This is a genomic window from uncultured Ruminococcus sp., assembly GCF_934476685.1.
Lineage (GTDB): Bacteria > Bacillota > Clostridia > Oscillospirales > Ruminococcaceae > Hominimerdicola.
Genome location: NZ_CAKSNX010000013.1, coordinates 1 through 42,709 on the forward strand (window position 1 = coordinate 1; position 42,709 = coordinate 42,709).

Sequence of the window (42,709 nt, forward strand, 5' to 3'; positions counted from 1 at the left end):
AAGGAGCTTTTTGAGATAGATGTTAATGGCGAAAAGAAAGAATGTATGGCATATCTGATGAACAGCGGTCACATTTCGACGCCTATGAGCTATTACTACAATGTCATAAAGCAGGGTTACGAGGCAAATGGTATGGATACTAGCTATCTAAGAGCGGCACTTGAAAAGTCGGTTTGCGAACAGTATTTTGATGAAATTCAAGATGAAGAGCTTGACGAAGATGATGATCTTCAATTGAAGCTTTAAGGAGGTGGTGGAATGAGATACAAGGATTTTTATGTGAGAATTACGCCGAACAGTTCTATTCAAAGAGTGGATAAGACGGGAAATGAGGTTCTTTGTGAGGGCTTTTTAATACAGATCTTTGCAGATAAAAATGAGCAGGACGAGAGCGACAATTTTACTGCTGCGGTGGGGTTTGAGATACTGGAGAACAGTTTGGCTGAGGCGGAGCAGTTGGCGAAGGATTTTATTGATTGTGAGGAGAAGAAAAACACATAAAATGTGGGGATTTTAATAAGAAGTGAGGTGAAAATCGGCTTGATGACAAGTCGGTTTTCTTGTGCGATTTGTCGAAATATGTCATAATAATGTATATATTTGAAAGTATGTACAAAGCGAAGACTGGCTGATTGTGCATTATATAGAAAATGTGTTTGAGATGGTTAAATATCACTAATTCTATTGAAAAAATGCTGTAAAATGGTGTATAATTATGTTAGATATTATATTTCTATTGATTATGTTTATGAGGAGCTTTTAATATGTGTAATAAGTTGTTTTTAAGTCATTCATCTGAGGATTCAAGAATTGTAGCAGCATTTGTAAATTTTATGTTTAAGATAGGTCTTTCTGAAGAAAATATTGTATGTACTTCAGTTCCAGAAACAAAAATAGCAGTAGGAAATGATATTTATGCATACTTAAACAAACTAATCTCAGAAGAAAAAATATATGTTATTTATTTTCTGTCAGATAACTATTATGCAAGTCCAGTTTGTCTGAATGAAATGGGTGCTGTTTGGCTGAAAAAGTCAGATAGTCTTAATTTACTACTTCCAGGTTTTGATTTTGAAGATATAAGGGGTGTTGTTGAAAAGAATAAGGTTGGAATAAAACTTGGAACCTGCGACAATATGACAAAAGCAGCGTTCAATGATTTCCTTGGAATATTAAAAGAAAAATTCGGCATAAATCCTACACCAACTCGTTGGGAGATTGCAAGAGATGAGTTCTTACAATCAGCATTAGACAATATACGTAGATTTAATATGTCTTTTTCAAGAAGCTATTGCATTGGTGACTTGGAGAATGATGGGTGTAAAATCATCAAACGTGAGTCTGGAAATGATATGATAACTGCTATGATAGATTTTGAAAAAACTGAGAGTAAACTATGCAATATTGTTGTTTTTAATGGCAAAAGAGATTTTACCAACTATTACTTAAATAAAAAGAATCTGTGTTTCGAAGCTTATGGTGATGAGGGTATAAATTGTGTAGATATTGAACTTCATCTCAAGGATATTGATATGCCATACGAAATTTACTTAAATGAAGATGAGAAAGAATTCAAATTACCTTTGGTTCAATTTTGTGATTCTCTTATGTTTTGGAAAATGGTTTCAGAAATCAAGTTTTTATTTTATAGAAAAAAGGTTAAGAATAAAGGAAAGGTTGTAATTAAGAATTTGCGTATAGAATGAAGTGCTTGAAAATTAGTAACTGGTTTAATTGGATATTAATTCTTAAATATAGCGCATATTACAATGACAAAAATAAAATGCTGGTCGCTCTTAAATAAAATTGGTGGTGTGGTAAAAGATATGGAATTTGAAAAAGTGCTTATTAAAAATTTTAGAAATTATGAAAATGTTGAACTTGATTTAACGAATAAAAATGTCTTTTTTGGTCTTAATGATGTTGGAAAAACAAATCTGTTATATGCACTAAGATACGTATTTGATAAAGATATTCGCAAGCAGAATTTTTTAGACTCGGATTTTCATAATAAGCAATATGATAAGCCAATTGAGATTGTTGTTACTTTGAATATTAGTGATATTAAAGATATTGATTGTCAGAAACTACGTGCTAAGTTAAAAGGAGCTTTGCAAAGTAAACATGATAAAGTTTATATAAAACTATTTGCAGAATATAATAAAACAGAAATGCTGGCTTTACCTATATTATCATGGGGTGGTGATATGGATCATCTTTATGAAATGAAGCAAAGAGGATATCTATATGAAATCGATTATATATTTAATGTTATTTATATTGATTCTTACGTTGATTTGTATTCACTATTTAAAAAGAATATAGGGAAACTTGTAAAAAATGAAGATGAATATGATAAGGATACTTTAGTGAAAATACAAAATGCAGTTGATGATTTAAATAATAATATTGCCTCTTTGTCTGGTATTAAGGAGTTCGAAAAAAAACTTACGCCAAAATATAAGGAGTTTCATGATGAAGGTATATCCGTATCGATAAAATCTGAAATTGCAGTTAAAGGATTATATTCAAACGTTATTCCATATATTAAACAAGGTGATGATGATAATCTTTATCCTACAGCTGGAGAGGGCAGAAAAAAATTATTAGTATATTCAATATATAATATTTTATCAGATGAAACTGCGGAGAAGAAAATAAATTTGTTTTTGATTGAAGAACCTGAAAATCATCTTCATAAATCTATGCAGATTGCATTATCACATATCCTTTTTACCGATAGAAAATATACATATATGTTTGTAACAACTCATTCTCCTTTTCTACTCTATGAAATGAATAACGTAAATCTAGTTAGAATATATAGTGAAAGAAAAATTAATAGTGTTAGCGTTTTTTATAAAGTGCCGGATGGCTATGAAAAAAACAGGAAAATGTTAAATCGTTGTTTGTCTGAAGCAATTTTTGCAAACAAAGTTCTTTTGGTTGAGGGACCATCTGAACATATATTATTTAGCAAAGTACTTTCAGTGGTCAAGCCCCTTTATGAAGTAGAGGGAACATATATATTACCGGTTGATGGTGTGGGCTTTGAAAAGTATTCTTCTATTTTAAATAAACTCGGAATAATTAATGTGGTGAAAACTGATAATGATTTAAGAAGGATAAATAACAGCGGGATGTATAGCGTTTTAGGTTTTTCGCGTTGTAATGTATGCATTGGAGAAGAACGGTTGCCTACTGAAAGGATTAATGATAATTCCGTTTTAGCAAAGAGAAGTTTGTATAACAAGAATAAGGAAACATTGGATGAAATCAGAAGAGACTTTGGTGTTTTTTTATCTAAAGTAGATTTAGAAAATGATTTAGATGAGTTTTTACATGATAGAATGCGGCTTTTGCTGAATACTAATGATCCCGTTAATTATCTGCAAAGTTCTAAACACTATAATATGGTTGAATTGATTGAGAAACTTTCGGATGAAGATTGCAATGACATATATAATCATTACAATTTTGCATGTTTGAAGGAGGTAACTGAATGAATCCAACTCCAATTCAAAAGGACATAATAGACGCTTCTGGGAATTTAATAGTAAGAGCGAGTGCAGGCACAGGAAAAACCTATACAATGGTAAATAAAATTGCCAAAGAAATTAATGATAATCATACACATAAAGTTGTAGCTGCAATTACTTTTACAATAAAAGCAGCACAAGAAATAAAAGATAGGTTATCTGTCGACATATCTCAACACTTTATTGGAACAAATAATAGCTTTGTTATTGAGGAAGTTATAAAGCCATTTATGAAAGATATATATGGTGCGGATTTTGATCTGGATATGAGTACTGACTATTCCACCAAAGTTGATACATTTCAAGAAGCTATTGAAAAAATAAGAGATGAGGGTATTCTTTGTTCATATAAAGAAAATAAAGAAAACTTTATTTTTGATTTAGCTCAAAATATTGTTGAGAATTCTTCTGCTTGTAGGCTTTATCTTCAAGCAAAATACTTTAAAATATATATCGACGAATATCAAGATTGTGATAAATCAATGCATAAATTTTTTATGTATTTATGCGATAATTTGAATATTGAAACCTTTATTGTTGGAGATGAAAAACAATCTATTTATATTTGGCGAGGAGCTTATCCAGAAGCATTTACAAGTATTTGGAACAAATCGAATTTTAATCATATATTTATGAGAGACAATCATCGCTCCAATCAACAAATACAGAATTATTCAAATTTACTTTATGAAGAAACAAGTTCTCTTTATAAGCACATTGATAATCTAAAAAATATTATTTGGGTTTCAACTGAGTATGATTGGACAACAAAAGTACTATCTAATATTAATCGTAATAAGAGTTTAGCTTTATTACGATTTACTAATGCAAACGCCCAAAAAGGAGCAAATGACCTAACCAATTGTGGACTAGAATGTGTTTACATACCACAAACACCTATTGCCGATATAACAACAGATACAGCGTGGCTGTATACAGCAATTGCTAAATATTTTATAGTTGAAAAATATTCGGTATATGATGTGCTTTCGGAAATACCTACTGAAGAAAAGGAAAATCGTAAGACATTATCATTCATAAGAAAACAGCTTAATGAAATTAAGGGGGTTGTAAATGATGAGAGATCTTTTGCTGTGCATGTCTCAGCTTTAGCTGAATATTTTGGATATAATACTCGTGACGATCATATAAAAAAATTGTTTGAAACAATTACTGATTCAAGCTTTCATGTGGCATATGAAATGGATAAATACTCACATATTGCGATTACAATTCATTCTTCAAAGGGATTGGAATTTGAACAGGTGATTATATTTGCAGAAGACTATCGGCTATCTGATATGCCTAGTATATTTAATCATTATGTAGCTGCTACACGTGCAAAAAATAAATTAATCATTGTTGAATCAAACAGCTACAATTCACATTGCTTTTGCCATAATCTAAAAAAAATATTTTCTGAACGCGGTCATAATATAGAAGAGGTTATTTCGTTTTAAACAGAACAATAATACTTGCGATTTTGTAACACAAAATATATCTAAAAAATCATATATGTTAAGTAATCAGCTGAAAATTTGTCTTACATTTTTATCTACTACACAGCCCCATCATATTGCAGTGGCTTGCAATGCGTCATCTATTGGATAAAGATCTTTGATATATCGGTCGGTCACACATCCATTTGGTATCAGTAAGACATACTTGTGCAATAAAATAGATGCACACCTCGAAAAGCTCGTATTTACGGGCTTTTTTTATGTTTAGAAAACGAAAAATTTTAGTGTAAAACCGTGGATGCTTTTCACCGGTTTTCACGAAAAAAGGGAGTCGAACCCTACACAACAAAAAATATCGAACATAACGGCAGACTTTGAGCAGATTTCGCTCTGAGCCTGCCGATTTGTTATGAAAAAATATTCACAAAGTTTTAAAGACTGTTTTGTCTATTGTCACGAATTTAAGTGACGATGATAAAACAGCCTTTTTTCATTTGTATAAATAAGGAGGGATGTGTAATGTATTACGATCAAAAGAAAGTTGAATGGCTGAAAGAACGTTATCCCGAAGGAACTCGTATCTGCCTTGACCAAATGAACGATGACCCGTTCCCTGTTGAGTCGGGGACGTTTGGCAAGGTCGATCACGTCGATGATATCGGCACCGTGCATTGCGTTTTTGATAACGGAAGAACGCTCGGAGTTATCCCTGGTGTGGACGATTTCCATATCGTAAGTGAAGATAGTGAGCAAACAGAAGATGAAGAAATGAATATATCAATGTGACGGTCAAGTTTTGAAAAAAGCTTGACCGTTTTTTGTTTGAAAAATCGGAAAGGAGATGATTCATACTGATAAAATATTTTGATATCTTTGCAGGAATAGGCGGATTTCGCTCAGGACTTGAAAAAGCGGGCGGCTTTGAGTGCGTCGGTTATTGTGAAATAGACAAATATGCAAAGAAAGCATACGAAACGTTGTACGATACAAGAAACGAGGTGTATTACGATGATGCAAGAAAGATCGACCCCAATGAGCTGCCCGATCTCGACCTTATATGCGGAGAAATTACCAAGCACAAGTTTTACGAAAAAAATCACAGCACCTGTTATGAGTGCTGTGATTTTTGATTCCGATAAACTGGAATCTGTTAATGTTATTTAATTGTCCAATATCCATCATAGGCATATCCAGTTTTTCCATTCAATAAATGTTCCGATTTAGTGAATCCCACTTTCTGAATTGCTTTAATTCTTTCTATCGCATATATTGGAGCCTTAGTAAGTACACCTTTATATCCTAACATTTTCTCAAATTCTGGTGTGATAAGTGAAAAAATATCATACAATTCATTTTCCTGTTCATAATCACTTCTCACATCTACTCTCAAAATACCCATGTTATTAAATTCATCATCGGACACTCTCAAGCATAATTCAACCGTTCCAATTACAGTTGATACTGTCTTGTCAACAATCGAAAGTCTAACGAACCAACCTTTTTCATATGACATCCGCCAAAAGTCCATCGCTGCTTCCATTTTTTCTTTTGACGCATAATAGAAATTATCTCCATTACAATTATCGCTGTTAAAGAATGGCAATGCGTTCTTATCGCTATATACTTTTAATAAATCATTGCAATCTTCATTCTGAAATAATCTAAGTATAAACTTTTCATTTTCTAATACAGGACATGATTCATAAATATTCATAAGATACCTCCAAATTCCGATTTGTTGGGCAGTTTATCCCAACCAATTTTCTAAATTATTATATCATATCCAAAAAGAAAAATCAAATAGAAAGGACAATAAATTTTGCTTGATCTCCAAATTCGGCAAAAGCAATAAGTTAGAACCCCTGCAATTCTACAAAATGGTGAGTAGATACCTGAAGCTTGCAAGAAAAATGAAAGGGTGAAAGCCACAGGAATGTCTGACGCTCAGCTTTACAAACAGGCAGGAAATGCGGTGACAACTAATGTTATCGAGGCTCTGGCAAAGTATATTTTAGAAATTGATAAGGAGAATACAAATGGATAATATGGTAAAAACATTTGTGAATGAGGAGTTTGGCTCGGTGAGAACTATAGAGGGAAACAGAAAAATACTTTTCTGCGGTTCTGATGTTGCAAAGGCTAAACGTGAGGTATTTATTGATGAGGTTATTCCGAGGGGGATATGACGATTGCGGGGTTGTATTTGGTTAAAAGATGTAGTATAATGGATTTATGAGGGCAGTTGGTCTGCCCGACAAATCTGGATATATTTAAAAGGGGTATTTTTATATGGAATTGAAAAAAGCGGAAATCAAAGATCTAGATACCGTTGTTAGGCTGAAAATGGCTATGTTCAAGGAAGTAGGTTCAATAGCTTTGTTACAGGATAACGCCGAAGAAAAGATATATGCAAAATATCAAGAATTGTATAAAAAGGACATGGGCTGTCATTATTTGATATATGAAAATGATACCATTATTGCGTGTGGCGGTGCAATAATCAAAGATGATGTTCCTTTTTGTTTTTTCAAAACTCCAATGTATGGATATATTATTGATGTATATTGTATTCCTGAAAAAAGGAGAAACGGTTATTCATCAAGAATAATTGAAGAACTGCTGAAATGGATTATGGGTAAGGGTGTTCATAACATAAAGCTTAAACCATCGGCAGCAGGAAAGCATTTATATGAAAAGTTCGGTTTTTGTGATTCCGGAGAAATGGAATTATGGATCTAATAATTATTTGACTTTCATCTTCTTATTTGTCGGACATATTTCGTGCGTGTGACAACTGCCGCAAAAATTGCACATACAGCCGTACTGACCGTGGGGGTACCCCGCAAATTCCCATTTATCGAGCAGTTTAACACACAAAAGGAGCAACCGCCAAGGCTGCTCCTTTTTTCATACCTAGAGCCAAACTGCTCTTTTTTATGCCACAAAACAAGGAAATGATGTAAATGACATAATAACTAAAGACTAAAAACACAATTAAATAACAACTAAGGTCGTTTTGCCAACAGCAGATAAATAAATCTGATGCTTGCAAAGCGACTTTTCTGCTGTTGGTTCTAACGGCAGAATAGGAGCAAATTGAAAGCAAAGCTTTCAATTATGAGTTTTGCGCTTTGCACAAAACATCGATATATGAACAGTTTTATGTCTTGGGTAGGTGGGAAGAAAAATCTTCGTGATGAAGTGCTTGCAAGATTTCCGCCTTACTATGAAAGGTATATCGAGGTGTTCGGCGGTGCAGGCTGGGTGTTGTTTCATAAGCCGCCGGGTATGGATTTCGAGGTGTACAATGACTTCAATTCAAACCTTGCGAACCTGTACAGATGCGTCAGAGATAAACCGAACAGACTCAAATACAAGCTTAGGTATGTGCTTGATTCAAGAGAAGATTTTGAATACTTAGCTATACTTCACAAACGTGGTATTTTTCCTAGACTTTATGATGTTGACCGAGCCGCAAAATTTTATCAGCTCATAAGGTACAGCTACGCTTCGGGACTTGACAGCTTTGTAAGTCAGCCACATTCAATGTGGTCTGATTTTCCGATGATAGATCTTGCGGCAAGGCGTTTGCAGAAGGTCGTTATCGAAAACAAAGATTTTGAAAAGCTGATTAAGCAGTACGATAGACCCGTCAGCTTTTTCTACTGCGATCCGCCCTACTTTGCTACAGAAAGCTACTACAAGGACGTAGGGTTTACTGCAAAAGATCATATCAGACTGCGTGATACACTTTTAGAGATCAAAGGCAAGTTCTTGGTTTCATACAATGACTGTCCGGAGATAAGGGAGATATGGGACAAGCCTAATATCCACATCGAGGAGATAAGCAGACTTAACAACTTAGCACAGCGTTATGACGCAGGCTGTCAGTACGGCGAACTGCTTATCTCAAATTATGACACAAGCGAACGTGCGAAAGCTATCAAACAGCTTTCGCTTTTTGATTAGGAGGTTTTTATGAAGAAGATAATATTGGCACAGGTTTTAACGGCAAAAGGCAAAACAGAATTTTCAGGGCTTTATGACAGGCACGGAAATGCTGTAACGGTAGAGGCCGAACGTGACAGCAGCGGTGTTTCACTCATCGTATGGCAAAACGAACAGAAAAAGCAGCACTTTGACTGTGGGATATCCGAAGAGGAGATACAGCGTACCTGTACTATTTGGGGTTGACAATACACAATTGTTAAAAGTGCATATTTGTAAGGACATTATTTTGTTAAAAAGTAAAAAATGCTGATTTTGGTTGAAATCGGTAAGGTAATGATGTATAATAAATGTAATATATGTTACTTTAACGGGAGGATAAATGCAGTGAATAACAAATCAAATGCTAAGTTGTACATAACGATTGGAATAATATTAATGCTTGTTGTGGGATTTATCGCTTATGGCAACGTAACCAAGATACAAAACTATAAAGAAAATGGAAAAGATGTTGAATGCACAGTTACGTCTGTGATTCGTGGAAGGAAAGGGAAACAAACAGTCGAAGCGGTTTATGTCAATGAATCAGGTGTTCAGATAACTGCCAAGGCCATAAGAAACCAGTCTACATATGTTGGTGAAGAATTTACCGGACGTGTCGTTCCCGAAAAGCCCGAAGAAATTTACTGTATGCCGTCGGAATTTACACAGAAAATAGTCTATTGCGTTTTCGGAGCATTTGGTTTAGTAGGTTTTGTACTTATCATTTGCGGAATCGTAAGTGCGATCAGAAATAACAGTAAATGTTATTAGTGATAATTGGATAGTTAGCTTTTCATATAGACCTTTTTGTTTTAAAAGCAGAAGGGTCTATTTTTTATGCCTGTTTTTAAGCTAAAATGGTTATGTATAGCAAAATGTTCATGGCTTAGTATTGGTTTAAGAAATTCAAGACTAATATATCATTCTGCAAAACTGCTCGCTGACAATAATTATAGTAAATCACAAAATTTTAATTTTTTACCTCAGAAATCGTTTTATTACGCTGGCAGCGTAACAAATTCTGTGAAGTTTGTGATATAATTACGTTGTGAAAGAAATAGTGCAGAAAATGCACTAAATATGAAGATGTGGAGGAATATGTTATGGCTTTTTGTAAAAGATGTGGGAAGAAGATCGACGATGACGCTTCTTTTTGTAATTATTGCGGAACTCGTGTAACAGCTGTTGCGGACACTGAAAATATACCAGTCAGTACCCCCGTCAGCACACCTGTTGCCACACCGGTCAGTACCCCCGTAAGCACACCTGCTGCCACACCAGTCAGTACACCTGTAAGCACACCTAGTACACCAGTTATACAGGAAGAACCTGCTGTACAGCCAAATGAATCGCTGAAGGAGGAACTGAACAAACCGATCGTAAATGAGGCAGCTGTAAGCGAGGCTGTCGTTAAGAAGAAAAGATCAAAAGTTCCGTTGATAATTGTTTTGATAATTATTATTTTGGCGGCGCTGTTTGCGGTATTTTGGTTTATATTAAAGCCGATACTGTTCAAAGAAGATGATGTTATACCGCATAACCTTTTCAATGACGGGCTGTTGAGCGCAGTGTCTAAAGAAAATGGCAAATGGGGTTATATTAATGAAAAAGGAAAATTTGTCATTAAAACCCAATTTGACGCAGTGAATGAATTTTCTGACGGATATGCCTCGGTGTCTGTCGGCGGACAATGGGGAGTTATTGATAAAACAGGTACTTACACAGTATCGCCTCAGTATGAATATATATCAGCATTTTCTCAGGGCGTAGCCGTTGTAGTTGATTTTGATACAGATGATGATGGTAAAGACCAATATGGTCTGATAGATACGAACGGAGATCTTCTTATGCCGATAACATATGATGAAATAGGTTCTGACCCATATGATGGTTTAGGATTAAGCAGTGCTGATGAACTCTTTGTTGTAAAGTCCGGGGAAAAATATGGCTATGCAAATATAAAAGGTGAGATAGTAATAAATCCATCATATGACGCTGCTAGTCCGTTCTATGAAGGCTATGCATCTGTATGCCGTAATGAAAAATATGGATTTATTGATAAGAAAGGCAATGAAGTTATCAAGTGTCAGTATGATGGTACAAGTAATTTTTCAGAAAATTTATGTGTAGTTAATGTGGGCGGAAAATATGGTATGATAAATACTAAAGGAAAATATGTAATCAATCCTAAATATAGTTATCTTACAAGCTTTAGCGATGGTTATGCAACATTTGAAAAGGGGGATAAAAGAGGATATATTAATGAAAAGGGTAAGGAGGTTATCAAGGCACAGTATTCAGCTGCTTTTAACTTTAACAACGGTCTTGCGATAGTTCGTGCGTCAGGAAAATATGGAATCATTGATAATAAGGGTAATTATATTGTTTCGCCACAATATGACGAACTAAGGCGTTTAAATAATAATCTTTATTCATTTTCACTTGATGATTTTTGGGGCTTAATTGATGGAAAAGGGAATGAATTGTTCTCACCAACATATGATGAAATACCATATGCTGGTGAGAATGATAAGAAATATGCTTTTGAATATGACGGAAAACTTGGTTATCTCTCTGAGGATGGAAGTGTTAGTATTAGTAACAAATTCATGATACCTCGCTGCTATGGAAAACGTGCTGTTATCTATGATCAGGATAGTTACAGTGGTGTTAGCGACAGATTTTATGACGATGGCTATGCAATCGTATATACAGATGATAGAAAAATGGCTGTTATAGATTCGTCAGGAAATATACTAAACAATAAAGAATACTATGGATTAGGAGGCTGCATTACTAATTATTGTGAATATGATGGTTGTCTTAATGTATTATCAAAATCGGATGAAAATTGTAGTCAAGCTCATGCTGAATCAATTAACACTAATTTAAAAACTTCTATAGAAGGTGCATTAAACTTGGGCTTAATTTCTGAGGACATACCTAGCAAGCATTTAATTATAAGAAAGATTAACTGCTCAGATACCAGTTCATCTGATGGCATTACTACAAGTGTAATATTGGGATGTTCTTCATACAAAACCAAAGGATATGCTGTAGTTTGGTATTTCACCGATACAGGAGAATGTACTGTATTCTGGGGACATGATGAAAAAAATGATTTAAATGTTGGTGCATATTCATCAGTTTCTGGTTCATTGCAAAATGATGCTAAAGGAATGTCGCTTGATGACATTTACAATATTATTATAACGAACTAAGGATATTGAATATACAAGAACCCTGCATGGATTTGCAGGGTTCGTTTTTTATCTGCTCACGCTGTTTGCTCTTGTAGTTTTGGATAACGATTTTCAGAATATTATCAATACAGCGCCGCTTTTCTAAGATGTCTGAATATTGCGGTCAAGGATATGCCTGTTATAACAAGTACGATAGCCATGGCTATGCCTATGCTTGAATAGGAGGTTATTTCTACTCCCATGCTTCTGAAAACGTATTTTGAGATGACCATTGTGAATGGTACCGAAACGAGTATAGACAGACTTAATCTGAAAATGTAAAGAATGATTATGTCCTTACGTCTTGCGCCGATGCACATTTGACTACAGTAATTCTTTTCATTTTTTTTGTATGTAAGATAATTGTTTGCTAATATGCCGATTATTGAAATTATCGCTACCCATACTCCTATTATCAGAATTCCCGATACGGTCCGGAATTCTTGTTTTAATGATGATTTCCAGTCAAAAACACTGCTTTCATCAACATAATCAAATTTATCAAGTTTAGCTGAAATCGCCTCTGTCTGTTCAAGGCTGTCTGACGAGGTCTTTATAAAAAGGCAAGAATTTATTTTCTGGCTCATTGAATTTGCGATAATATCATCTTTATCGTATGCTAAAATATATGCAGAACCTGTGGCTGTGTCGCTCATATAGTAAATATTATTGTTAGTCAGATGACCGCAGATATAATAATCTGTTCCGTCTATATTATATGTCTTTCCCGTGCTGTAAACTGATGCCATTGCCGGTGAGGTCAGGCATGGTATTGCTCCTCCGTAGTCCTTATCCGTATCAACATATCCCTCTGTGCAGAATGGTTTTGCTATATCAAATGCACTTTCTGAGGCAGAATTTATAAACAATCCGCCCTCTGATTCGCAGTAATAAAAATCCACACTGAACTGATCTTCTGCGTCAGCGGCAGATGTAAGGCTGTCTGTTTGCTCTTTGCTCAGTTCGTCTGCATATACCTTTATTGAGTTGTTATTGTAATTCTTCTGAAAGAACATAGTGCTGTTTATAAAACTTTCCGTCAGTACAAAGCATAGCTGATAGCAGATCATAGAAAAGATCAGTTCCATTATTAAAAGCAAAGTCGAAAATTTGTTGCTTTTCAGTTCAAGAATAATTCTCCATATCAGTTTCATGATTCATTCTCCGTTAGTACTCCGTCCGAAATGTAGAGTGTGCGGTCGCACATATCGGCAATACGTTTGTCGTGTGTGACAATGATAACTGTACGCTTTTTTGATTTGCTAAGGCTTGTGAAAACACTCATTATTTCATCAGCTGTATGTCTGTCGAGCGCCGCAGTAGGTTCGTCTGCAAGGATCAAAGACGGATCATTAACTATGGCTCTTGCAATAGCCGTTCTTTGTTTCTGACCTCCTGAAAGGCGGCTGACTCTTTTTTTCTCAAGATCAGCAATACCGAGAGGGGAGAGGGTATTCCTTGCCCTTGTTTTCATTTCCTTATATGATACATACTTTGAAAACGCAAGGGGGAACATTACGTTTTCAAGCACGGTTTTATCTTCAATAAGACCATAGTCCTGCAAAACGAACCCGATCTTTTCATTGCGAAGTCTGTTCAGTTTGTCCATGTATGCTTTTGATATATTTTCGCCGTCAAGCTCATATTCGCCTGAGCTTGCTCTGTCAAGGCAGCCTATTATATGTAAAAGAGTAGATTTGCCGCTGCCTGATACACCCATAACGGCAAGCATTTCGCCGTCATTTACAGTCAGATCTACATTTTTCAGAGCGTGAACAGCGTCGGCTGAACCCTCATTATATGTTTTGGATATATTTTTTAAAACGATCATTTTTTCTCCTTTTATATCATTTAGCTATCGGTGATCTTTTTACGGTGATGATTGCCATTGGTATTGCTGCAATAAGGTTAACGGAAAATAAAGCTAATGCAGCTGAAACTGCGCAGCGTGTTCTCCATTCATAAACGCTGTTGATAAGATGATAAAGCTTGAATGCAGGCGGACAAAGCAATAAACCAAGTATAAGAGAAACAAGCGTAACTATTAAAATAAGTGTTACTATCATTGCGATAATGATCCTGTCCTTTGCACCGTATACTCTGAATATTTTTAAAGCAGGGTACATTTTAGTGCAAAGATACCACATTACAAGTATAATATTCGTAATGCAGAACACACCAAATATGGTGCATTCAAGATATGTGGTTCTCATATAGCTTGTAAGCTGCCGCTGAAGTTCTGAATCGTAGTTCAGTGTGATAAGGCTTTTGTCTAATCCTGTTACTTCGGAAAGTGTATCGAGCTGTTTGTTTGTGAGCGGTTTTTCAAAGGTTATTCTGTCCATTACAGTATAGCAATCATAACCTTCAATGCATTCAAAAGTATATTCTGCTCTAAGTGGAATATTTCGCTGACCTTGAAAGTTCTGCATACATTCATCGGCAAACCAGAATGGTATCAATGAATATTCACAAGTACTGATATCATCTGTATGCAGCAGACCAATTATCTCAAAATCATAACCGCCGGATGTAAGGACATCACCGACGCTGAAACCTGTTTCGTCAGATACGACCAGAACTTTATTGTGATTCAGAAGATCTTCTTCGGTATAATCTCTGCCTGCAACGATATCATATTTAAAACTGCTTTGATTCATGATCTGCGCATATTTGCTCTGTGTTGAATCAAATGCAAGCGGTCCTGAAAGTAAGTAAGTACCGAAATCTGTGAATTCCGGAAAGGCAGTACCGTTCAATTTAAAACAATACATATGAGTTAGACAACTCCATTCCAAATCATTATTCAGAAATGAATATGGCATAGGAAGACCTGATTCAATGTATTTATCCATAAGCTGATGGTCACACTTTAAGGCACAATCGGGATATTTCTCGTCAAAATCTTCTACGACCATTTCATCTATATCTGTTATTGTGTATAGCATATATGTGCTGTTATACCACTTCTCCAGAAAAAGATCTTCGATATTTTCAGTAGTATTTTTTGTGGCAATAAAAAACATAGCCAGAAATGATAGTACCATTGTGACAACTATGGTAACGATATATTTAAAATATATCGTTACCCAGTCGTGCAGCATACTTTTTATCAAAAATATAAATTTCAATATTTTTTGCCTCCATGACTGTGGATTTAAAATGTTTAGTAATATTTCACATCAAGGCTTGCTGTAATTGCGGTTTTGTTAATTTTTGAGTTTGTTGATGTAGCCTTAAAGCGAACATAAGTGTCTGTGTTTTTGGATCCAGAAACGGTAAATCTTTCTGATGCTTTTTTTGGCAAAGGCACAACTTGCTTATATGATGAATTTTTAAATGAAAGCTTTTTGAATACTTTATATTTTACTTGCCCCTGATGTACCAAATCGTATTCAACGGTAATAGTTCCGCTGCCTGAGTTCGCAGGGATAGTAATGGTGAAATACGGAGTAGCTTTAGCATTTTTGTATTTAAGATTATAAATGTAGTGTGCTGAATCCACATATTTTCCTGTGTTCGGGTACAGTTTTGTGCGTGGTGTGAAAGTATTGGTAAATGATGAAGCCTTTGCTGAAACTGAATAAGGCATTGCCATTACATTTGCATTCACATTAGCATTCGCAGTATAGTTAAGGCTTTCTGCACTTGCATTTACGCACAAAGTTGCTGCCATTAAAGCTGCCAGTCCCATAGATGTGATTTTCTTAAAAGTATTTTTCATAGTAAATTTCCTTTCTGATTATAACATTTAATCAAATAATTGTCAATGTTTGATTATTGATTTTGTACCGTTCTGTTGCCGTGGAGTTTTTCTATTTATCATATCACCTTACCTTTCTGTTTAAGTTGTTTACCAGCATGAAACAATCTTGCTTTATTCAGCGACAGTTTCATACTTTAGGTTGCTGAAAATCTCAGCAATGGTATTTTTTGTTCGTTTTCACCTTCTTTCATAAAAAAATAAGTGCAAGAGATTTTCCCTTACACTTATTAAGACAAAACTGAATGTCGGTTTGTGATATATTTTATATGATTTATTTGCATTTTGTAGATTTGCACAAATCTAGTAAGCTATCTTTGTCTATATTTCCTGAAATTGATAGAACATATCCTTCGACTTTCCACATTATCATACATTCATCATTGAAATCATAGATAAGATATGTTTGTCCGTTTTCATCTGTATATCTTTCGGAACTGCCATATTCGTTATCAATATTGCAGACATATGCATTTGAAATGCTCTGATTAAAGCAAATATACTTATCTTCTTTTGTGAATGTCTGAGAAACAAATAGAATGTTGCGTTTATATTCTGTCATTTTAAAACCGTCAGGAAGATCTGATATAAAATATTCCTTTTCGATCATTTCGGGAGCATTTTCCGCAGTGTCAAACGTTATGACATCATGACCAGAAAAATGCTTGATTAAAAAGTCATATACTGCCTCACGGACAGCCTTGACGCTTAGAGTTGACGCAGACAATACGACTATTGCGGCAATTATGCAGGCGGCACGTCTGCCCGCTGTACATACAATATTGAAATATGCCTTTTCACGCTGTCTTAGCAGCTTTCGCTTTCTGCTCCTATATTCCTCAGAAAATTCATGCATTTCATCACAGATAGTTTCTTCGGTGTAAGCAGTCTGCTTAGATTCGACAACATCTTCAAGCGCAGAGGTAAAAAATGAGTAATCATTCATATTCGTCACCTGCTTCCAATAATTTTTTCAGTTTTTCTTTGGCGTATTGCAGTCTTTTTCGTGCGGCGGAAGGCTTTATGTTCAAAGAAACTGCTATCTCTCTGTACTTCAGTCCGCAGGAAAATTTAAGATAAAGTATTTGCTGTTCAATGTCCGTCAGCTTTTCGATACACTGTTTTAAAAATATCGCATCAATATTTGCAAGATTATCATTAGAGAAAAATCTATCGTCTATTGAATGGATATCTTCTCCATGCAGATTTTTCGTTCGCTGTCTTGTTTCAGCTTTCTGCATATTCATTGCAGTGTTTCTACTTGTTATGACAATGTAACAATCCAATTTGTGATGTTCTAATATTTTAATTTTTTGAAAACATTTTGCTAAGGATAAAAATGTTTCAGAAGTTGCGTCCTCAGCAAGCTTTTTATTCTTTAATATCCTGTATGATATAGTATAGACTCTGTTTTCGTATTTATTGTACAGCTTTTCAAATGATTTTTTATCGTATTCTTCATCAATAAGTGCCATACATACGGCAAGCATTTTATCACCTCTTGATAAAACAATTAATTTATATTTATTTTAACATAATTTTGTCGATTTTTCAAGGTGCACTATGAATGGTGGAATTTGATAAATTGAACAAATGCTGTCTGAATGGCGGAAAATACGGCATTTACAGCCCATAAAAATCTATATATTGTCTGAAAGTATAAAAATTTGCAAAAATATTATATTTATGTTATAATATATTTATTAAAATCTTTAAACAAAGTAATGGGGATGATATCAGATGAAAATTAATGCGGCAATTTGTGACGATCAGCTGGTTTTAGCAAAAGAAACAGCCTATGAATTGTCACAGCTATGCCCAGATTATTCTGTTGATATTTATACAAGCGGCAGAGAACTTATTCAGTCGGAGGTCTACTATGATCTGATATTTCTTGACATAGAAATGCCTGAGCAGGACGGTATGCAGACAGCGGAGCAGATAAGAGAGCATGGCAATGGCGGGCATATTATTTTTCTTACAAGTCACACAGAACGTATGCCTGACGCATTCAAAGTCAAAGCTTTTCGTTTTTTATGTAAGCCGATAGAACCAGAAAAATTTAGAGAGGCAGTAATTCAGGCAGAAAAGGAAATACTTAACGATAAAAAAATATCACTGATAGAAAAAGGCAGAACACGGCTGATAAGTCTTAACGACATAGTATGCGTTGAAGCATTTGGCGACGGAACTTATATACATACAAAATACGAAATAATAGAGAACAGCAGAACGCTTAAATATTGGAAAGATGTGTTGGGAAAAGAGCATTTTTATCAGACGCATAAATCATATCTTGTGGCATTACGCTATGTAAAAAGTATAGGGGTAACAGATGCGGAAATGCTTTATATGAAAGAAAGACCGCTTATATCGAGAAGGCGGCAGGCGGAGTTCAACAAAGAATTTTTGACTTATGTAAAGAGAAATGCAAAATATTTATAGTTTTATAGAGGTGTAGAATAAAAATGAAACAAGCTGTATATTGTTCAGTAAGTTATCTTGTAGATTTTATTAAACTGTTTGGTGCTGTCTTTTTTATATTCGATTTAAAAATGAAAGATAAAAGGAATACGCTTATATTTTCTGCAGCTGCATTTGTTTTAGTTTCAATAGCTTCATATCAATTTGATCTTACTAAAAATACTATCATATACAGTATTGTGGCGATATGTACAGTGGCACTGTGTTTAAAAAACAAGAAACAGGTATGGAACGTAATAGCTGTTATGCTTATCATAAATTTTATTGATACCATCATAGCTCTGACAGCCATTGCATTATTAAAGCTGAGCTATGAGCAGCTATCGGGTTGTTCATATACAGCATTACTTTTAAATTCAATATCAGATATAATGATTTTTACTATAATCATATTAAAGAAGAACAGGCTGGTGAATGTATCTGCAAAGGCGGAATTCAATTTTAAGGATATTCTTATATTTGCTTCCGGAATATTGTCCATTGCCATATATCTTTCATCTATAATGCTGTTTATGATGAACAGTTCATATAATTCGTATAGAAGTATTGCTGCAATAGCGTTAAGTGCAGGCGGAATAATTTTTATGATAATATGCGTATCATTATTAAGCGCAAGAAATAAAAATATTCATTTGAAAACGGAGAATGATATTACTTATGAATTGCTCAGTCAGCAGGAACAGTATTATTCAATGCTTTTAAAGAGGGAAGAAGAAACTAAAAAGTTTCGGCATGATATAAGAAATCATATGTATTGCCTTAGGACATTATATAAAAACAAGGACTATACAGAACTTGATAAATATTTCGATAAGCTGCAAATTGAGCTGGACGATCTTTCCATAGCGGTCAATACAGGTAACAAACTGATAGATTGCATCCTTAACGATATACAAAGCAAACACTCTGACGTTAAAGTTGATTGGACAGGTATACTGGGTGCTGATATCAAAATAGAAAACATAGATCTGTGTACTATTTTCTCCAATCTTTTAAGCAATGCATTTGAATCAGCAAGATCAAGTAAAGATAAATTTGTCAGTGTATCCGTAAAATTCTTAGGGACATCGCTTTTCGTTCACATTGAAAATTCCTGCGATAAAGAACCTTTAATAGAAAACGGACATTTGCTTACTACTAAAAATGAAAAAGGACATGGATACGGGGTAAAAAATATAATAAGCCATTTGGAACGCTATAACGGGAATTTAGAATATGACTATAACTATAATGATCGTATGTTTACGGCTGATATTATCATACCTGATGCTGTCAGGATATAGTATTTTACCGTTCACCGCCAAATACACACCGTTCACCGAGAAAATGTTGAAACAGCTGTAATAATGTGGTATAATGAAGTTGAAGAAAAAACTTCTATCTATTTTATTATTATGGAGGTGACTAGTATGTATTGTGTTTTTAGCTGGTTGTGGTGGATATTTAATATATAGGCAAGATTTGAAGGGTGGCATATGACATAGTATGAATGAAGTTAATATATCTGATTTAAGCCGCTGAAAAAAATGGAGAGCTTATCGCCAAAAAGAATAGAACGAACATATCAATAGACACTGCATTAAGCAATGTTTCCATGCTGAACAAAAAGGATTCGTTCGTTTATACTTTATCGGGCGGAGAGCAGCAAAGGGTAGCCTTAGCACGGCTAATGATAAAAAAATGTGAAATTATACTTGCTGATGAACCCACAGGTTCGCTGGACAAAAGTAATGCTGCTGTCATAATTGATATTTTAAAAGAACTGAACAGCAGCGGTAAAACTGTATTAATGGTAACACATGACGAAGAGCTGAAAAAGGTCGGAAACCGCATAATTAATTTGTAATTCGGTTCGCTGAACGCAGTATATGGCAATGAATGTTTGTCTGATAAATATTTCTGCTGAAAATATTAAATATTATAATATTCAAAAGTTACCCCTTGACAACTTTTTGCGTATATGTTATAATTGCACTTGTTATTTAATGTGTGAGGGAGTAGTTGACGCACTTCTGTGCGGGTCAAGTCAACATACTGACCGTTTGCGGTCTGGCTTGACAGGGGAGGATCATACTTTGATTTTTTGATTAACAAGACTCACATACGGACACAGCGGACAGGCGCTTTTGCCTTCTGCCTTTTTGTGCTGTATGTGATTTTTCAGATCGGATGCAGCTGCGTCCGATTTTTTTTGTTGAAAAATATTTGTCAGGGAGAATGGTTTTATGGGATTTGTCGAGTTGTTTTCTATCGGTGTGGGTCTGTCTATGGACGCTTTTGCGGTTTCAGTCTGTAAGGGATTGAAAATGCGTAAGATCAATTATAAGCATACTGCACTTATCGGTTTGTTTTTCGGAGGATTTCAGGCTCTTATGCCTTTCATAGGCTGGCTGCTGGGAAAACAGTTTGAGCAGTATATAACCAAGATAGATCATTGGATAGCTTTCATTCTTCTTGCATTTATCGGCGGAAAAATGGCTGTTGAGGCAATAAGGGAAAAGGACGATGACGAAACCGCAGGGGACGGCGAGGACGTTATTGACATAAAGGAGCTTTTCATGCTTGCCGTTGCGACAAGTATAGACGCTCTTGCGGTAGGCATAACCTTTGCATTCCTTCAGGTAAGTATTGTTCCTGCCATAACGATAATCGGTACGACAACATTCGTTATATCTGTCGCAGGCGTAGGCATAGGAAATGTCTTTGGTACAAGATTTAAAAGCAAGGCGGAGCTTGCCGGCGGAATTATCCTTATAATCATTGGCGTAAAAATACTTATCGAAGGTCTTATGTAAGGATACATTTTGATACTATATAACAACAAAACGGGAGAACCGAAATCCATTCGATCCTCCCGTGATTTTTTATTTAAAGTTCAGCAAGCTCAGGATGCAGTTTCAGTATTTCAAGTATATGCCCGATATTGCCCTCGCCTGCATAGTATTTCATATCAAAGAAATTATCATCAAGGCTTTTCCATACAAGCTCGTTTTCATCACCGCTCACCTGTATATCATCTTTAAGCTGTCCTGCGTAAACCTCAACAAAACAGCCGTCAAGGGGATAGTCAAAAGTGATGAGCCTTTGGATATCTATATCCTCTGCGGTTATAGAGGTTTCCTCATAGAGTTCTCTGTAAGCTGCGGCAAGATGATCTTCGCCGCTCTCTATTTTTCCGCCCACAAGATTGAATAAGCCCTTGTAAGGATCTTTCCTGCGCTTGCACATAAGCCACTTTCCGCCGTCACGATGAACAACGGCGATACAGTTATATCCCTGCATCAGTGAAAATCCTTTTCTACTGCGATCTCCATTTCCTCGATTATGCCGAGTACCTCTTCATCTGTGTACTTGTCGCCGTCCCATATCTCATGTGCAGATACAGCCTGCCATACCAGCATAGCCATACCGCCCACAGCGTTCTTGCCCAAAGCCTTTGCTTTTTTCATAAGCTTTGTTTCACGAGGATTGTATATAACATCAAAAACAGCCTTGCTTGCTGCAATGACTTCATCTGGCACAGGGCAAGCGTCTGTCTTAGGATACATTCCCACAGGGCAGGCATTCATAAGCAGCTCATATTTAGTATCGCATGGTATCTCTGTGTTGAGAACAATGGTTATCTTTGCGTCTGACTTCATTGCCTTTATTTCCTTTTCGACCTGCTTTGCAAGCGGCATATCGCTTTCAAGCACTGCAATGTACAGATCAGCACCTGCCAGCGCAGCCTCAATAGCCATCATTCTGCCTACTCCGCCGCAGCCGATGAGCAGCACCTTCCCGCTGAAATCAACGTTCATGGCACGGACAGTTCTGAGAAATCCGTCGCAGTCTGTGTTATAGCCTGTGTGAACGCCGTTCTTGTTGTCAACACAGTTTACCGAATGATATCTCTCTGCTGATTCTGCAAGCTTATCGCAGTGATCTATAATAGATATCTTATGCGGTATGGTGATATTGAAACCGTTGAGCGATTTAAGATATTCGGCATTTGCGTCGAGATTTTCAGGCTTTATCTCCAGCACCTCATACTCAAACTCTCTGTTTTTCAGTTCAAAGAGTCTTTTATGGATAGGAGGTGACATGGTGTGTTTAAGTGTTTCGCCAAGAATGGCAAATCTTCTCTGTGTATTTGATGATGACATTTCTTATTACCTCTTTTAGTGGATTAACTGCGGATCACAGCTTTATAACTATTTCCCTGTCAGTAGGGATATAGCGGCGCATTTTTACTCCAGCCATTTCAAACATTCTTTTTGACGCTTTTACGCCGTCTGTGTCGGCATATTTGTCCTGCCAGTACACAACTTCTTTTATGCCGCATTGAATGATAGCCTTTGCACATTCATTACAGGGGAAAAGGCTGACGTATATCTTTGCGTTCTGGAGACTTCCGGCAGCGTGGTTGAGTATTGCGTTAAGTTCGGCATGGCAGACGAAAGGATATTTGGTATCGAGAAAAGCCCCGTCCCTGTCCCAAGGCATATCATCATCGGAGCAGCCTGTGGGCATACCGTTATAACCGACCGAAAGTATCTTGTTATCTTTGGAAACTATGCAGGCGCCGACCTGCGTGTTGGAATCCTTGCTGCGCTGAGCGGAAAGCAGGGATATCCCCATAAAATATTCGTCCCACGAGATGTAATCCTGTCTTTTCACAGTATTATCCTCCTTTTAAGCTGTCTGCCTAAAAATCAATATATATTGATGTACGATTATCAGTAAATTCTGATCTTGCTTGCGATCTCTGCTGAATGTGATAGTATTGCAAGGTTAGCGTCGATGTCAGCTTCCTTCATATTAGGAGTGATGAAAGCAAGCTCGCTGTCAGGTCTGTTTGCTCTTTCGATGTACATGAGCTTTCCGAACATCTCGCTTATAGAGGACTTAAGTGCCTCAGCGTCGTCAGCCTTTATGCGGACATACATTGAAGTTTCAGTTTCCTTGTAATTTACTACGAACTTGTCGTTAGCAGTTGAATCTTCCCAGTTGAGTGCAAGAACTGTGTGGTGGTGCTTGAGGCAGTCGATTATATCGCCCACAACAGCAGAAGCGGTAGGCAGCTTGCCTGCACCCTGACCGTAGAAGAGAACGTCGCCTACGCCGTCACCAGTTACGCTGATAGCATTGTAAACATCGTCAACGCTTGCCAGCAGATTTGACTTTGGAACAAGTCTTGGGCAAACGATAGCGTTAAGTCTGCCGTCTTCAAGCTTCTTTACCGAACCGATAAGCTTTATAACATAGCCTGCGTTAGCCGCATACTCAACATCGTCAAGAGTGATCTTTGTGATGCCTGAGCAATGTACCATTTCAGGGTAGATGTGCTTGCCGTAAGCGAGTGAGCCGAGGATACAGATCTTTCTGCAAGCGTCCTCGCCCTCAACGTCAGCGGTAGGATCCTGCTCAGCGTAGCCGAGCTTCTGAGCCATTTTCAGAGCGTCGTCAAATGACATCTGATCCTTTATCATCTTTGTAAGGATAAAGTTTGTAGTACCGTTAAGGATACCTGAGATCTGGAGGATCTCGTTTCCTGCAAGACACTTGTTCAGCGGTCTGATGATCGGGATACCGCCGCCTACGCTTGCCTCGAAGAGATAGTTGCAGTTATGCTCTCTTGCGATCTTAAGCAGCTCTGCGCCCTTAGCGGCAACCAGTGCCTTGTTTGAAGTTACAACGCTCTTGCCCTTTTCGAGCAGTCTTTTTGTATAGTCATAAGCGAAAGTTGTTCCGCCGACAACTTCAGCGACAACTTCGACATCATCATCGTTGAGGATATCGTCAAAGCTCTTTGTCATTCTGTCTGCAAAAGGTGAATCAGGGAAATCTCTGAGATCGAGAATGTACTTGATGTCACAATCTCTGCCGATCTTCTTTGAGATAGACTCTCTGTTCTTCATAAAAAGCTCAACAGTACCTGAGCCGACTACTCCATAACCGATTACTGCTACATTACCCATAAAATTATGTCCTCATTCCTTATAAATTATATTTTGCTGTTTTTGCTGTTTTGCTATTCGCCTGAGATGATCTTAACGTCCACCACTCCGTCGACCTTGGAGAGTTCCTCCGTCAGAGCGGACGTATTAAGTGCGTCACGATCGAACCTTACCGAAAAAGTCACCGTTGCCACAGAATCAATAGGTATGTTTTGATTGATAGTGAGGATATTGGTGTTGAGTTCGTAAAGCTTTGAGATTATTGATGAAAGAACGCCCTTTTCATCTCTCAGAATACAGTAAACTGACACGATATTATTTGTCAGCTGTTCCTCATAGTTGAATACCGAATCCTTATACTTATAATAGGCACTTCTTGAAATGCCTACCGCACGGCACGCCTGAGTAGAGGTCGAGACCTCGCCCCTTGCTTTCATACGCTTTGCAGCAAGGACTTTCACAACGATGTCCGGCAGCACTTCGGTATTTACGATCACAAGGCTGGAATTTTTTTCGCTCAAGCAAAAGTTCACCTCCGAAATACAACTGTATTTGCAATACATACAATTATACCACTTTTTTTGATTTTGTCAAGTGATTTTCCTCCTTTAAAGCAGCACTGTACTGAGATTAAGATAATTCTACCGCTTAGTAATACAAAGACTTTAAGAAAAGCTGATTTTTGTATAATTTGACTATGACATCAAGCTTTGTTTTGTGATATAATACAAACATAAAGCAAGCTTGACAGGCTGAAATGTCAGGCTTGCTTTTTTTGTTATTACACTTTTATTATATGGAGGAATGGTTTTATGCCGAAAACTAATTTTCAAAAAGTTATTTTCCCAATCGCTGAAAACGTGCTGATCTTAAAAATTCTGTAATAGTCAAAGTGAATAGTTTGTATATATAGATGTAGTGCATAATGTCTAAAAATAGCGGCGTTATTGCTTGCAGACTTGCTAAAATCACAAAAAAGTTGTACAATAATCAATAGTAATATTTTTCAGAGCAGGGGAGTGATAACTAATGGATATCATCAGCGAGATACTCGATACCGATAAGCAGGCGGAGGATATGCTCACCGCTGCAAACAAAAAGGCAGAGGAAATAAAAGAGGACTGCAAAAAGCAGATAAACGATATAAAACTTGCCGCACAGAAAGAGGCGGAGGAATACAAAGAAAAGGCTGCACAACAGGCAAAGCAGCAGGCTGAACTGAAAGCGGCGGATATGGAAAAGCAGCAGAACGAACATATCCGTCAGCTGGAAAACCTTTATGAACGTGACCATATCCAATGGGAAAAGGATATACTTGCCGCTGTGCTTGGCGGCTGACCCCATATGAACGGAGGCAAAGCGTATGCTTGACGGATACAGCGTAAATGCAACGGCTGCAAAGATCCGAACGATCTATGGCACAATGTTTACGGCTGAAAATTACCACGAGCTTATGAACAGGCAGAGCGTTCCCGACGCAGCGGAATATCTTGCACATACGGCGAGATTTAAAGACGCATTCAAAGAGGTCGATCCTAATACCATTCACAGAGGGTATCTGGAAGAACTGCTGTACAGGGAGAATTTCAGGACCTATATGCGGCTGTGCAGGTTTCAGGGACTTGACAAAAAGCCTTTTTACGATTTTCTTATACGAAAGCGTGAGGTCGAGATAATTCTGTCGGTAATAAATAATATAAATTCATCGCTGGACGGTTCTTATCTGAGAGATCTGCCGGGATATCTCATAAAGCATTTTTCCATAAGGATAATGCAGGTCAGCACGGCTACGACTTATGAGGAACTTTTGAAGGCACTTCGTGGGACAAAGTATTATAAGATACTTGTTAAGATACCGCCGAGAGATGACGGCTCGGCAGACTATACGGAATGTGAGCTGAGGCTGCGGAGCGATTATTTCGCAAACGTGCTTGAACAGGCTGACAAAAGCTTTTCAAAGGCAGTTTCAGACGAGCTGAAAGAAATGATACTGCGTGAGATCGACAGCAGAAATATCATAAATGCGTACCGAATGAAAGCCTTTTTCGGCTATTCGGCGGAGGAGATAAAGCGGCGGTCGCTGAAATTTTCCGCCATAGGCATGAAGCGTATGGAAAGATTTTATGAATGCCGTGACGCAGATCAGATGCTTGAAATGTTGAGCCGTACAGCTTACGGAAGAAATTCTGTGCAGACGGATAACATTGAAGTTAAGATAAACAGCGTTAAAATAAAATATCTGAGGGATAAGCTTGTCTGCGGTATATCAGCGCCTGTGAACCTTTATGCATTCGTGCAGCTGTGTGATATAGACGTGGCGAATATCGTACACATAATCGAGGGCATAAGATACGGAGCGGACAGATCGCTTATCGAATCTCAGCTTGTTACATTATAATAAGGTACATTGATCTACTGAAATAAAAATTTGAAGAAAGGAGCGTGGCATATGGCAACGGAAAAAATGGCGCTTGTGAATATAGTCGGGCTTATGAGCGAGCTTGATGATACGCTTGCGGGGTGCTGTGACAGCGGCTGTTTTCACATAGAAAATGCGGTGAAAAGTTCGGCAGGTGCGCAGAACAGTATGAAGATGCTCAACGAGAAAAATCCATACGATATGCCGCTAAAAGCATTTTCGGCGCTGGCTTCGGCTCTTGAGATACCGTTAAAGGAAATGCACTGCGAGAAGTACAAGGGTTATTCTCCCGGTGAGTTTGAACAGCTTGCGGCGCAGCTTAATGATGAAGTCACAAAATTGACTGCACAGCGGCAGGAGTGTTCAAAGGCTGTGTCGGAGTATGAAAATGCTGTGGTGCAGATAAATCACCTTAAAGGTCTGCACAGCGACTTTGAAAAGATCTTTTCCTGCAAGCATACTTCGGCGAGAGTAGGCAGACTGCCTGCGGATAATCTCCCTAAGCTCGATTACTATAAGGAAACGTTTTTCTTCGTGGCTTTTGAAACCACAAGGGATTACTGCTGGGGAATGTATTTCTGCGCAAAGTCGGATAAGGACATAGTGGACGATATATTCCGCTCCATGTATTTTGAACGTATCCATATCCCTGACTATGTAAAGGGAAATACAGATGAGGCTCTGAAAAAACTGGAGGAGCAGATCGCACACGAAAGGGCGGAGCTTGAACGGTGTGAAAAGGAACTGAGCGGACTTGCCCAAAAGTATGGCGATACGATCTGCGAGGTCTTTACGGAGCTGAAACATCACAGAGATATTTTTGAGCTGCGCAAAAAGGCGGGTGCGGCAAAGGATAAATTCTATATCAAGGGGTTTATCCCCGAAAAGAAGTCGGAAGAGTTTGAAAAGCAGTTTGAAAATTTAAACTCGGTGTCGGTGGTATATCTTCCGCCTGACGCAGACGCTTCCTGCACAGCGCCGACCATACTTAAAAACCACAGATTTGCAAGACCTTTCGGTATGCTGGTGGAAATGTACGGTCTGCCTAAGTACGGCGGATTTAACCCCACGGCATTTGTTGCAATGACATATACGCTGCTGTTCGGAATAATGTTCGGCGACCTCGGACAGGGACTTCTGCTGTTTATCACAGGTCTGTTTGTCGGGAATAAGTTCAATAAGCAGGCAGGAGGCATGGTTTCAAGAGTGGGCGTGTCCAGTATGATATTCGGTACGCTCTACGGCTCGTTCTTCGGCTTTGAGGATCTTTTAGATCCCGTATTTGAAAGCGCCGGCATAGATTTTCTGCCGCTTAAAGTTTTCAGACAGACGAATTTCATATTGCTGACGGCGGTCGCCATAGGCATAGCGCTGATACTCATGTCGATGATAATAAACATTTATATCGGCTTTAAGGAAAAGGACTATGAAAAAGCCGTTTTCGGCTGCAACGGCATAGCGGGACTTATCTTTTACGGCTCGGTGGTAGTCGGGGCGGTGGGAACGCTTATGTTCGATGTCAAAATAATGTCCGCTCCGTTCGTTATCTTCCTTATCGTTATACCTGCATTGTGCATATTCTGCCGTGTGCCTTTTGCTGCGGCGGTGAAGTATAAGCAGTGGAGATTGTCTGAGGACGAGGAAAAGATGACGGTGGGCAATTTCATAGTTGAAAACTTTTTCGAGATGTTCGAGTTCGTTTTAAGCTATGTTTCAAACACTATGTCATTCCTGAGAGTAGGCGGATTCGTACTTTCACACGCAGGCATGATGCTTGTTGTAATGACGCTTATGGAGGGCTGCGCCGCAGCCGCTCAGCCGCTTGTCCTTGTGATAGGAAATCTCTTTGTTATGGCTATGGAGGGTATGATCGTGGCTATCCAGATAATAAGACTGGAATTCTATGAGATATTCTCAAGATTTTATGAGGGTGACGGAAAAGCCTTTGAACCTGTATCGGTGAAATTTTCCGCACAGATAGATTGATTGGAGGATTTTATTATGTTGAAATTATTTTTGCTTCCCCTTGCAGCAGTAGCTCTGCTGCTTGTACCATTCGCTTTTATGGCTAAGAAGATAAAGACAGGAAAGTCACCAAAGGGCGCTTTCATCGGAAACCTCTGCACCTTTGCAGGCATAATGCTCGCAGCGGTTATCGTACCTATGGGCAACTTCGTTTCCGCAGCCGCAGCAGACGGCGCAGCCACAGTTATCACAACGGGCGCAGGTCTTGGCTACCTTGCAGCAGCGCTGGCAGTAGGTCTGTCATGTATCGGTTCAGGTATTGCCGTTGCAGCGGGCGCACCTGCCGCTATCGGAGCAACATCTGAAGATCCTAAAAACTTCGTAAAAGCTCTTATCTTCGTCGTACTCGGTGAAGGTATCGCACTTTACGGTCTGCTGATCTCGATACTTATTATTTCCAACATAGGCGGCTGATAAAATGAAATTTTATTTGATAAGCGACAACACGGATACTCAGATGGGAATGAGGCTTACAGGCATCGAAGGCACAGTTGTGCATACTCCCGAAGAGGTATCCTGTGCGCTTGACAGAGCAATGCAGATGGAGGACGTCGGCATAGTGCTTATGACGGAGCTTGCGGTGAGCCAATGCAGAGAAAAGGTTTACGAATACAAGCTCACAAGAAAAACGCCCCTGATCGTGGAGATACCCGACAGACACGCAACGGCGAAGATATCCGATACCATATCCGAATATCTGGCTGAGGCGGTGGGCATACATCTGTAAAAAATTCCGAAAGGAAAGGTGAAGCTATGCTCAACGAAAGCGAAAAGCTTGAAAAGTTCAAGAAAGCCATATTCGACGAAACTTCCGCAAAGGCAGACGAGATGATCTCTGCCGCTCAGAAGGAGAGCGAAGAGAAGATCGCACAGGCGAAACTTGAAGCTGAAAATTATATAAAAACACAGAAAGCGCAGACCGATAAGGAAAGTCAGGCTCAGACCGTCCGTATGATATCCTCGGAGAGCCTTAACTCAAAGCGCAGCATACTGCTGAGCCGTGAGGAAATGATAGGAAGGGTATTCGGCAATGTGAAAGCCGAACTTGAAAAATTCATGAAAACATCGGATTATAAAGTGCTGCTTGATAAAAAGATCAACGAATGTACCCTTGCTTACCCTGCGGAAAAGGGGATAGTGCAATGCTCATACAGAGATGAAGAGCTTGTGAAGAGCCTGCCGTCGGCAAAGGGATATGAGATAAAGCCGTCGGAAAATATCGAAGTCGGCGGTGTGATGATAGTTTTTGAGAAGATGAATCTTGCGCTTGACTGCACCTTTGACTGTGTGCTTGAAAAGCAGCGTGAAAGTTTTGCCGCAAAAGCAGGGCTTTCTCTTTAAGAGAGGATAAATTCATAATGGATAAGATATTTTCAATAAACGGCCCTGTCGTGACGGTGCAGAACACAAAGACTTTCGCCATGCAGGAAATGGTGTATGTCGGAAAAAAGCGTCTTATCGGCGAGGTCATAAGAGTCAGCTCCGAGCTGACCACCATTCAGGTCTATGAGGGTACTGGCGGACTTATGCCCGGCGAGCCTGTTGAACCGACAGGTGCGCCTATGTCAGCCGTTCTCGGACCGGGAATACTGGATAATATTTTCGACGGCATTGAAAGACCGCTCAAAAAGCTTGAACAGCTCAGCGGTGCGTTCATTGCCGACGGACTTGACGCATCGTCCCTTGACACAGAGAAAAAGTACAGCGTTACAATGTCTGTAAAGGTCGGCGATACACTTAAAGCAGGTGAGGTATACTGCACCTGCCCCGAAACAAAGATAATTACGCATAAATGTATGCTTTCCCCTATGTCAAAAGGCGGCGAGGTCGTATGGACAGCTGAGGACGGAGAATATACTGTAAATGACGTTGTGTGCAGGATAAAAAATCCGTCAGGCAGAACGGAGGAGCTTACCCTCTGTCAGAAATGGCCTATAAGAACTCCACGTCCATGTGCTGAGAGAATGCCTATAACAAAGCCGCTCATAACAGGTCAGCGTATAGTTGATACCATACTCCCTGTGGCAAAGGGCGGTACTGCCGCTATCCCTGGGGGATTTGGTACGGGAAAGACTATGACTCAGCACCAGCTTGCAAAGTGGTGCGACGCTGATATAATCGTTTATATCGGCTGCGGCGAGCGTGGAAATGAAATGACGCAGGTACTTGAGGAGTTTTCGGAGCTTATCGACCCGAAGTCACAAAGACCGCTTACTGACAGAACTGTCCTTATCGCAAACACGTCAAATATGCCTGTTGCCGCAAGAGAAGCGTCTATATATACAGGCATAACCCTTGCGGAATATTACCGTGATATGGGTTATCATATTGCTATAATGGCGGATTCTACCTCACGCTGGGCGGAGGCTCTGAGAGAAATATCGGGCAGACTTGAAGAGATGCCTGCCGAAGAAGGTTTCCCTGCATATCTGCCGTCAAGAATATCCGAGTTCTATGAAAGAGCAGGCTATGTTGAAACACTCAGCGGCAAGGAAGGCTCTGTCACAATAATCGGTGCGGTATCACCACAGGGTTCGGACTTTTCCGAGCCTGTTACACAGAACACAAAGAGATTTGTACGCTGTTTCTGGGCACTGGATAAATCTCTGGCATATGCAAGACATTACCCTGCTATAAACTGGAACACAAGTTATTCGGAGTACACTGAGGAGCTTGCAGACTACTATAAAAAGAACGTAGCCGAGGATTTTATGGAGGTAAGACAGCAGATATCCAATATCCTCGTTGAAGAAAATACCCTTATGGAGATAGTAAAACTTATGGGTACTGACGTCCTGCCTGACGATCAGAAGCTGCTTATCGAAACGGCAAGAATAGTAAGAGTAGGATTTTTGCAGCAGAACGCTTACCATAAGGACGATACTTATGTTCCTCTTGACAAGCAGTATAATATGATGAAATGCATACTCAGCTTTTATCAGCAGGCAAAAAAGGCTCTTGCTGACGGAGTGAGCGCACAGACTATAATCACAGGCGGCTGGGTAGAAAAGCTTATAAAGATAAAGTATGATATCCCTAACGATAAGCCTGAGATGTTCAAGGAATATCTTGATGAGATGTCTGAATGGTTCAGCAATGCGGAGGTGAAATGATTGGATATTAAATATGTCGGTCTTAGCGAGATAAACGGACCTCTCGTTGCGCTGGAAAAATGCAGGAACGTTTCTTACGACGAAATGGCTCAGATAAAGCTTGACGACGGCAGCGAAAGACTTGCCAGAGTGGTAGAAGTCTATGAGGACAAGGCTGTTTTGCAGGTGTTTGAAGGCACCAAGGGACTTTCCCTCACCAACACCACCGTAAGATTTGAGGGCAGACCAATGGAGCTTGCGCTCTCAGAAGAGATGCTGGGAAGAATATTCAACGGTGCAGGAAAACCTGTTGACGGACTGGGCGAGATAGCCGCAGAAAAAAGCAGGGATATAAACGGAAGTCCGCTTAACCCTGTTTCAAGAACATATCCGAGAAACTATATCAATACGGGAATTTCCTCCATAGACGCACTGACTACGCTTATCAGAGGACAAAAGCTGCCTATCTTTTCAGGTTCTGGACTTTCCCATAACAAGCTTGCTGTGCAGATAGTGCGTCAGGCGAAGATAGCCGATGAGAACGGACAGGATTTCGCTGTGGTTTTTGGAGCAATGGGCGTAAAGAATGACGTTGCTGACTACTTTAAACGCTGTTTTGAGGAAACGGGAGTTTTGCAGAGAGTTGTAATGTTCCTTAACCTTTCAAACGACCCTATTATAGAAAGAATACTTACACCGAGATGCGCTCTGACCTGTGCGGAGTATCTTGCTTTTGAAAAGAATATGCATATCCTTGTTATACTTACGGATATGACTTCATATGCGGAGGCGCTCAGAGAGTTTTCGTCCTCAAAGGGAGAAATACCGGGCAGAAAGGGTTATCCTGGATATCTTTATTCCGACCTTGCGTCTATATATGAAAGAGCGGGCATAGTCAAAGGGGCAAAAGGCTCTGTTACGCAGATACCTATACTCACAATGCCTAACGATGATATAACCCACCCTGTACCTGACCTTACGGGATATATTACAGAGGGACAGATAGTTTTAGACCGAAATCTTGACCAGACGGGTATATATCCACCTGTTTCAGTTCTGCCGAGCCTTTCAAGACTTATGAAGGACGGCATAGGCGAGGGCTACACGAGAGAGGATCATCAGATGTGCGCAAACCAGCTTTTCGCAGCCTATGCAAAGGTGCAGGACGCACGAAGCCTTGCATCTGTTATCGGTGAGGAGGAGCTTACCCCTATCGACAAGGCATATATAAAGTTCGGTGTGCTTTTTGAAAAGCATTTTATAAATCAGGGCTTTGACGTAAACAGAACTATTGATGAGACTCTTGATCTGGGTTGGTCGCTGCTGTCAACGCTGCCGAAGTCGGAACTTGACAGAGTTGATGAGGAGCACCTCGAAAAGTATTACAGCGCAGAAAAGGCAAAGACGATGTTCGGGGCAGAAAATGATAACTGATACACTTATCGTTTGTCTGATAGCAGTGATACAGCTTTTCGGTATAGTGGCGGCTGTGCGTCCGAAAGAATTCTGCCGCAGCGAGGGGCGGTATCCTGCGGTCCGCCGCATAGGTATTGCAGTAACGATAGCTGGCTTTGCTGCAATGGCATTGTTTATTTTTCTCAGGAGGTGATATGTTTTGGCTGAACAGCAGGTTTTCCCTACCAAAGGAAACCTTATATTATCAAAAAAGGCTCTCCAGCTTGCCGCATTGGGATATGAGCTGCTTGACCGCAAAAGAAATATCCTTATAAGAGAGATTATGGGACTTGTGGAAAAGGCGGAGGAGCTGAGAAGCACCATTGAGGAAACCTATAAGGACGCTTACGGCGCACTCCAGCTTGCGAACATATCTATGGGAGTCATAACACCTTTTGCAGAGTGTATGCCTGTGGAGAACGGTGTGGAGATATCCTCGAAAAGCGTTATGGGAGTGGAGCTGCCAGAAGTTTCACTTAATGAACGTCCTATGGAAGTAAACTATGGTTTTGCGAGAACAAATTCGCAGCTGGATAAAGCTTATCTTGCTTTTGAAAAGGTAAAGCGCACCACTGTCACGCTGGCGGAGGTGGAAAACGGCATATACAGATTGTCGGTTGCCATAAAGAAAACGCAGCGCAGGGCGAACGCTTTGCAGAATATCATAATCCCACGGCATCAGAAAACGGTCAAATTCATTTCTGACTCGCTGGAGGAAAAAGAGCGTGAGGAATTTTCAAGAATGAAAGTCATAAAGGCGGTCAAGCTTGAAAAACAGCGCAAAGAAAGCAAAAAGCTCAAAAACAGCTAAAGACACAGGAAAGGAAAATGCGTATATGGAATATATCAAGAAGATCTTCAGAAATTATTGGATACTGTCTATTTTCTGCGTTGTGCTGGGAATAGCGCTTATAATTAACCCGATGTTCTTTACGAACGCTATCGGCTATGTTGTGGGAGGACTTCTCACTGCATACGGCGTGGTGGCGCTTATAAGATATTTTGTCAAGTCAAAGGAAAACCCTCTGTATGCAACGGGACTTGTGCTTGGCATAATACTTTGCATAGCAGGTATATTTATTATTATCCGCCCTACCTTTGTGCCAAAGATAATCGCAATAATATTCGGTCTTTATATGCTCATCAGCGGTATATGCAGCCTTCAGGACGCTCTCAATATCCGCCGTGCAGGATTTGACAGCTGGAAGAACAGCGGTATTCCTGCAATAATCACTATCGTTGTCGGCGCAGTTCTTGTGCTTGATCCTATACTGCTTACAGACGCAGCAATGATAATACTCGGCGTAGCTCTCCTTATATCCGGACTGACCAATATAGTGAGCTGTTTCAGCGCAGGCAGAGGCATAAGAAAGCTTGACGAGTACAAGAAGCATAACAACAATAAAAAGGACGACAGACCTGATATCATAGATATTTGAGATATCTGAGATATTTATGATATCTTTCGCCGCTAATTGTGCGGTATATTGATTTAATTGTCGGCAGTTTGTGCAATTTGTTGAAATATTCCTAAAATCGTGCGTTAATGTGCGCTAAGATAGTCATTAATGCCAAAAAATAAAAATATGGCGAAAAATGCTTGACAAATCGGCTCAAAGGGTGTATACTCATACTTGTAAACAGCAAAGGCGCTGTGAACCTGATAAAAGGGGTTCACAGCGCTATTTTTTATGTTGATAATAATTATAATTTATAGGAGGAATAAATTATGGCAAACGTACCTGAATATTTCGGCTCAGACGTATTTAACGAGTCGGTGATGAAGGAAAGACTTCCTAAGGCTACATACAAGGCTCTTAAGAAGACTATCGACAACGGCGATCCGCTGGATATCGACGTTGCAAACATCGTTGCTAACGCAATGAAGGATTGGGCTGTTGAAAAGGGCTGCACACATTACACTCACTGGTTCCAGCCTATGACAGGTCTTACAGCAGAAAAGCTCGACAGCTTTATCTCACCAACAGAAGACGGTCACGTTATTATGGAGTTCTCAGGCAAGGAACTTATCAAGGGTGAGCCTGACGCATCTTCATTCCCATCAGGCGGACTGAGAGCAACATTTGAAGCTAGAGGTTATACAGCTTGGGACCCTACTTCATATGCATTCATCAAGGAAAGTACGCTTTGTATTCCAACAGCTTTCTGCTCATATAACGGCGAGGCTCTGGATAAGAAAACTCCTCTTCTCCGTTCAATGGAGGCTGTCAATAAATCAGCACTGAGGATCCTCAAACTCTTCGGTTCAGACGCAACAAGAGTTGTTGCAAATGTCGGACCTGAGCAGGAATACTTCCTCGTTGACAGAGAGATGTATGCAAAGAGAAAGGATCTCATCTTCACAGGAAGAACCCTTTACGGCGCACCTGCTCCAAAGGGTCAGGAACTTGAAGATCATTACTTCGGTACTATCAAGACAAGAGTTGCCGCTTACATGAAGGATCTTGACCAGCAGCTCTGGAAACTTGGTATTTACGCTAAGACAAAGCACAACGAAGTTGCTCCTGCACAGCACGAGCTGGCTCCTATCTACGGCACAACAAATATCGCTACCGACCATAACCAGCTTACAATGGAAGTTATGAAGAGAACAGCAAGAAAGCATGGTTTCAAGTGCCTGCTCCACGAAAAGCCGTTCGCCGGAATCAATGGTTCAGGTAAGCACAATAACTGGTCTATCTCAACAAACACAGGTGTAAACCTTCTTGAACCTGGTAAGACACCTGCTGAGAACGCTCAGTTCCTCCTGTTTCTCACAGCAGTTATCAAGGCTGTAAATGATTATCAGGATATCCTCAGAGCGTCAGTTGCTTCCGCAGGAAACGACCACAGACTTGGCGCTAACGAAGCACCTCCGGCTATCATTTCTATCTTCCTCGGCGATGAGCTTACAGGCGTTCTCGACGCTATCGTAAACGGCGTTAAGTACGAGGGCAAGACAGTTGAAATGGAGATCGGTGTAGACGTGCTTCCACACTTCCCTAAGGATACAACAGACAGAAACAGAACTTCACCTTTCGCATTCACAGGAAACAAGTTCGAGTTCAGAATGCCTGGTTCAAAGCTTTCTGTTGCTGGCCCTAATACAGTTCTTAACACTATCGTAGCTAAGGTACTCGATGATTTCGCAGATGTTCTTGAAAAGGCAGACAACTTCCAGGATACACTGGACGATCTTATCAAGAAGACTATCAAGGACAATCAGGATATCATCTTCAACGGCAACGGCTATTCAGCTGAGTGGCCTGTTGAGGCTGAAAAGAGAGGACTTCTCAACCTGAAGTCAACTCCTGAGGCTGTTCCTACATTCGTTGCTCCTAAGAACGTTGAACTGTTCACAAAGTACGGCGTTTATACAGAAACAGAGCTTAAGTCAAGAGTTGAGATCCTTCTCGATGAATACTGCAAGACACTTAACATCGAGGCTCTTACAATGATCGATATGGCTAAGAAGGATATCCTTCCGGCAGTTGCATCATACATCAAGGATCTTGCAAAGACAGCTGCTCTTGCTAAGGACTGCGGTGCAGAAACTTCATTCGAGAGCGATCTGGTAAAGAAGCTTTCAGCTCTTGCTTCCCAGACATATACAAAGCTTGCAGAACTTGAGGACGTAACACTCAAGGCTCATGAGATCGAAGATGTTCAGGAGCTTGCAAACTTCTATCACGATACAGTATTCGTTGCAATGGGTGAACTCCGTGCAGCAGCTGACGAGATCGAAACACTCGTAGGCGAGAAGTACTGGCCATATCCAACATACGGCGCACTTCTCTTCTATGTAAAGTAATAAGTTAAGAAGTATACAATCACCATTCAATATAGTATCGATCTTCTAATGTATTCAGCATATTTTCAGTATTACGATTTCGCAAAAACATAACAATATATTCTATGCACAAAGAGGTGTATGACAAGGCAGGCGCAGTGTCTGCTGTTGTCGTACACCTCTTTTGTTAATTTAAGGAGGAGAATAATATGACTGATGAGATCAGAACTGTCATAGAACAGACAGTAGGCGATACCACATTCGCCGTTTGGTTTTTAATAGGAGCTGCACTGGTATTCTTTATGCAGGCAGGCTTCGCAATGGTAGAAACAGGATTTACCCGTGCAAAGAACGCAGGTAACATCATTATGAAGAACCTGATGGACTTCTGTATAGGTACAGTAGTATTCATGCTGCTGGGTTACTCGCTGCTTATGGGCGAGGACGTCGGCGGATTCTTGGGTAAACCTTCACTCCAGCTCTTTACGGATTACGATTCGTTTAACTGGTCAGCATTCGTATTCAACATGGTATTCTGCGCAACTGCCGCAACTATCGTTTCGGGAGCTATGGCAGAAAGAACAAAGTTCATTTCATACTGCGTATATTCAGGACTTATTTCCCTGTTTGTATACCCGATCGAGGCACACTGGATCTGGGGCGGCGGCTGGCTTTCAGAATGGGGCTTCCACGATTTCGCAGGTTCATGCGCTATCCACATGGTCGGCGGTATCGCAGCTCTCGTAGGTGCGGCTATCCTCGGACCTCGTATCGGTAAGTTCGATAAGAACGGCAAGCCTAAGGCTATTCCCGGTCACTCACTTACACTTGGCGCACTTGGCTGCTTTATCCTTTGGTTCGGCTGGTACGGATTTAACGGTGCAGCAGCAACAACAACAGGTCAGCTCGGTTCTATCTTCGTAACAACAACTATCGCTCCTGCTGTTGCAACAGTAGTATGTATGGTATTCACTTGGCTTAAGTATGGTAAGCCTGATGTTTCAATGTGCCTTAACGCTTCACTTGCAGGTCTTGTTGGTATCACAGCAGGCTGCGACGTAATGGACGGCTTAGGTGCAACAATAGTAGGTATCGTTTCAGGACTTCTCGTTTGCTTCGGTGTTTGGTTCCTCGATTATGTACTTAAGATCGATGACCCAGTCGGTGCAGTTGCAGTTCACATGATGAACGGTATCTGGGGTACTATCGCAGTTGGTCTTTTCGCAACAGATACAGCTCCTGAATGTACACTCAAGGGTGTGTTCTACGGCGGCGGATTTTCACTCCTCGGCAAGCAGCTCGTTGGTGTCCTTTCAGTAGGCGCTTGGGCAGCTATCATGATGACTATCATCTTCTTCGCTATCAAGAAGACTATCGGACTCAGAGCTTCCGAACAGGAAGAGATCATCGGTCTTGACGTTACAGAGCATGGTCTTGTATCCTCTTATGCAGACTTCGCACCTGCAATGGCTCAGGCATCACTTTCATACACAAAGGACGACGCTAAGAGCGTAACAAAGGTCGAGCCTGTCGTACCTGTTGAAAAGGCTATCAAGGTAGAATCTTACACAACAGATGCTCCAAATGCAGACGGTTCTGCAAAGATCACAAAGGTCGTTATCATCTGCAAGCAGCAGAAGCTCAATGATCTTATCGATGCACTTGAACAGATCGATGTAACAGGTCTTACAGTAACAAACGTACTCGGCTGCGGTATGCAGAAGGGTAAGACTGAATATTACCGTGGAGCAGAGGTCGAAGCTAACCTGCTGCCAAAGGTAAAGGTGGAGGTCGTTGTATGCAAAGTTCCTACAAGGGCAGTTATCGACACAGCAAAGAGCGTTCTTTATACAGGTCATATCGGTGACGGTAAGATCTTCGTATACGATATCGAGAACGTTATAAAGGTTCGTACCGGTGAAGAGGGCTATGACGCTCTTCAGGACGAATAAAGTTTACAAGTTTATAAGATGAAAAGCAATTAAATACTTAACTTATTTATCAAGATTGCCCCATCCCACTTATAAATTATAGCGAGAGAGCCGCAGAGGAAATTTTCCGCTGCGGCTTTTTCGTGCCTTTTTCCGCCGCTTGAAAAGAAAGCCGAAATGTGGTATAATCATATAGAAAGTCAATGCAGCACCGCACTACTGCCGTCGGACGGCTTTGTATACGTCTTGCCTGCATATTTTTATCTGAAGGGAAGTCCTTGCGGCAAATGAAAGATCAGACAGATTTCAGCAATAAATACAGCGTTCTCCGTGACTTTTTCGGACATACATCTTTTAGAAACGGTCAGGAGAATATAATAGATTCCATACTTTCGGGCAGAGATACTCTCGGCATTATGCCGACGGGAGCAGGAAAGTCAATGTGCTATCAGATACCTGCGCTTATGCTGGAGGGTATAACGGTAGTGGTTTCGCCCCTTATATCTCTTATGAAAGATCAGGTGAACTCGCTTATACAATCGGGCGTAAGGGCGGCTTATTTAAACTCATCGCTGTCCCAGCAGCAGTATGAAACGGCTGTATCCAATGCCGCACAGGGAATGTATAAGGTGATATATGTTGCCCCGGAACGGCTTTGCACTCAGTCATTTCTTTCACTGGCGAAAAGGGTGAGGATATCTATGCTGACTGTTGACGAGGCGCACTGTGTTTCTCAGTGGGGACAGGATTTCCGCCCGTCATATATGAAAATACCTGAATTTATCTCCATGCTGCCGTACAGACCCATACTGAGCGCATTCACTGCCACCGCAACTGCACAGGTAAGAGATGATATCATAAAGATGCTGACATTGCGTGATCCATTCTGTCTGACCACAGGCTTTGACAGAAAAAATCTCTATTTCGGTGTCGTCCATGCAAAGGATAAGTATGCTCAGACTAAGGCGATAGTGGAGGAAAACAAGGATAAGTTCGGTATAATATACTGCTTCACAAGAAAAAACGTTGATAAAGTCTGCGAAAAGCTCAGACAGGACGGTTACAACTGTTCACGCTATCACGCAGGACTTTCTGACGAAGAACGCCGCAGAAATCAGGACGATTTTATTTTCGACAGAGTTAATGTCATAGCGGCGACAAATGCTTTCGGTATGGGAATAGATAAATCGAACGTTTCCTATGTCATACATTACAATATGCCGAAAAATATAGAAAGCTATTATCAGGAGGCTGGCAGAGCAGGACGTGACGGAAACGAGGCGAAATGCATACTGCTTTACAGTCCGCAGGACGTAAGAACAAATCGTTTCCTTATAGAAAACTCAAACGAAAATCCCGACCTTGATGATGAAACTGTTGAGGCTCTCCACAAAAAGGACCTTCAAAGATTAAAAGCAATGACGGATTACTGTAATACGGACAAGTGCCTGCGCAGCTTTATTCTGAACTATTTCGGCGAAAACTCTTCGGGGCAGTGTTCAAACTGTTCGGGCTGCATAGGCGAGTTTGAAGAGGTGGATATAACCGTTGAGGCGCAGAAGATACTTTCCTGCATATACAGACTTCACCGCAGGGGAAAACGTTTCGGTGCAGGAGTTGTGGCACAGATACTCAAAGGCTCTGACTGCGCAAAGATCCGTGACAACGAGCTTAACACGCTTTCCACCTATGGCATAATGTCCGACAGCACAGAAGTGAGGATAAGGCAGATAATAAAATTCCTCACAGCGGAAAATTACATATGCGAGGGCGACTATCAGACGCTTATGCTCACAAGACGTTACGCCGAGATACTTATGGAGAAAAAGAGCATCACAATGCGCTTTCCGAAAGGACAGGCGAAAACCTCTGCTCCTTCTGCAAAGAATATGGTTTACAGTTTTGATAAGGAACTTTTCGAGCGGCTCAGAAAGGTCAGAGCGGATATTGCGGCAAAGATATCTATGCCTGCATATATTATTTTCACCGATTCTACTCTCAGAGATATGTGCATAAAACTGCCGAAAAATGAAAGTCAGCTTTTGAATGTATCTGGAGTGGGCAAGGCAAAGCTTGAACGCTACGGAAGATTTTTTACAGCGGAGATAGCAAAGTATCTTAAAGAAAACCCTGACGCTGAAAATAAGAGCCTTATTCCCACTGAGTATGCAGAGGGTGCTGACGGCGGCGAGGAAGGTCTGCTGAAAATTGTGAGCGCAAACATCGAAAAGCTTTCCGCTGTGGACGAGGAACTTTCGCTTACTCAGCTGAGCGACAGAATGCTTACGCAGATAGGCATAACAGGCAACAGCAGGGTGATGGGCAAAGCGGTGAAAAGCTGGCTGATAAATGAAAATTATCTCAGCGAGGTGGTTATAAAGGGCAGAAAGCATACAAAGACCACTATACTTTCTGCTGAGGCAGGCATTTATGAGGCTGAGAAGGTATCATCTCTCGGAAATGCGTATACAACAGTGCTTTATCCAAAAGCGGCGCAGGATTTTATTTTTGAAAATATCGGAGAGATAGTTCAGCTTGCACTTGATAATGACAAATAAAATACAATAGAAAAAAACGATCGGTGCAGAAGTTTGTGTTCTGCACCGATTTTTTATATGATATTTTGTTTTTATTCTGCTGCGATCCCCATGTCTTCCGTAACTATTCCGTTATCCTGTGTGATGTTGAAGATCTTCCAGCTGCCGGAAACCTTTGCAACGTTCACATAAAGCTTAGCTTCCTCAGAACCTGCCGAGCCTTTGAAAGTAACGTTCACGACCATTTCGTATGGATCTGATATAGTCGGTGCGCTGCCGTAAGCGGCTTCATATTCCGACATATCGTAATCGTCCTTATCAAGAGCAGTTTCACGTCCGAAGTCAACATCAATAGTGTAGTTACTGCCGTATGATTCCTTGAAATCAGCATAGAGCGTATTTAAGTATTCTACACTGGAAAGGTTTGCCGTACGGCGGTCGTTTTCGTAGTCGTCTTTTATTTCCTTAGGGAAACATTTCAGAAAGCTGTCATAGTCATTATTCTGTATGGAATTGAAATATGAAGTAACGACATCTTTGCGTGTGTGTGAAAAAATTATGCCGCTGCGGTAAAGCACAAAGATAACAACGCCCACAAAAACTACCGCAACTATCAGAAGAAATTTCAGATTTGCGCTGTTTGCAACTCCCTTTTTCTTGCCTTTCGCTTTTGCCGCTTTCTTTTCCTTATCCCACTGAGCATACTCAGCCTTTTCTTCCTCAGTCTGGAAACGTGCAGGCTTTGTTGCCTTTTTATATTTCTGTGCAGCCTTTGAACCCTCGACCTTTTTGCCGTAGCCGCATTTGTCACAATAATCTCCGCTGTAATAAATACCGCAGGACTTACAGATCTTAGCCATATAGCACCTTTGCCCTCCTGAATATCCGAAAAAATTTTAGTCTGTTGAAACAATTATACGACTTTTGCCGCCTGTTGTCAAGATTATTTTGTGCCTTGATGTTTAAGTGAAAATTGCAATATAAAATGTCACCAAAGTTCAGAAGGGAGATTTAGTAAAAGTGACGCTTCAAAAGGTGAAAGC

The 42,709-nt window shown here is 39.8% G+C and carries 44 protein-coding genes and 1 pseudogene; 32 read left to right on the top strand and 13 right to left on the bottom strand.

Annotated elements, in window-relative coordinates:
• From Q0E19_RS10180 to Q0E19_RS10210, 7 genes and pseudogenes are all read left to right on the top strand, one after another.
• Positions 1 to 246 (top strand): annotated as a pseudogene (locus Q0E19_RS10180) (hypothetical protein); the annotation flags it as partial.
• Between the two features lie 12 nt (positions 247 to 258).
• Positions 259 to 501, top strand: coding sequence for a hypothetical protein (locus Q0E19_RS10185; protein WP_294409380.1), 243 nt, complete (start codon positions 259 to 261; stop codon positions 499 to 501).
• A 263-nt stretch (positions 502 to 764) separates the two neighbouring features.
• Positions 765 to 1,706 carry a toll/interleukin-1 receptor domain-containing protein gene (locus Q0E19_RS10190; protein ID WP_294409381.1) on the top strand — a complete coding sequence of 314 codons (942 nt, stop codon included), beginning with the start codon at positions 765 to 767 and terminating at the stop codon, positions 1,704 to 1,706.
• Positions 1,707 to 1,769: 63 nt separating this feature from the next.
• Positions 1,770 to 3,506, top strand: a complete 1,737-nt coding sequence (locus Q0E19_RS10195; protein ID WP_294409382.1) for an AAA family ATPase — start codon at positions 1,770 to 1,772, stop codon at positions 3,504 to 3,506.
• A complete protein-coding gene (locus tag Q0E19_RS10200) occupies positions 3,503 to 4,999 on the top strand; it encodes an ATP-dependent helicase (protein WP_294409383.1) in 1,497 nt (498 codons plus the stop codon). The genes Q0E19_RS10195 and Q0E19_RS10200 overlap by 4 nt, the downstream gene beginning before the upstream one ends.
• 519 nt (positions 5,000 to 5,518) lie before the next feature.
• Positions 5,519 to 5,785 carry a DUF4314 domain-containing protein gene (locus Q0E19_RS10205; RefSeq protein WP_294409384.1) on the top strand — a complete coding sequence of 89 codons (267 nt, stop codon included), beginning with the start codon at positions 5,519 to 5,521 and terminating at the stop codon, positions 5,783 to 5,785.
• Between the two features lie 83 nt (positions 5,786 to 5,868).
• Entirely contained in the window at positions 5,869 to 6,129 is a 261-nt protein-coding gene (locus tag Q0E19_RS10210; RefSeq protein WP_294409433.1) for a DNA cytosine methyltransferase, read from the top strand.
• Positions 6,130 to 6,155: 26 nt separating this feature from the next.
• Here the strand turns inward: Q0E19_RS10210 and Q0E19_RS10215 are convergent, their stop codons facing one another.
• Positions 6,156 to 6,713, bottom strand: coding sequence for an N-acetyltransferase (locus tag Q0E19_RS10215; RefSeq protein ID WP_294409385.1), 558 nt, complete (start codon positions 6,711 to 6,713; stop codon positions 6,156 to 6,158).
• A 204-nt stretch (positions 6,714 to 6,917) separates the two neighbouring features.
• Here Q0E19_RS10215 and Q0E19_RS10220 point away from each other — a divergent pair, with 204 nt between their 5' ends.
• The 7 genes from Q0E19_RS10220 (at position 6,918) to Q0E19_RS10250 (ending at position 12,210) form a co-directional block, all read left to right on the top strand.
• A complete protein-coding gene (locus tag Q0E19_RS10220) occupies positions 6,918 to 7,043 on the top strand; it encodes a DNA cytosine methyltransferase (RefSeq protein ID WP_294409386.1) in 126 nt (41 codons plus the stop codon).
• Complete coding sequence (locus tag Q0E19_RS10225; protein ID WP_294409388.1) at positions 7,036 to 7,185, top strand: hypothetical protein; 150 nt, start codon at positions 7,036 to 7,038, stop codon at positions 7,183 to 7,185. Before Q0E19_RS10220 ends, Q0E19_RS10225 begins: the two co-directional genes overlap by 8 nt.
• Before the next feature lie 103 nt (positions 7,186 to 7,288).
• Entirely contained in the window at positions 7,289 to 7,738 is a 450-nt protein-coding gene (locus tag Q0E19_RS10230; RefSeq protein WP_294409390.1) for a GNAT family N-acetyltransferase, read from the top strand.
• A 423-nt stretch (positions 7,739 to 8,161) separates the two neighbouring features.
• Positions 8,162 to 8,968 carry a DNA adenine methylase gene (locus Q0E19_RS10235; protein ID WP_294409434.1) on the top strand — a complete coding sequence of 269 codons (807 nt, stop codon included), beginning with the start codon at positions 8,162 to 8,164 and terminating at the stop codon, positions 8,966 to 8,968.
• A 9-nt stretch (positions 8,969 to 8,977) separates the two neighbouring features.
• Complete coding sequence (locus Q0E19_RS10240) at positions 8,978 to 9,193, top strand: hypothetical protein (protein ID WP_294409391.1); 216 nt, start codon at positions 8,978 to 8,980, stop codon at positions 9,191 to 9,193.
• 141 nt (positions 9,194 to 9,334) lie between these two features.
• The gene (locus tag Q0E19_RS10245; protein ID WP_294409393.1) at positions 9,335 to 9,760 is read left to right on the top strand and encodes a hypothetical protein; all 426 of its coding nucleotides are present in this window, start codon (positions 9,335 to 9,337) and stop codon (positions 9,758 to 9,760) included.
• Positions 9,761 to 10,092: 332 nt separating this feature from the next.
• The gene (locus Q0E19_RS10250; protein WP_294409395.1) at positions 10,093 to 12,210 is read left to right on the top strand and encodes a WG repeat-containing protein; all 2,118 of its coding nucleotides are present in this window, start codon (positions 10,093 to 10,095) and stop codon (positions 12,208 to 12,210) included.
• A 104-nt stretch (positions 12,211 to 12,314) separates the two neighbouring features.
• On the opposite strand, the gene Q0E19_RS10255 is transcribed toward Q0E19_RS10250, so the two are convergent.
• The 6 genes from Q0E19_RS10255 to Q0E19_RS10280 all read right to left on the bottom strand — a co-directional run bounded on the left by Q0E19_RS10255 (position 12,315) and on the right by Q0E19_RS10280 (position 17,484).
• Positions 12,315 to 13,385, bottom strand: coding sequence for a hypothetical protein (locus tag Q0E19_RS10255; protein ID WP_294409396.1), 1,071 nt, complete (start codon positions 13,383 to 13,385; stop codon positions 12,315 to 12,317).
• On the bottom strand, positions 13,382 to 14,062 hold the full coding sequence (locus Q0E19_RS10260) for an ABC transporter ATP-binding protein (protein ID WP_294409398.1): 681 nt from the start codon (positions 14,060 to 14,062) through the stop codon (positions 13,382 to 13,384). Before Q0E19_RS10260 ends, Q0E19_RS10255 begins: the two co-directional genes overlap by 4 nt.
• Before the next feature lie 16 nt (positions 14,063 to 14,078).
• Complete coding sequence (locus Q0E19_RS10265) at positions 14,079 to 15,362, bottom strand: ABC transporter permease (protein WP_294409399.1); 1,284 nt, start codon at positions 15,360 to 15,362, stop codon at positions 14,079 to 14,081.
• 35 nt (positions 15,363 to 15,397) lie between these two features.
• Entirely contained in the window at positions 15,398 to 15,955 is a 558-nt protein-coding gene (locus Q0E19_RS10270) for a hypothetical protein (RefSeq protein ID WP_294409400.1), read from the bottom strand.
• A 313-nt stretch (positions 15,956 to 16,268) separates the two neighbouring features.
• Positions 16,269 to 16,940, bottom strand: coding sequence for a DUF4367 domain-containing protein (locus Q0E19_RS10275; RefSeq protein ID WP_294409401.1), 672 nt, complete (start codon positions 16,938 to 16,940; stop codon positions 16,269 to 16,271).
• The gene (locus tag Q0E19_RS10280) at positions 16,933 to 17,484 is read right to left on the bottom strand and encodes a sigma-70 family RNA polymerase sigma factor (RefSeq protein ID WP_294409402.1); all 552 of its coding nucleotides are present in this window, start codon (positions 17,482 to 17,484) and stop codon (positions 16,933 to 16,935) included. Before Q0E19_RS10280 ends, Q0E19_RS10275 begins: the two co-directional genes overlap by 8 nt.
• A gap of 250 nt (positions 17,485 to 17,734) precedes the next feature.
• Here Q0E19_RS10280 and Q0E19_RS10285 point away from each other — a divergent pair, with 250 nt between their 5' ends.
• From Q0E19_RS10285 to Q0E19_RS10300, 4 genes are all read left to right on the top strand, one after another.
• Entirely contained in the window at positions 17,735 to 18,439 is a 705-nt protein-coding gene (locus tag Q0E19_RS10285; protein WP_294409404.1) for a LytTR family DNA-binding domain-containing protein, read from the top strand.
• 23 nt (positions 18,440 to 18,462) lie between these two features.
• Positions 18,463 to 19,761, top strand: a complete 1,299-nt coding sequence (locus Q0E19_RS10290; RefSeq protein ID WP_294409405.1) for a GHKL domain-containing protein — start codon at positions 18,463 to 18,465, stop codon at positions 19,759 to 19,761.
• Positions 19,762 to 20,015: 254 nt separating this feature from the next.
• A complete protein-coding gene (locus Q0E19_RS10295) occupies positions 20,016 to 20,324 on the top strand; it encodes an ATP-binding cassette domain-containing protein (protein WP_294409435.1) in 309 nt (102 codons plus the stop codon).
• 379 nt (positions 20,325 to 20,703) lie between these two features.
• Positions 20,704 to 21,273: a manganese efflux pump MntP family protein gene (locus tag Q0E19_RS10300; protein ID WP_294409407.1), complete on the top strand. Its 570-nt coding sequence runs from the start codon at positions 20,704 to 20,706 to the stop codon at positions 21,271 to 21,273.
• Positions 21,274 to 21,346: 73 nt separating this feature from the next.
• Here the strand turns inward: Q0E19_RS10300 and Q0E19_RS10305 are convergent, their stop codons facing one another.
• The 5 genes from Q0E19_RS10305 to Q0E19_RS10325 are packed head-to-tail and all read right to left on the bottom strand — an operon-like array spanning position 21,347 to position 24,938.
• On the bottom strand, positions 21,347 to 21,760 hold the full coding sequence (locus tag Q0E19_RS10305; RefSeq protein WP_294409408.1) for an NUDIX domain-containing protein: 414 nt from the start codon (positions 21,758 to 21,760) through the stop codon (positions 21,347 to 21,349).
• Complete coding sequence (locus tag Q0E19_RS10310) at positions 21,760 to 22,623, bottom strand: shikimate dehydrogenase (protein WP_294409409.1); 864 nt, start codon at positions 22,621 to 22,623, stop codon at positions 21,760 to 21,762. Before Q0E19_RS10310 ends, Q0E19_RS10305 begins: the two co-directional genes overlap by 1 nt.
• Positions 22,624 to 22,657: 34 nt before the next feature.
• Positions 22,658 to 23,137: a dCMP deaminase family protein gene (locus tag Q0E19_RS10315; RefSeq protein WP_294409411.1), complete on the bottom strand. Its 480-nt coding sequence runs from the start codon at positions 23,135 to 23,137 to the stop codon at positions 22,658 to 22,660.
• Between the two features lie 59 nt (positions 23,138 to 23,196).
• Positions 23,197 to 24,438, bottom strand: coding sequence for a homoserine dehydrogenase (locus Q0E19_RS10320; RefSeq protein WP_294409413.1), 1,242 nt, complete (start codon positions 24,436 to 24,438; stop codon positions 23,197 to 23,199).
• Between the two features lie 53 nt (positions 24,439 to 24,491).
• Complete coding sequence (locus Q0E19_RS10325; protein ID WP_294409415.1) at positions 24,492 to 24,938, bottom strand: ACT domain-containing protein; 447 nt, start codon at positions 24,936 to 24,938, stop codon at positions 24,492 to 24,494.
• Between the two features lie 508 nt (positions 24,939 to 25,446).
• Between Q0E19_RS10325 and Q0E19_RS10330 the strand changes: the two genes are divergently transcribed.
• From Q0E19_RS10330 to recQ, 14 genes are all read left to right on the top strand, one after another.
• Positions 25,447 to 25,755, top strand: coding sequence for a hypothetical protein (locus Q0E19_RS10330; protein ID WP_294409417.1), 309 nt, complete (start codon positions 25,447 to 25,449; stop codon positions 25,753 to 25,755).
• Between the two features lie 25 nt (positions 25,756 to 25,780).
• The gene (locus Q0E19_RS10335; protein WP_294409418.1) at positions 25,781 to 26,815 is read left to right on the top strand and encodes a V-type ATPase subunit; all 1,035 of its coding nucleotides are present in this window, start codon (positions 25,781 to 25,783) and stop codon (positions 26,813 to 26,815) included.
• A gap of 51 nt (positions 26,816 to 26,866) precedes the next feature.
• Positions 26,867 to 28,822, top strand: a complete 1,956-nt coding sequence (locus tag Q0E19_RS10340) for a V-type ATPase 116kDa subunit family protein (protein ID WP_294409419.1) — start codon at positions 26,867 to 26,869, stop codon at positions 28,820 to 28,822.
• 15 nt (positions 28,823 to 28,837) lie between these two features.
• Positions 28,838 to 29,275 carry an ATP synthase subunit C gene (locus Q0E19_RS10345; protein ID WP_294409420.1) on the top strand — a complete coding sequence of 146 codons (438 nt, stop codon included), beginning with the start codon at positions 28,838 to 28,840 and terminating at the stop codon, positions 29,273 to 29,275.
• A 4-nt stretch (positions 29,276 to 29,279) separates the two neighbouring features.
• Positions 29,280 to 29,588 carry a V-type ATP synthase subunit F gene (locus tag Q0E19_RS10350; protein ID WP_294409422.1) on the top strand — a complete coding sequence of 103 codons (309 nt, stop codon included), beginning with the start codon at positions 29,280 to 29,282 and terminating at the stop codon, positions 29,586 to 29,588.
• Positions 29,589 to 29,614: 26 nt separating this feature from the next.
• Positions 29,615 to 30,202, top strand: a complete 588-nt coding sequence (locus Q0E19_RS10355; RefSeq protein WP_294409423.1) for a V-type ATP synthase subunit E family protein — start codon at positions 29,615 to 29,617, stop codon at positions 30,200 to 30,202.
• Between the two features lie 17 nt (positions 30,203 to 30,219).
• Positions 30,220 to 31,974 (top strand): V-type ATP synthase subunit A, encoded by a 1,755-nt coding sequence (locus Q0E19_RS10360; protein WP_294409424.1) that lies wholly within the window; start codon positions 30,220 to 30,222, stop codon positions 31,972 to 31,974.
• Complete coding sequence (locus Q0E19_RS10365; protein WP_294409425.1) at positions 31,975 to 33,387, top strand: V-type ATP synthase subunit B; 1,413 nt, start codon at positions 31,975 to 31,977, stop codon at positions 33,385 to 33,387. It begins immediately after the preceding gene.
• Complete coding sequence (locus Q0E19_RS10370) at positions 33,377 to 33,562, top strand: hypothetical protein (RefSeq protein WP_294409426.1); 186 nt, start codon at positions 33,377 to 33,379, stop codon at positions 33,560 to 33,562. The genes Q0E19_RS10365 and Q0E19_RS10370 overlap by 11 nt, the downstream gene beginning before the upstream one ends.
• 6 nt (positions 33,563 to 33,568) lie before the next feature.
• Entirely contained in the window at positions 33,569 to 34,219 is a 651-nt protein-coding gene (locus tag Q0E19_RS10375; RefSeq protein ID WP_294409427.1) for a V-type ATP synthase subunit D, read from the top strand.
• Entirely contained in the window at positions 34,176 to 34,847 is a 672-nt protein-coding gene (locus Q0E19_RS10380) for a DUF308 domain-containing protein (RefSeq protein WP_294409428.1), read from the top strand. Before Q0E19_RS10375 ends, Q0E19_RS10380 begins: the two co-directional genes overlap by 44 nt.
• Before the next feature lie 290 nt (positions 34,848 to 35,137).
• Complete coding sequence (locus tag Q0E19_RS10385; RefSeq protein WP_294409429.1) at positions 35,138 to 37,219, top strand: glutamine synthetase III; 2,082 nt, start codon at positions 35,138 to 35,140, stop codon at positions 37,217 to 37,219.
• A 188-nt stretch (positions 37,220 to 37,407) separates the two neighbouring features.
• A complete protein-coding gene (locus Q0E19_RS10390) occupies positions 37,408 to 39,150 on the top strand; it encodes an ammonium transporter (protein ID WP_294409430.1) in 1,743 nt (580 codons plus the stop codon).
• Positions 39,151 to 39,416: 266 nt separating this feature from the next.
• Complete coding sequence (gene recQ / locus Q0E19_RS10395; RefSeq protein ID WP_294409431.1) at positions 39,417 to 41,687, top strand: DNA helicase RecQ; 2,271 nt, start codon at positions 39,417 to 39,419, stop codon at positions 41,685 to 41,687.
• Between the two features lie 71 nt (positions 41,688 to 41,758).
• Here recQ and Q0E19_RS10400 read toward each other — a convergent pair whose 3' ends face one another.
• Positions 41,759 to 42,526: a hypothetical protein gene (locus Q0E19_RS10400; protein ID WP_294409432.1), complete on the bottom strand. Its 768-nt coding sequence runs from the start codon at positions 42,524 to 42,526 to the stop codon at positions 41,759 to 41,761.
• Positions 42,527 to 42,709: the final 183 nt, after the last annotated feature.

Excerpts from the sequence above, each read along its gene's own strand:
- Q0E19_RS10185 (WP_294409380.1), top strand. The coding sequence starts at position 259 with ATGAGATACAAGGATTTTTATGTGAGAATTACGCCGAACAGTTCTATT.
- Q0E19_RS10230 (WP_294409390.1), top strand. The coding sequence starts at position 7,289 with ATGGAATTGAAAAAAGCGGAAATCAAAGATCTAGATACCGTTGTTAGG.
- Q0E19_RS10195 (WP_294409382.1), top strand. The coding sequence starts at position 1,770 with ATGACAAAAATAAAATGCTGGTCGCTCTTAAATAAAATTGGTGGTGTG.
- Q0E19_RS10285 (WP_294409404.1), top strand. The coding sequence starts at position 17,735 with ATGAAAATTAATGCGGCAATTTGTGACGATCAGCTGGTTTTAGCAAAA.
- Q0E19_RS10390 (WP_294409430.1), top strand. The coding sequence starts at position 37,408 with ATGACTGATGAGATCAGAACTGTCATAGAACAGACAGTAGGCGATACC.
- Q0E19_RS10255 (WP_294409396.1), bottom strand. The coding sequence starts at position 13,385 with ATGAAACTGATATGGAGAATTATTCTTGAACTGAAAAGCAACAAATTT.
- Q0E19_RS10345 (WP_294409420.1), top strand. The coding sequence starts at position 28,838 with ATGTTGAAATTATTTTTGCTTCCCCTTGCAGCAGTAGCTCTGCTGCTT.
- Q0E19_RS10350 (WP_294409422.1), top strand. The coding sequence starts at position 29,280 with ATGAAATTTTATTTGATAAGCGACAACACGGATACTCAGATGGGAATG.
- Q0E19_RS10235 (WP_294409434.1), top strand. The coding sequence starts at position 8,162 with ATGTCTTGGGTAGGTGGGAAGAAAAATCTTCGTGATGAAGTGCTTGCA.
- Q0E19_RS10370 (WP_294409426.1), top strand. The coding sequence starts at position 33,377 with ATGATAACTGATACACTTATCGTTTGTCTGATAGCAGTGATACAGCTT.
- Q0E19_RS10240 (WP_294409391.1), top strand. The coding sequence starts at position 8,978 with ATGAAGAAGATAATATTGGCACAGGTTTTAACGGCAAAAGGCAAAACA.
- Q0E19_RS10215 (WP_294409385.1), bottom strand. The coding sequence starts at position 6,713 with ATGAATATTTATGAATCATGTCCTGTATTAGAAAATGAAAAGTTTATA.
- Q0E19_RS10260 (WP_294409398.1), bottom strand. The coding sequence starts at position 14,062 with ATGATCGTTTTAAAAAATATATCCAAAACATATAATGAGGGTTCAGCC.
- Q0E19_RS10200 (WP_294409383.1), top strand. The coding sequence starts at position 3,503 with ATGAATCCAACTCCAATTCAAAAGGACATAATAGACGCTTCTGGGAAT.
- Q0E19_RS10275 (WP_294409401.1), bottom strand. The coding sequence starts at position 16,940 with ATGAATGATTACTCATTTTTTACCTCTGCGCTTGAAGATGTTGTCGAA.
- Q0E19_RS10225 (WP_294409388.1), top strand. The coding sequence starts at position 7,036 with ATGGATAATATGGTAAAAACATTTGTGAATGAGGAGTTTGGCTCGGTG.
- Q0E19_RS10300 (WP_294409407.1), top strand. The coding sequence starts at position 20,704 with ATGGGATTTGTCGAGTTGTTTTCTATCGGTGTGGGTCTGTCTATGGAC.
- Q0E19_RS10355 (WP_294409423.1), top strand. The coding sequence starts at position 29,615 with ATGCTCAACGAAAGCGAAAAGCTTGAAAAGTTCAAGAAAGCCATATTC.
- Q0E19_RS10290 (WP_294409405.1), top strand. The coding sequence starts at position 18,463 with ATGAAACAAGCTGTATATTGTTCAGTAAGTTATCTTGTAGATTTTATT.
- Q0E19_RS10340 (WP_294409419.1), top strand. The coding sequence starts at position 26,867 with ATGGCAACGGAAAAAATGGCGCTTGTGAATATAGTCGGGCTTATGAGC.
- Q0E19_RS10280 (WP_294409402.1), bottom strand. The coding sequence starts at position 17,484 with ATGCTTGCCGTATGTATGGCACTTATTGATGAAGAATACGATAAAAAA.
- Q0E19_RS10310 (WP_294409409.1), bottom strand. The coding sequence starts at position 22,623 with ATGTCATCATCAAATACACAGAGAAGATTTGCCATTCTTGGCGAAACA.
- Q0E19_RS10270 (WP_294409400.1), bottom strand. The coding sequence starts at position 15,955 with ATGAAAAATACTTTTAAGAAAATCACATCTATGGGACTGGCAGCTTTA.
- Q0E19_RS10190 (WP_294409381.1), top strand. The coding sequence starts at position 765 with ATGTGTAATAAGTTGTTTTTAAGTCATTCATCTGAGGATTCAAGAATT.
- Q0E19_RS10385 (WP_294409429.1), top strand. The coding sequence starts at position 35,138 with ATGGCAAACGTACCTGAATATTTCGGCTCAGACGTATTTAACGAGTCG.
- Q0E19_RS10330 (WP_294409417.1), top strand. The coding sequence starts at position 25,447 with ATGGATATCATCAGCGAGATACTCGATACCGATAAGCAGGCGGAGGAT.
- Q0E19_RS10305 (WP_294409408.1), bottom strand. The coding sequence starts at position 21,760 with ATGCAGGGATATAACTGTATCGCCGTTGTTCATCGTGACGGCGGAAAG.
- Q0E19_RS10250 (WP_294409395.1), top strand. The coding sequence starts at position 10,093 with ATGGCTTTTTGTAAAAGATGTGGGAAGAAGATCGACGATGACGCTTCT.
- Q0E19_RS10320 (WP_294409413.1), bottom strand. The coding sequence starts at position 24,438 with ATGGGTAATGTAGCAGTAATCGGTTATGGAGTAGTCGGCTCAGGTACT.
- recQ (WP_294409431.1), top strand. The coding sequence starts at position 39,417 with ATGAAAGATCAGACAGATTTCAGCAATAAATACAGCGTTCTCCGTGAC.
- Q0E19_RS10335 (WP_294409418.1), top strand. The coding sequence starts at position 25,781 with ATGCTTGACGGATACAGCGTAAATGCAACGGCTGCAAAGATCCGAACG.
- Q0E19_RS10205 (WP_294409384.1), top strand. The coding sequence starts at position 5,519 with ATGTATTACGATCAAAAGAAAGTTGAATGGCTGAAAGAACGTTATCCC.
- Q0E19_RS10360 (WP_294409424.1), top strand. The coding sequence starts at position 30,220 with ATGGATAAGATATTTTCAATAAACGGCCCTGTCGTGACGGTGCAGAAC.
- Q0E19_RS10400 (WP_294409432.1), bottom strand. The coding sequence starts at position 42,526 with ATGGCTAAGATCTGTAAGTCCTGCGGTATTTATTACAGCGGAGATTAT.